The 54,429-nt window shown below is 71.8% G+C and carries 55 protein-coding genes and 1 pseudogene (1 of these 56 running past the window's edge); 26 read left to right on the top strand and 30 right to left on the bottom strand.

Translation table 11 applies throughout. The annotated features are described in order from the left end of the window. Positions 1-93: 93 nt before the first annotated feature. Entirely contained in the window at positions 94-504 is a 411-nt protein-coding gene (locus ABZ463_RS23320; RefSeq protein WP_352013364.1) for a RidA family protein, read from the bottom strand. Between the two features lie 79 nt (positions 505-583). On the opposite strand from ABZ463_RS23320, the gene ABZ463_RS23325 reads away from it, so the two are divergent. Continuing rightward, positions 584-955, top strand: coding sequence for a helix-turn-helix domain-containing protein (locus ABZ463_RS23325; protein WP_352013365.1), 372 nt, complete (start codon positions 584-586; stop codon positions 953-955). A 426-nt stretch (positions 956-1,381) separates the two neighbouring features. On the opposite strand, the gene ABZ463_RS23330 is transcribed toward ABZ463_RS23325, so the two are convergent. Continuing rightward, positions 1,382-1,993 carry a dihydrofolate reductase family protein gene (locus tag ABZ463_RS23330; protein WP_362778873.1) on the bottom strand — a complete coding sequence of 204 codons (612 nt, stop codon included), beginning with the start codon at positions 1,991-1,993 and terminating at the stop codon, positions 1,382-1,384. 89 nt (positions 1,994-2,082) lie between these two features. Between ABZ463_RS23330 and ABZ463_RS23335 the strand changes: the two genes are divergently transcribed. The 3 genes from ABZ463_RS23335 to ABZ463_RS23345 are packed head-to-tail and all read left to right on the top strand — an operon-like array spanning position 2,083 to position 3,392. Beyond that, the gene (locus ABZ463_RS23335) at positions 2,083-2,418 is read left to right on the top strand and encodes a metalloregulator ArsR/SmtB family transcription factor (RefSeq protein WP_352013367.1); all 336 of its coding nucleotides are present in this window, start codon (positions 2,083-2,085) and stop codon (positions 2,416-2,418) included. Further along, a complete protein-coding gene (locus tag ABZ463_RS23340) occupies positions 2,415-2,915 on the top strand; it encodes an SRPBCC family protein (protein WP_362778876.1) in 501 nt (166 codons plus the stop codon). Before ABZ463_RS23335 ends, ABZ463_RS23340 begins: the two co-directional genes overlap by 4 nt. A 15-nt stretch (positions 2,916-2,930) precedes the next feature. Then, positions 2,931-3,392, top strand: a complete 462-nt coding sequence (locus ABZ463_RS23345) for a VOC family protein (protein WP_362778879.1) — start codon at positions 2,931-2,933, stop codon at positions 3,390-3,392. Between the two features lie 91 nt (positions 3,393-3,483). Here ABZ463_RS23345 and ABZ463_RS23350 read toward each other — a convergent pair whose 3' ends face one another. Further along, entirely contained in the window at positions 3,484-5,268 is a 1,785-nt protein-coding gene (locus ABZ463_RS23350) for a DUF4132 domain-containing protein (RefSeq protein WP_362778882.1), read from the bottom strand. Between the two features lie 163 nt (positions 5,269-5,431). Between ABZ463_RS23350 and ABZ463_RS23355 the strand changes: the two are divergent. Beyond that, positions 5,432-5,605, top strand: a pseudogene (locus ABZ463_RS23355) (alpha/beta fold hydrolase); the annotation flags it as partial. Positions 5,606-5,749: 144 nt separating this feature from the next. Here ABZ463_RS23355 and ABZ463_RS23360 read toward each other — a convergent pair. Beyond that, the gene (locus ABZ463_RS23360; RefSeq protein ID WP_362778885.1) at positions 5,750-7,549 is read right to left on the bottom strand and encodes an alpha/beta fold hydrolase; all 1,800 of its coding nucleotides are present in this window, start codon (positions 7,547-7,549) and stop codon (positions 5,750-5,752) included. 120 nt (positions 7,550-7,669) lie between these two features. On the opposite strand from ABZ463_RS23360, the gene ABZ463_RS23365 reads away from it, so the two are divergent. Continuing rightward, the gene (locus ABZ463_RS23365) at positions 7,670-8,227 is read left to right on the top strand and encodes a helix-turn-helix domain-containing protein (RefSeq protein WP_352013372.1); all 558 of its coding nucleotides are present in this window, start codon (positions 7,670-7,672) and stop codon (positions 8,225-8,227) included. A gap of 398 nt (positions 8,228-8,625) precedes the next feature. Here the strand turns inward: ABZ463_RS23365 and ABZ463_RS23370 are convergent, their stop codons facing one another. Continuing rightward, entirely contained in the window at positions 8,626-9,216 is a 591-nt protein-coding gene (locus ABZ463_RS23370; RefSeq protein ID WP_362778890.1) for a hypothetical protein, read from the bottom strand. Positions 9,217-9,354: 138 nt separating this feature from the next. On the opposite strand from ABZ463_RS23370, the gene ABZ463_RS23375 reads away from it, so the two are divergent. Continuing rightward, the gene (locus ABZ463_RS23375; RefSeq protein WP_352013374.1) at positions 9,355-10,098 is read left to right on the top strand and encodes a class I SAM-dependent methyltransferase; all 744 of its coding nucleotides are present in this window, start codon (positions 9,355-9,357) and stop codon (positions 10,096-10,098) included. Positions 10,099-10,279: 181 nt separating this feature from the next. Here ABZ463_RS23375 and ABZ463_RS23380 read toward each other — a convergent pair whose 3' ends face one another. The 5 genes from ABZ463_RS23380 to ABZ463_RS23400 form a co-directional block, all read right to left on the bottom strand. Then, the gene (locus ABZ463_RS23380; protein ID WP_362778892.1) at positions 10,280-11,134 is read right to left on the bottom strand and encodes a serine protease; all 855 of its coding nucleotides are present in this window, start codon (positions 11,132-11,134) and stop codon (positions 10,280-10,282) included. A gap of 32 nt (positions 11,135-11,166) precedes the next feature. Continuing rightward, positions 11,167-12,651 carry an alpha/beta fold hydrolase gene (locus ABZ463_RS23385; RefSeq protein WP_352013376.1) on the bottom strand — a complete coding sequence of 495 codons (1,485 nt, stop codon included), beginning with the start codon at positions 12,649-12,651 and terminating at the stop codon, positions 11,167-11,169. Between the two features lie 191 nt (positions 12,652-12,842). Next, positions 12,843-13,703, bottom strand: a complete 861-nt coding sequence (locus tag ABZ463_RS23390; protein WP_362778896.1) for an aminoglycoside phosphotransferase family protein — start codon at positions 13,701-13,703, stop codon at positions 12,843-12,845. Positions 13,704-13,740: 37 nt separating this feature from the next. After that, positions 13,741-15,330 (bottom strand): multicopper oxidase family protein, encoded by a 1,590-nt coding sequence (locus tag ABZ463_RS23395; protein WP_362778899.1) that lies wholly within the window; start codon positions 15,328-15,330, stop codon positions 13,741-13,743. Next, positions 15,323-15,736 (bottom strand): hypothetical protein, encoded by a 414-nt coding sequence (locus ABZ463_RS23400; protein WP_352013379.1) that lies wholly within the window; start codon positions 15,734-15,736, stop codon positions 15,323-15,325. The genes ABZ463_RS23395 and ABZ463_RS23400 overlap by 8 nt, the downstream gene beginning before the upstream one ends. 107 nt (positions 15,737-15,843) lie before the next feature. Here ABZ463_RS23400 and ABZ463_RS23405 point away from each other — a divergent pair, with 107 nt between their 5' ends. Continuing rightward, the gene (locus ABZ463_RS23405; protein ID WP_352013380.1) at positions 15,844-16,722 is read left to right on the top strand and encodes a LysR substrate-binding domain-containing protein; all 879 of its coding nucleotides are present in this window, start codon (positions 15,844-15,846) and stop codon (positions 16,720-16,722) included. Here ABZ463_RS23405 and ABZ463_RS23410 read toward each other — a convergent pair. Further along, entirely contained in the window at positions 16,697-17,320 is a 624-nt protein-coding gene (locus tag ABZ463_RS23410; protein WP_362778902.1) for an SRPBCC family protein, read from the bottom strand. The two genes, ABZ463_RS23405 and ABZ463_RS23410, sit on opposite strands and share 26 nt — an antisense overlap. A gap of 143 nt (positions 17,321-17,463) precedes the next feature. Between ABZ463_RS23410 and ABZ463_RS23415 the strand changes: the two genes are divergently transcribed. Then, complete coding sequence (locus ABZ463_RS23415) at positions 17,464-18,111, top strand: TetR/AcrR family transcriptional regulator (protein WP_362778904.1); 648 nt, start codon at positions 17,464-17,466, stop codon at positions 18,109-18,111. On the opposite strand, the gene ABZ463_RS23420 is transcribed toward ABZ463_RS23415, so the two are convergent. Beyond that, positions 18,077-19,408, bottom strand: a complete 1,332-nt coding sequence (locus ABZ463_RS23420; RefSeq protein WP_362778906.1) for an MFS transporter — start codon at positions 19,406-19,408, stop codon at positions 18,077-18,079. The two genes, ABZ463_RS23415 and ABZ463_RS23420, sit on opposite strands and share 35 nt — an antisense overlap. A gap of 57 nt (positions 19,409-19,465) precedes the next feature. On the opposite strand from ABZ463_RS23420, the gene ABZ463_RS23425 reads away from it, so the two are divergent. Beyond that, entirely contained in the window at positions 19,466-20,392 is a 927-nt protein-coding gene (locus tag ABZ463_RS23425; protein WP_352013384.1) for a LysR family transcriptional regulator, read from the top strand. Here ABZ463_RS23425 and ABZ463_RS23430 read toward each other — a convergent pair. The 4 genes from ABZ463_RS23430 to ABZ463_RS23445 form a co-directional block, all read right to left on the bottom strand. Then, positions 20,370-21,209, bottom strand: a complete 840-nt coding sequence (locus ABZ463_RS23430) for a pentapeptide repeat-containing protein (protein ID WP_352013385.1) — start codon at positions 21,207-21,209, stop codon at positions 20,370-20,372. The two genes, ABZ463_RS23425 and ABZ463_RS23430, sit on opposite strands and share 23 nt — an antisense overlap. A gap of 76 nt (positions 21,210-21,285) precedes the next feature. Then, positions 21,286-22,455, bottom strand: coding sequence for a serine hydrolase domain-containing protein (locus ABZ463_RS23435; RefSeq protein ID WP_362778909.1), 1,170 nt, complete (start codon positions 22,453-22,455; stop codon positions 21,286-21,288). Between the two features lie 203 nt (positions 22,456-22,658). Further along, positions 22,659-23,045: a hypothetical protein gene (locus ABZ463_RS23440; protein ID WP_352013387.1), complete on the bottom strand. Its 387-nt coding sequence runs from the start codon at positions 23,043-23,045 to the stop codon at positions 22,659-22,661. 143 nt (positions 23,046-23,188) lie between these two features. Further along, the gene (locus ABZ463_RS23445) at positions 23,189-24,358 is read right to left on the bottom strand and encodes an alpha/beta hydrolase (RefSeq protein ID WP_362778912.1); all 1,170 of its coding nucleotides are present in this window, start codon (positions 24,356-24,358) and stop codon (positions 23,189-23,191) included. 110 nt (positions 24,359-24,468) lie between these two features. Here ABZ463_RS23445 and ABZ463_RS23450 point away from each other — a divergent pair, with 110 nt between their 5' ends. Next, positions 24,469-25,605 (top strand): histidine kinase, encoded by a 1,137-nt coding sequence (locus ABZ463_RS23450; protein ID WP_362778914.1) that lies wholly within the window; start codon positions 24,469-24,471, stop codon positions 25,603-25,605. Next, positions 25,602-26,249, top strand: coding sequence for a response regulator transcription factor (locus ABZ463_RS23455; protein WP_362778917.1), 648 nt, complete (start codon positions 25,602-25,604; stop codon positions 26,247-26,249). The genes ABZ463_RS23450 and ABZ463_RS23455 overlap by 4 nt, the downstream gene beginning before the upstream one ends. Before the next feature lie 86 nt (positions 26,250-26,335). Here the strand turns inward: ABZ463_RS23455 and ABZ463_RS23460 are convergent, their stop codons facing one another. Beyond that, positions 26,336-27,508: an FAD-dependent oxidoreductase gene (locus ABZ463_RS23460; RefSeq protein ID WP_362778920.1), complete on the bottom strand. Its 1,173-nt coding sequence runs from the start codon at positions 27,506-27,508 to the stop codon at positions 26,336-26,338. 74 nt (positions 27,509-27,582) lie between these two features. Between ABZ463_RS23460 and ABZ463_RS23465 the strand changes: the two genes are divergently transcribed. The 5 genes from ABZ463_RS23465 to ABZ463_RS23485 all read left to right on the top strand — a co-directional run bounded on the left by ABZ463_RS23465 (position 27,583) and on the right by ABZ463_RS23485 (position 32,014). Beyond that, on the top strand, positions 27,583-28,254 hold the full coding sequence (locus ABZ463_RS23465) for a TetR/AcrR family transcriptional regulator (protein ID WP_352013391.1): 672 nt from the start codon (positions 27,583-27,585) through the stop codon (positions 28,252-28,254). A gap of 58 nt (positions 28,255-28,312) precedes the next feature. Then, positions 28,313-29,554 (top strand): GNAT family N-acetyltransferase, encoded by a 1,242-nt coding sequence (locus ABZ463_RS23470; RefSeq protein WP_352013392.1) that lies wholly within the window; start codon positions 28,313-28,315, stop codon positions 29,552-29,554. Between the two features lie 166 nt (positions 29,555-29,720). After that, a complete protein-coding gene (locus tag ABZ463_RS23475; RefSeq protein ID WP_362778924.1) occupies positions 29,721-30,554 on the top strand; it encodes a maleylpyruvate isomerase family mycothiol-dependent enzyme in 834 nt (277 codons plus the stop codon). Between the two features lie 114 nt (positions 30,555-30,668). Continuing rightward, positions 30,669-31,535, top strand: a complete 867-nt coding sequence (locus tag ABZ463_RS23480; RefSeq protein WP_352013394.1) for a universal stress protein — start codon at positions 30,669-30,671, stop codon at positions 31,533-31,535. After that, complete coding sequence (locus ABZ463_RS23485; protein WP_352013395.1) at positions 31,532-32,014, top strand: CBS domain-containing protein; 483 nt, start codon at positions 31,532-31,534, stop codon at positions 32,012-32,014. The genes ABZ463_RS23480 and ABZ463_RS23485 overlap by 4 nt, the downstream gene beginning before the upstream one ends. A 3-nt stretch (positions 32,015-32,017) precedes the next feature. Here ABZ463_RS23485 and ABZ463_RS23490 read toward each other — a convergent pair whose 3' ends face one another. Continuing rightward, positions 32,018-32,533: a hypothetical protein gene (locus ABZ463_RS23490; RefSeq protein WP_352013396.1), complete on the bottom strand. Its 516-nt coding sequence runs from the start codon at positions 32,531-32,533 to the stop codon at positions 32,018-32,020. A gap of 827 nt (positions 32,534-33,360) precedes the next feature. Here ABZ463_RS23490 and ABZ463_RS23495 point away from each other — a divergent pair. Beyond that, positions 33,361-35,775: an ATP-binding domain-containing protein gene (locus ABZ463_RS23495; protein ID WP_362778927.1), complete on the top strand. Its 2,415-nt coding sequence runs from the start codon at positions 33,361-33,363 to the stop codon at positions 35,773-35,775. Positions 35,776-35,783: 8 nt separating this feature from the next. On the opposite strand, the gene ABZ463_RS23500 is transcribed toward ABZ463_RS23495, so the two are convergent. The 3 genes from ABZ463_RS23500 to ABZ463_RS23510 form a co-directional block, all read right to left on the bottom strand. Beyond that, positions 35,784-37,421 carry an ABC-F family ATP-binding cassette domain-containing protein gene (locus tag ABZ463_RS23500; protein ID WP_362778930.1) on the bottom strand — a complete coding sequence of 546 codons (1,638 nt, stop codon included), beginning with the start codon at positions 37,419-37,421 and terminating at the stop codon, positions 35,784-35,786. A 276-nt stretch (positions 37,422-37,697) separates the two neighbouring features. Continuing rightward, positions 37,698-38,951 carry an FAD-dependent monooxygenase gene (locus ABZ463_RS23505; RefSeq protein WP_352013399.1) on the bottom strand — a complete coding sequence of 418 codons (1,254 nt, stop codon included), beginning with the start codon at positions 38,949-38,951 and terminating at the stop codon, positions 37,698-37,700. 131 nt (positions 38,952-39,082) lie between these two features. Beyond that, on the bottom strand, positions 39,083-39,970 hold the full coding sequence (locus ABZ463_RS23510; RefSeq protein ID WP_352013400.1) for a universal stress protein: 888 nt from the start codon (positions 39,968-39,970) through the stop codon (positions 39,083-39,085). A gap of 405 nt (positions 39,971-40,375) precedes the next feature. Here ABZ463_RS23510 and ABZ463_RS23515 point away from each other — a divergent pair, with 405 nt between their 5' ends. The 5 genes from ABZ463_RS23515 to ABZ463_RS23535 all read left to right on the top strand — a co-directional run bounded on the left by ABZ463_RS23515 (position 40,376) and on the right by ABZ463_RS23535 (position 44,589). Further along, positions 40,376-41,026, top strand: coding sequence for a CBS domain-containing protein (locus ABZ463_RS23515; protein WP_352013401.1), 651 nt, complete (start codon positions 40,376-40,378; stop codon positions 41,024-41,026). A gap of 42 nt (positions 41,027-41,068) precedes the next feature. Beyond that, positions 41,069-41,929: a universal stress protein gene (locus ABZ463_RS23520; protein ID WP_352013402.1), complete on the top strand. Its 861-nt coding sequence runs from the start codon at positions 41,069-41,071 to the stop codon at positions 41,927-41,929. A gap of 149 nt (positions 41,930-42,078) precedes the next feature. Further along, entirely contained in the window at positions 42,079-42,948 is an 870-nt protein-coding gene (locus ABZ463_RS23525; protein ID WP_352013403.1) for a universal stress protein, read from the top strand. Positions 42,949-42,994: 46 nt separating this feature from the next. Beyond that, the gene (locus ABZ463_RS23530; protein WP_352013495.1) at positions 42,995-43,900 is read left to right on the top strand and encodes a universal stress protein; all 906 of its coding nucleotides are present in this window, start codon (positions 42,995-42,997) and stop codon (positions 43,898-43,900) included. 23 nt (positions 43,901-43,923) lie between these two features. Next, the gene (locus tag ABZ463_RS23535; protein WP_352013404.1) at positions 43,924-44,589 is read left to right on the top strand and encodes a DUF305 domain-containing protein; all 666 of its coding nucleotides are present in this window, start codon (positions 43,924-43,926) and stop codon (positions 44,587-44,589) included. Positions 44,590-44,746: 157 nt separating this feature from the next. On the opposite strand, the gene ABZ463_RS23540 is transcribed toward ABZ463_RS23535, so the two are convergent. The 7 genes from ABZ463_RS23540 to ABZ463_RS23570 all read right to left on the bottom strand — a co-directional run bounded on the left by ABZ463_RS23540 (position 44,747) and on the right by ABZ463_RS23570 (position 51,830). Next, positions 44,747-45,295 (bottom strand): hypothetical protein, encoded by a 549-nt coding sequence (locus ABZ463_RS23540; protein ID WP_352013405.1) that lies wholly within the window; start codon positions 45,293-45,295, stop codon positions 44,747-44,749. Positions 45,296-45,300: 5 nt separating this feature from the next. Further along, positions 45,301-45,750 (bottom strand): hypothetical protein, encoded by a 450-nt coding sequence (locus tag ABZ463_RS23545; protein WP_362778937.1) that lies wholly within the window; start codon positions 45,748-45,750, stop codon positions 45,301-45,303. Between the two features lie 40 nt (positions 45,751-45,790). Continuing rightward, positions 45,791-46,570, bottom strand: a complete 780-nt coding sequence (locus ABZ463_RS23550; RefSeq protein WP_352013407.1) for a hypothetical protein — start codon at positions 46,568-46,570, stop codon at positions 45,791-45,793. 25 nt (positions 46,571-46,595) lie between these two features. Next, the gene (locus ABZ463_RS23555) at positions 46,596-47,087 is read right to left on the bottom strand and encodes a hypothetical protein (RefSeq protein ID WP_352013408.1); all 492 of its coding nucleotides are present in this window, start codon (positions 47,085-47,087) and stop codon (positions 46,596-46,598) included. 48 nt (positions 47,088-47,135) lie between these two features. Beyond that, positions 47,136-48,677, bottom strand: a complete 1,542-nt coding sequence (locus tag ABZ463_RS23560; RefSeq protein WP_352013409.1) for a hypothetical protein — start codon at positions 48,675-48,677, stop codon at positions 47,136-47,138. Continuing rightward, the gene (locus ABZ463_RS23565) at positions 48,674-50,248 is read right to left on the bottom strand and encodes a pyridoxal-dependent decarboxylase (protein WP_362778941.1); all 1,575 of its coding nucleotides are present in this window, start codon (positions 50,246-50,248) and stop codon (positions 48,674-48,676) included. The genes ABZ463_RS23560 and ABZ463_RS23565 overlap by 4 nt, the downstream gene beginning before the upstream one ends. Before the next feature lie 997 nt (positions 50,249-51,245). Next, on the bottom strand, positions 51,246-51,830 hold the full coding sequence (locus ABZ463_RS23570) for a TetR family transcriptional regulator (RefSeq protein WP_362778943.1): 585 nt from the start codon (positions 51,828-51,830) through the stop codon (positions 51,246-51,248). 96 nt (positions 51,831-51,926) lie between these two features. Here ABZ463_RS23570 and ABZ463_RS23575 point away from each other — a divergent pair, with 96 nt between their 5' ends. The 3 genes from ABZ463_RS23575 (at position 51,927) to ABZ463_RS23585 (ending at position 53,761) form a co-directional block, all read left to right on the top strand. After that, positions 51,927-52,754 (top strand): SDR family NAD(P)-dependent oxidoreductase, encoded by an 828-nt coding sequence (locus ABZ463_RS23575; protein WP_352013412.1) that lies wholly within the window; start codon positions 51,927-51,929, stop codon positions 52,752-52,754. Between the two features lie 207 nt (positions 52,755-52,961). Then, the gene (locus tag ABZ463_RS23580) at positions 52,962-53,297 is read left to right on the top strand and encodes a metalloregulator ArsR/SmtB family transcription factor (protein WP_352013413.1); all 336 of its coding nucleotides are present in this window, start codon (positions 52,962-52,964) and stop codon (positions 53,295-53,297) included. Further along, the gene (locus ABZ463_RS23585) at positions 53,294-53,761 is read left to right on the top strand and encodes an SRPBCC domain-containing protein (RefSeq protein WP_352013414.1); all 468 of its coding nucleotides are present in this window, start codon (positions 53,294-53,296) and stop codon (positions 53,759-53,761) included. Before ABZ463_RS23580 ends, ABZ463_RS23585 begins: the two co-directional genes overlap by 4 nt. 1 nt (position 53,762) lies before the next feature. Here ABZ463_RS23585 and ABZ463_RS23590 read toward each other — a convergent pair whose 3' ends face one another. Both ABZ463_RS23590 and ABZ463_RS23595 read right to left on the bottom strand, forming a co-directional pair. After that, on the bottom strand, positions 53,763-54,164 hold the full coding sequence (locus ABZ463_RS23590; RefSeq protein WP_362778948.1) for a hypothetical protein: 402 nt from the start codon (positions 54,162-54,164) through the stop codon (positions 53,763-53,765). Between the two features lie 99 nt (positions 54,165-54,263). After that, positions 54,264-54,429, bottom strand: partial view of a hypothetical protein gene (locus tag ABZ463_RS23595; RefSeq protein ID WP_352013416.1) — the 3' end only. 272 nt of this gene lie beyond the right edge of the window; 166 of the gene's 438 nt are visible here — the last part of the coding sequence; the start codon falls outside the window, past its right edge — the gene reads right to left on this strand; its stop codon occupies positions 54,264-54,266.

Here is a 54,429-nt window from a genome sequence, read left to right on the forward strand (position 1 = left end):
CGGACCTGGAGAGCATCGCCCGCTGAACGCCACGTTGAACGGTTCGTGCCGTGCGTGGCCGTGCCGTGGCCGGGCACGGCTGCGTGCGCCGGATCAGTCGAGCAGTGCGGTCGCCTCGACCTCGACGAGGACGTCCGGCTCGAAGAGGTGGTCGACGCCGATGAGGGAGGCCGGGGGCATGGGGAGCCGAAGGCCGATCTCCTCGGCGACGGTCTCGACTCCGGCCATGAGGTCGCCGATCTTCTCCGGGCTCCACCGGGTCACATAGAACGTCAGGCGCAACACGTCCGCGAACGAGGCGCCTGCGCCGGCCAGGCCGGCGGCGGTGTTGCGCAGGGCCTGTGCGACCTGTCCGGCCAGATCGCCGGGGGCCACCGGGGTTCCGTCGGCCTGTCGGGCGACCTGCCCGCTGACATGGACGTGTGTGGTGCCCGTGCCGACGGCGACATGGTGGTAGGGGGTGGGCTGGAGCAGGCCTTCAGGGGTGAAGTGCTTGACGGTCATGGCTGTTTCTCCTTGTCAATGTAGGTATCTGTAAGCTACCTAGTAGGAGAAAGGCACTTCAACGAGACCAGGTTTCACCATGGATACCGACGGCGGGCTCCGCATCGACGCCCCGCACCGCGAGCTCCTCGATCAGGTGCTCGACAAGTGGTCCCTCGGTGTGCTCAACGAGCTCTGCGAGCGACCCTGCCGCTTCAACCAGTTGCGCCGGGCCATGCCCGCGGTCACGCAGAAGTCGCTGACCACGACTCTTCGCCGCCTGGAGCGTAACGGGGTGATCGAACGTGAGGTTCTCTCCACGCGGCCGGTGGCGATCGTGTATCGGATCACACCGCTCGGCAAGACCTTGCGGCAGCCCATCGACGTCCTGCTGGCCTGGGCGTCGGAGCACATGCCCGCCATCGAACACGCCCGCGACGCCTTCGACATGCGTGAGGACGCGGGCCTGTGAGACCTGTGTCCCGGCCCTGTTCGGGTCGGTGGCCGATGTCCTGGCGGGGTGGGCGGGGATCGGAGCCTTCTCCGCTGCCGTGTGGGGACTTCCGAGGGTGCGGCGTATCCACGGCTCGTCTCGGCGCGGTGATCGTCGGTTCCGCGGGGTGAGATGTGCCGTCGGGTCATCGACGCCGCGACCGGCCTGCTGGAGCGGAAGGAGTTGTGCGGCGGCTGGGGCGGCGTGGTGGAGTTCGGGCCGGCTGTCCCGTCCTTTGCTCGCTGGTGTGGCATGGCGCTCTGCCGCCTTGCCGGGTCAAGGCACGCATGATCGGTTGTGTGGCGTTGCTTTGCGGCTGGTGGCATGGGCCTGAGCGGGGGGCCTATTTGATCGGTCGCTGGGGCGGGTCGGTTGGCGGTCGGCGACAGAGGCGGATCTCTTGCATTACCCCGGTGTCCGGGGCGTGCGGCGATAGATCATGTGGGTCACACCGATTCCCTCGATGATCTCCGCCTGCTCGAAGCCGATCGGTGCTGTGGCGTTGAGCCCGGCCAGCACAGGCGTGCCGCCGCCGAGTACCACCGGCACGACGTCCAGCCGCAGCTCGTCGAGCAGGCCGGCCTTCAGCGCGTCGGCCGCGGTGCCGCCGGGACCGACGCCGACGTCGCGATTCCCGGCCACCTCGCGGGCTCGCGCGATCGCGTTCTCCACGCCGTCGCCGACGAACGTGAACGGTGTCGTCGCCGTCCAGCCGGACGGTGGTGGGCGGTGGCTGACAACGAACACCGGTACGCCGCCCGGGTGCCGCCCGTTCCAGCCCGCGGTGAGGTCGAACAGGTTCCGGCCGATGACACAGGCTCCGAGCGTCTCCTGGAGTCGGCGCAGGTAGCGGGCCGTTGCCTCGGAGGTGCGGTAGGTCAGCCGGTCCGGATCGGCCGTTGGCGTGGCCACGGAGCCTGCCGTGCACCAGGCGAACAGCTTGTCGAAGCCTGACTGGCCGGGGCCGGAGATGTACCCGTCCAGCGAGACCGACGCCTGTGTGAAGACCTTTCCCATGGTTGCCTCCCAGAGCGTCTGCGATTTTGACAAAGCTGGACGCTAGCACATATAAAACCATCAGGTTATGGAACCGGAGGGTTATGGAAATGGTTGCAAGCGACAGGCTGGACGCGACGTTCGCGGCGCTCGCCGACCCCACCCGCCGGGCCATCCTGGCCCGGCTCGCGGCGGGTGACGCCACGGTCACCGAGCTGGCCGCGCCGTTCGCGATGAGCCAGCCCGCCGTCTCCAAACACCTGCGCGTGCTCGAACGGGCGGGCCTGATCAGCCGCGGCCGCGACGCACAACGCCGGCCATGCCGGCTGGTGGCCGAGCCGCTCAAGACGGCCACGGACTGGCTGGCCGACTACCGCGACTACTGGGAAGCGAGCTATCAGCGACTGGATGCCTTGCTGGAGGACCTGCAGGACGGCAAAACGTGACCTCCCCCCACCCCGGCCTCGGGCTGCACGTCGTCGCGTCCGGGGCCACCGGCCTCGTCCTCACCCGGACCTTCGCCGCTCCCGCGCCGCTGGTCTTCGCCGCGCTCACCGAGCCGGAACTGCTCCGCCGCTGGTACGGCGCCCGCGGCTGGCAGCTCACCGTTTGCGAGGTCGACCTACGCCCAGGCGGTGTCTGGCGGTTCGTCTCAACAGGGCCGGGTGGCTCCGAGATGGAACTACACGGGCTGTTCCGTGAGGTCGTGCCGCCTGTACGCCTCACACAGACCGAGATCCACCGTGACTGGGCCGACGGCGCGGCACTGGTCACCACCGTTCTGGACGAGACAGACGGACACACCACCATGACCGTCACCGCGCAGTACTCCTCGCCCGAAATTCGCGACATGGTCGTGCGCAGCTCCATGCAACGAGGCGCCGGCGAAGGATACGACCGCCTCGCCGCTGTACTCGCCACACTGCCACCACACCTCTCCTGACGAAAGGCGCCATCCATGACCGACGCATCCGCACCAGTCACCGAGATCCCGGCCGACCTCGGGGAAGTTCCCGAGGACTCCGGCAACCCGCCTGTGCCCCCTGGCACGCTGCTGCTGGAACTCGTGCCGGTGCCGACCACCGACATCGAACGGGCCAAGGCCTTCTACCAGGACCAGCTCGGGTTCCGTCTCGACGTCGACGTCAACCCCAAGCCCGGTGTCCGCGTCGTCCAGCTCACTCCGCCCGGTTCGGCATGCTCGATCACGCTCACCGAAGGCCTGCCCACACTCGACATGCCCCCAGGAACTCTGCGCGGTCTGCACCTCGTGGTGGCCGACATCGAGGCATCGCGCGCTCAACTCGTCGGGCGTGGCGTCGAGATCAGCGAGATCGAGGACTCCGGCGGAGTGCTCTACGCCTACTTCGCCGACCCGGACGGCAATACCTGGTGCCTTCAGCACATGCCCTGGCGCTAGTGGGGCGTGTGGTTGCTCGACGACTTCGACAGCCCGGGCGCCTGGCCAGGTGGCTGGACGACGTGCCCGTCGTGTTGATGCCGCATGACTTCTAGTGCCAATATCCGTCGTAGTAATCAACCAGGTGCTGGGCGTCCGGGCCGGCCGAAGCGGCGGCGACTGTGAGGTCGGCCTCCCGGAGGATCTCCGACCGCACCCGTGGCGGCACCGACGCCGCGGGCACCTTCTGGCCGTCGCGGTGGAAGGTCATCGGGTTGGTCGCGCACAGCGCGTCCAGGTCCCAGCCCTCGTCGGACATGCCCTCGACGACGCGCAGGAGCCAGCGGGCCTGCCAGCCCGCGAGGTCGCGCACCACCTCGCCCTGCCCCTCGTGGCAGTCGTGCTCCCAGTAGCCGATCGACACGCCGGTCCATCCGTGCCGGATCAGTTCCGTCCGGGCCAGGTCGTAGCGCACGACATGACCGGCGACACGGTCCGGCTCTTTCACGTACACCTCGCGGAGGACTTGTTCGAACGGCTGCGCCAGACCCCTCTCGCGCCACGCACTCACCTCCTCGGCGCTTGCGTCGGCCGGGTGCCACAACGTGACAGGGCCCTCGGGGTGGTGCCCGGCCAGTTCCCAGCCGTCGACGGTTCTGACGGGCAGGCCAGAGGGGCCGCCGGGGGTCCGCCACACCAGGGTGCGTGCGTCGGGGCCGGTGACGGGGTGGTCGAGGAGATGTTCACCGACCTCACGCCAGGTCCATTCACGCTGGTGGATGAGCGCCTGCTCCAGGCGGTGGCGCGCGGCCGTGTGCGCCTGCTCGACCTCTCTGGGCGTGGCGCCGGCGGCGGGCAGAGCGCGGTCGAGGAGCCGGTCGCGGGTCAGCGCCGCCGCGTCGGCGAGCGCATCGAGTGCGCGAGTGGCGTTCTCCTGTACGGACGCCGCCCGCACCCGCGCCTGAATGAGCGCCAGTGGTGTGACTGTCTCGGGCCCGCCCCGGCGGGCCAGCACGCCGACAGCCCCGTTGGCGACGGTCTCGCTGCGGCAGGTGGAGCCGGGGCCGTCGTGGCCGGTGCCGCAGGTGACGGCGGCGTCGGCGAGCAGCGACGGGACCCAAGGTTCGTCAATGACCTCGCAGGTCCAGATCAGGCCGCACGCCGTCGAAACGGTCTGGCCCTTCAGGAAGCGGTCCTCGCTCCAGCTGATGTCGGCGTGATGGCAGACGAACGGGCCGCCCCGGTAGGCGGCCAGGCGGGTGACCAGCTCGTGGACCAGGGTGACGGCCTCAGGAGTGAGCAGGTCGCAGACGACCCGCAACCAGCCGTCGCCTGGGGCCGGTGTGTCAGCGGTGGCCCAGTGACGTAGCAGCGGCAGCATTCCGGCCAGGCGGAGGCCGTACTCCTCGGCCAGTATCGTGGCGAAGGGGTCGGCCTCCCCGATCACGTTCCTGACCGCACCGTCTGGGCCGTCTTCGGTGAGCAGGCTTTCCAGGAGCGGCTGGAGCTCTCCGAGGTCTGTCAGGTGGCCGAACAGGTCGCGGCGCTGTTGCGGATGGAGCAGGTGGGCGGCTGACAGCGGAATCCGATAGAGCTCCTCGTGGCGGGTGTGGCCTTGGCGGGCCCAGTATCCGGCGCGTTCGGCCAGGTTCCAGGCGTCGCCGGGAGTCCAGTCGACGGCGCGCGCGGCCACGGTGCGGACCAGGCGCAGGACGCGCTCGTCGTAGTCGTGGCCGCCCTGCGGGCTGAGCCAGAGCTTGGTGTGGGCGTAGGTGCCGTAGAGGCGCCAGTCGGTGTCAGGGCCGGGGTCGAGGCCCTGCTCGGTGAGGGCGTCGAAGCGCTGGTAGGCCTCTTTGGTAGCCGGTTCCAGATGGTCCCAATTTCCCGCGTACGTCACCTGGTGATCGTAGTCGCACGATGAAGGACCGCCGGGACGGTGGCCAGGTCGTCGCGGCCGTCCAGGAGCATCACCATCGCACTGAGCCTGTCCCAACAGCCGGGCCGGCCCCGCCGACGCCCCCGCGATCGTCCTGCTGCACGGCTACCCCACCAGCTCGTTCGTGTTCCGCGAACTCATCCCGCTGCCGGCCGACCGCTACCCTGTCATCGCGCCGGACCACCTCGGCTTCGGTCACTCGGTCTCCCCTTTCGCGGGGGAGTTCGCCTACACCTTCGACGCCCTCGCCGAACTCACCTCCGGACTGCTCGAACATCTGGGCCTTGACCGCTACGCCCTCTATGTCCAGGACGACGGCGCCCTCATCGGATGGCGTCTCGCGCTCCGGCACCCCGATATGCTGCCCGGCCCCCGTGGCCGTGGTCTTGGGCGGCGGCTTCGTGCGTTCCCGCACCTGTCGTGGAGTGGCGGGGTGAGGGGGTTACCGGGTGGGGATTCGCACGGTGAACGGTTCGTTGTCGAGTTCGCCGTGGACTTCGGTCTGGTTTTCTGCGCGGAAGGGTCGCCAGCTCAGCGACAGGCGGTTCCCGGACGCGGTGGTGAGGGTCGCGGTTGCGGTTTTCGGGTTGAGGCGGATGGTCCCGGAGACCTGGACGTCCTTGACGTACCGGACCTGGTGGAGGGTGGTCGGCCCGCCTTCGGTTCGCAGGATGCGGCCGCCGCGCAGGCCGGGTTCGGTTTGGGGCGCAGGGGTGAGGGAGGTCGGGTTGAGGGGCGCGATCGCGTCGGCGGCTGTCGCGAAGGCCGCTGCCACGGTCCGGCGTTGCCTGTCGCTCAGTTCGTGGCCGTACGGCATGGCCAGCTCGCGTGCCTGTGTGGGGAAGTCGCCGAGCAGCCGGTAGTTCTCCGCGGTGCAGTCAGGGTGCGCCGGCTTGGTGGGGTCGGCGATGAAGGAGCGTAGGACGCCCTGCAGGCATGCGCCGAGCGGGTTGGATCCGAACAGCTGGCCGTGGCCTCCGAAGGGCACGGTGTAGGCGTGTCCCCTGGGGTGGCGGGCGGCCACGGAGGTGGCGTCGAGCGGGGAGGTGTCGGAGTCGAACTGGCCGCTGATTGCCAGGACGGGGACGTTCGGCCGGTTGCCGGTGGCCGGTGGGCTCTGGCGTGGGGTGGGCCAGTGGGCGCACTGTCGCGTCCAGTCGGCGACCGGTCCGGTGACTTCGGAGGGCCGGTAGGGCGCGTAGAGGTGGTGGCGTCGCGCGTAGGCGTTGAGTTGCCGGAGGCGTTCGGCGGTGGTGGCGTCGCGGTCGAAGGGGAATCTGGTGTCGCCGCAGTAGTAGGTGAACAGGGCCGGTGCGGGGGATCTGTCGGGCGGGGGTGGCGTGGCGCGGTTCATCAGGCGGCGCAGTGGGGCCGGGTCGTCTTTGAGGTAGGCGTTCGCCGCGGCCAGGGTGGATCTGGCGTCGGGGTTGGCGGCGGCGGTGAGCAGGTGGCCGGTCTGGCCGATGGGTAGCTTCGGGTCGGGCTGGGCGCGGAGTCGTTTCAGTAGTTCGTCCCACAGGGCGGCCGGGTCGGGGTTGTGCCTGGCGCAGGCGGGTGAGCGGCGGCACGCGTTTCGCAGGGCTTTGAGGCCCAGTTTCTGCTGGTTGCGGAAGCCCTGTTCGGCGTAGCCGTCCTCGCCGGTGCCGATGACGCTTTCGAGGAACATGGCGCGCAGGTGCTTGGGGAAGCGGGTGGCGTAGGCCTGCCCGAGCAGTGTGCCGTAGGAGGATCCGACGAAGGTGACGTCGCGGACGCCGAGTGCGGCTCTGACGGCGTCGAGGTCGGCGGCGGCCTGGCCGGAGGTGAAGAATCCGCCCCTGTCGCCGATCTGGTGCGCGCACGCTTCGATCGTGTTCGGCCGGGTGATGTCGAGCCCGCGGCATGACAGCGGCGAGGATTCGCCGAATCCGCGTGGTTCGACCATGAGGATGTCGACCCGGTCGGACAGCGGTCCGAGCAGCGTCTTGGCGAGCCCGGCGTAGGAGGGGTCGAGTGGTCCGGGGCCGCCGCCGTTGGCGATCGCGGTGGTCAGGGGTGGGCGGCTGCGGTCGCCGCGGGGGATCCACAGGTAGGCGACGGAGATCTTCTCCGCGCCGGGGTTCGACCAGTCGAGGGGGACGCGGAGTTCGCCGTGGCAGGGGGTTGTCGCTTCCGCGCATGAGCGGGTGTGCGCCGCGGGGGTGGGCAGCAGGGCGGTCAGGGTCGCTCCGGCCGCAAGGAGGGCCTTCCAGGCAAGGTTCATGAGTACACAATGACTGTGCACAATAAATTGTGCAAACAGGTTGTGCACTGTTGGGGGCGTCCGGCCAGGTCAGGGCGGCGAAAGTTGCACAACGGATTGTGCACAGCTAGTTTGTCGACCATGGTTGGAGAGCCCGCGCGTCATGAGGTCACCGACCTGGAGGCTCTGACGTCGCTCACGCACCCCCGGCGGCGGCGCATCCTCGACCACCTCTACAAGCACGGGCCCGCGACGTCGGCCACGCTCGCCCGCGAGCTCGACCTCAACACCGGTGCCACCAGTTACCACCTGCGTGAGCTGGCCAAACACGGCTTCGTCGAGGAGGCGCCGGCAAGGGGGCACGGGCGGGAGCGGTGGTGGCGCTTCGTCATGGCCGACTTCCGGTTCCCCCGGCGCAGCCGGCAGGACGCCAAGACGCGTGCCGTGCTGGACGAGATGAACACGCGGGCGTTCGCCGCCGACATCCAGCAGTTCCAGCAGGCTCTGGCCGACACCTCCGGCCAGGATGGCTGGGACGACGCGTTCCCTTACTCGCGGGGGAGCATCCGCGTGTCGCTGGGCCGGCTGGAGGCGTTCTTCGAGGAGTACGTGGCGCTGCTGATGAAGTACTCGGGTGAGGAGCCGGACGAGGACGCCCGCACCGTCAACACCGTGTTCATGGCCTATCCCGACGTGTGAGCGGGCGCCGTGGACCCCGGGCGAGTGGCCTTGGCGGGGATCCCGGCGCGGTGTGCGAGCACCCCCGATCGGCGTTCGGTGACGGGCCAGGAGAGCCCGTACGGCGGTGCGGACCGGCTCGCTTGGAGACTCGGCAGCCGGTGGCGAGGGCGCGCCCGGCGCGCTCATCCCCAGAGGCACGGCCTCGTCCTGGCCGGCGCCGATTGCGGCGGCACGGCATCGGCGGACGATGAGATCGCTCCGGCCGCGCGGGGCGTCGGTCGGCGTGCGCCGCAGGCGAGGGGTTTCCGGTGCTCCAGGTGCGGCTCGAACGGGGCCGGCGGATCGCGCCGGTCGGCATCGTCGTCAGGACGGCGACCAGCGCTTCCTCCAAGCCGGCCGGTGAGCCGGTCACCGCGTCAGGGGAGGCGGACGCCGGCGACGATCTTTTTGAGGTCGGGGACGAGCGGCGTGCTGGCCATCACGGTGATGACGGTTCCTTCTCGTTCGATCCAGCCGACGTACCGCCCGTCGCCGAGCGCGCCGTCGCCTTGCTTCGTCAGTGCTCGACGGCCGCCGATCGTCGTGGTCTTCGCGTCTTCGGCGAAGGTTCCGTAGGTCACGGGGAGGCGCTTCAGGTCGGTGAGTCTCCTGGCGTCCGGCCAGCAGAGCACGCGTACCCACAGGCTGCGCTGCTTGGGGTCGGCGTTGGCCCGGTTGTCTCCCCACTGGTAGCCGTATTCGGTGACGCCGTTGTGCCTGCCGGCCACCACTCCGCCGTAGGTGAAGCCTTTGGGGATGTAGCCGATGCGCACGCCCTTGATGGCTCCCGCGCCTCTGGCGGGCTTGTCGATCCTGGAGTCGTGGGAGCGTTTGATCTCCGCCTTGCTCGGGGTGGGGCAGGCGGTGGTGTTCCCCGCGGCGGCGTGGGCGGAGGGGCCGGTGAGCAGCGTCGCGGCGGAGGTCGCGGACAGGGCGGCGATCGTGAGTGCCTTCGTGATTGTGTTCACGTACGGATTGGATGCGGCGGGCGGGCCGGAGGTTCGCGGTCTTCTGAAGTGTTTCGAGTGCCGCCTCCGGCCGGTGCCCTCCGGGGTCGGGCCGGAAATGTGTGGTCTCGTCTGTGGGAGATGGGACAGATTGGTGCCATGGAACGTCAGCTCATCAGTCATCTCGCTCATCGTGACCACCCCATCGCCGCGCCGGTCTCCGGCGCGCAGGTGACCCGGCTGTTGCGCCGGGCCCGGTTGCCCGAGGGGGCGAGGATCCTGGACCTCGGCTGCGGCGAGGCGGCGTGGACGTTGCGTGCGCTCGCGCTCTACGAGGACGCGACCGCCGACGGCGTCGACATCTCCGCCGACGCGCTCAAGGCGGCCGAGGGGCACGCCGAGGTCCAGGGCGTCTGGGAGCGTGTCCGGCTGCACGAGAGGCCGGCTGCGGATTTCCCGGTGGCCGAGCGCTACGACCTGGTGATCTGCGTCGGGGCGACGCACGCGTTCGGGGGTCTTGGCCCGGCCGTCGAACGTGTTCGGCGCTATCTGCGGCCGAACGGGCTGGCGCTCGTCGGTGAGGGGTTCTGGGAGTGCGCGCCGACGCCGGAGGCGCTCGCCCGGCTGGGCGCGGGGCCGTCGGAGTATTTCGACCTGCCGGGTACGGTCGCCGCCGCCGAGTCCGCTGGTTTCGACACGGTTTACGCGTACACCAGCGACCTGTCGGAATGGGATGACTACGAGTGGTCCTGGACGGGGACGTTGCTGCGCTGGGCCAATGAGAACCCCGGCCCGGACGCCGAAGCGGTCCGGGCGGCCGCCCTGGAGCATCGCGCCATGTGGCTGCACGGCTACCGGGGGGTTCTGGGCTTCGTCACTCTCCTGCTTCAGCGAACAGGCTGACCGCCGGGCCTGACCGGTTTCTTCCGGCGCCGCCGTCGTCTCTGCGCGCTTCGGGTGCGCGGCCCTTGGCCGCCCGGCCGGCCAAGGGCCGCATCAGGGCCGCGCCAGGGCCGCGCCAGGGCCGCGCCAGGGGCCGCGCCAGGGCCACGTCGTGGGTCGCTCGTGGCCGCTCCGCGGCCCGTCAGGCGGCCGGAGCCGTGTGGGGATCCGCGGATCGCGTGCCCGGCCTGGGCAGCGTGCAGCCGGGGCGTTCCAGGTCGAGTTCGTTGCCCGCCGCCACGCAGGCGGCGAGCTGGTAGGTCTGGGTTCCGTAGGAGGCGCCCTTGCGCACGCTGACGGCGCCGTCGCGGTTCATCTCGCAGGGGTTGTCCAGCGTGCATCGGCGGCCGTCGCGGTTGCTGGTGTTGTTGATGCCGACGACCTTGCCGCTTCCGGCGTCGACGATCGGGGATCCGGAGGTGCCGGGGCCGGTGTCGCACCGCGGGGTGTAACGGATGACGTCCTTGGTCATGTAGCCCACCTCCAGCACCCGGTAGACCAGCGTGTCGATTCCGCACGAGAAGATCTTCTTCGTGCCTGCGGAGATCACCCGGATGTCCGTGCCCGGTGCGGGACGGTCCGTCGACATCGTGAGCGGCCGGAGGCGGTGGTCGCGTTCCAGTTGCCGGTAGGTGGTCTCCAGCCGGTACAGCGCGATGTCGGTGCCGGTCATGGTCACGTAGACGGCTCTGGCCGCGTGCAGGGTGACCGCCGGTTCGCCTTCGCGGCCGAGCAGGTCGATCAGGAGATGGGACGGCTGGTCCACCAGGGCCTCGTCCGGCACCGGCCACGCGCCCTCGTAGCAGTGCCCGTTGGTCAGGACGAGGGCTTTGTCGTCGGCCGTGGTGGCCGGGGCCCGTACCAGTGATCCCGAGCAGCCGCCTGCGACGGCGGTGCCGGTGAAGTCCGTGGCCGCCGCCTGGGCGGGGGATGTCGGCAGGGTGAGGCTGAGGAGGATGGCGCTCAGTGTCGCGCCGATTCGCCGGAACGTGCGCATCGTGGGTCCGTTCGTGGGAGGGGTCGCGGTCGTCACGCGCCGGGACAGGTGCCCGTGGCGGTGCGGCCGGTGCGGAAGAAGTCGATCACCTTCGAGGCGCAGGGCAGCCGGCGCAGTGAGGCGTGCGCGCCGTCCTGGACGGTCAGCAGTGTCCCGCCGACGGCTTTCCACGCCTCGACCGCCCACGCGTACGGTGTGACGTCCTCGTCGAGGTGGCCGGACAGTTGCAGCGGGCTGGTTCCCCTGACGGGTTTCCACGGGCGTGCGGGCCATGGCCACTGCCCGCACCAGCCGCTGCGTTCGAAGTAGCCGCCGGTCGCGGGGAAGGTGGTCTTCCTGGCCTGCGCGGCCGCCCACATCTGTTCGAAGTCGCGGCCGCCGACGCCTTCGTTGCAGAAGATCGCCTGGTACTGGATGAGGTTCAGGCCCAGGGAGGTGTCGTCGAAGCCGAACGTCTTCGCGGGTCCCGGGCCGGGGGACGCGGACAGCGGGACGCCGCCTTCACGGACGGTGGCCAGGTCTCTGGCGGAGGAGACCCAGCTTCCCGGTCCTCCTCCGAGGAGTTGGCTGACCCATTCACCGTTGATCACGGTGTTTTCATCTATTTTGCGGGGTTTGCGGTGGAGTTTGTCACGCAGCGTGAATATGGTCTTGCGGACCATGGCGTCGGTCGTCCCGAAGTGGTACTCGGTGTCGTGCCGGGCCAGCCACGGGACGAACGCGGTGAAGCGTCTCTCGTTGAGCGCGTCCGCCGAGGCGTCCATGGCGGCCAGGTCGATGACGGGCGGCATCACCGAGTCCACCCACATCGCGTTCACCCTGTCGTCGAACAGCGACCGGTAGTTCAGGCCCACCGCGGTGCCGAAGGACACCCCGTAGAAGTTGATCTTCGATTCGCCGAGGGCCGCGCGGATCGCGTCGACGTCGCGCGCTATGTTCGTGGTGGTCAGCTGCCGGACGAAACCGGGGTCCTTGGCGGCGCACCGCTTGTTGTACGCGGCGTCCTGGTCGAAGGCGGCCCTCGCCTGCGCCTTGGGGGAGGTGGCGGACGTGGCGGGCGGAGGATCCCCCCAGTCGCATTTGATCTTGTCGCTGTAGCCGACGCCTCTGGGGTCGAACCCGATCAGGTCGTGGTCGGCGGCCAGCGTGCCGAGCCCGCCGGCGGCGTACGTCGCCGGCGCGTCGATGTTGGTGACGCCGGGGCCGCCGGGACTGATGACCAGCACACCGCGGCGCCTGCCCGGGTCGGTGGCCTTGATCCTGCTCACGGCGATCTTTATCTTCCGGCCCTGCGGGTTGGCGTAGTCCATGGGAACCGTCAGCGTGGAGCATTCGGTCCTGGTGTCGCCGGCGACGGGCCAGTTCTTGGCCGCCTGGGCGCATTTCCGCCAGGTCAGAGGTTCTTCGGCGGCGTGGGCGCCGGCCGCGCCGGCGGTTGCGAGGCTCGCCAGGCCGGTCAGGCACGCGATCGCCACGGGTGTCAGGCGTTTGCCCGGTAGTGCACGGATGCTGAACACGGTCGAACCTTTCGACGGTCCTGCCCGCGCCTCCGAACGCGCGGGGCACGCCTTCGGGCGCACGCCGCCCACCCTGGGGGGCGAAGATCTCCACGCCGCAGCGGCCTCGTATCGGTGACCGCGCGGCCGTGTATCGGCCGTGTATCCGCGCAGGGCGTCGTCCCCGCGGTGAGCCGGTGAGGCTCGATTCCCTAGGGGAGAGTCACCTGGTGGAGGACGTGGTCGCCGACGGCGGCCATGCCGGGGTTGTCGGCGGAGTGGGCGGCCAGGGCGGTGCCCATGACGAGGGCCCAGCCCCGTGCGCGTTCCCAGGTCGTCTCGTCGGCGTCCACGCCTGACCGGAAGACCTCACGCGCGTCCTCGTCGAACACCAGCCACGCGGCGGCGAGGTCGGTGGCGGGGTCACCGCCGGTGAGGTCGCCGAAGTCCAGGACGGCGGCCAGGCCGTCCCCGCCGATGAGGAGGTTTCCCGGGTGCGGGTCGCCGTGGAGCCAGAGGGCGGGCCCCTGCCAGGGCGGCAGGGCGGCCAGTCTCTCCCACAGGGGAAGGAGCCCGGCCGATCGGGGGATGGACGACAGGCGTTGCCGTACCACCTGGTCGCGGGCGGCGAGCGGGACGCCTCGGACGGGGTTGCGCGGCGCGTCGGGTGGTGCGGGCCGGTGGAGGCCCGTCATGAAGCCGGCCAGCGGGACGGCGAGGCCGGAACGGCCGGACGGCGGCACGTCGGCGGCCGGGCGGCCCTCGAACCAGGGCGCGATCGTCCACGGCCACGGGTAGCCCTCACCGGGCACGCCGGTCCTGACGGGCACGGGCAGCGGGACCTCGACGTGGCCGGCCAGGACCGGCAGCCAGCGTTGCTCGTTGGCGATGAGGCCGGCGGCGGCCCGGCGGCGCGGCAGCCGTACGGACAGGTCCTCCCCGAGGCGGTAGACGACGTTGTCCCAGCCGTTGGCGACGAGGGTGAGCGGGCCCTCCAGGTCCGGGTGCTGCAGGCGGATCAGGCGGCGGACCAGGTCGTCGTCGACGTCGGTCTCGGCCGCGGGGGTGTTCACCCCGCAACGATAGTCACGCCCGCGGCCTGTGCGCGGGTCAGACGATCTCGAGGTTGGCCATCATCGCCATGTCCTCGTGTTCGGCGTTGTGGCAGTGGAAGAGGTAGCGGCCCCGGTAGCCGTCGAAGCGGGTGATGATCTCCACCGCCTCGCCGGGGCGCAGGGAGACGGTGTCCTTGAGGCCCGCGTCGTGGGGCAGCGGCGGGCGGCCGTTGCGTGAGAGCACCCGGAAGCCGACCAGGTGGAGGTGGACGGGGTGGTGGACGTCGGCGATCAGCCGCCAGATCTCGACGTCGCCGAGGCGGACGGTGACGTCGGAGCGGGCGGGGTCGAAGGGGAGGCCGCCGATGAGCCACCCGTGCCCGCCGTGCGTCCGCCCGGCGCGGAAGGAGAACTCGCGGGTCACGGCGGCGTCCGAGGGGCGCCAGGACGGCAGGTCGGTGGACAGGACCGGGGGGACGCGGCTGTCGTCGGTCGTGGCGCGGGTGATGTGGAAGGCCATGACGTCGCGGGTGCGGCCGGTGCCGAGGCGGTTGAGAAGTTTGACGCGGCTGCCGACCGGCAGGCCGGTGAAGTCGACGACGACGTCGTAGCGTTCGGCCGGGGCGACGGGAAGGGCGTGATGGGTGACGGGGGCGGCGAGCAGTCCCTGGTCGGCGCCGATCTGGACGAGGGGGAGGCGGCGCCCGGTGTCGGTGACGGCTTCGAGTTCGTAGTGGCGGGCGTTGGAGGCGTTCAGGACGCGCAGGCGGTGGCGGGCGGTGTCGGTTTCGTGGACGGGCCAGGGGGCGCCGTTGACAAGGATGACGTCGCCGAGGACTCCGGCGAGATAGGGGTCCCGCACGCCGGGCCGCAGGCGGAGGGTGGGATCGAGGGAGGGGTAGGTGAGGGTGCCGTCGGCGGAGAAGGCGCGGTCGGTGATCATGAGGGGGAGTTCGCGGGCTCCGGAGGGCAGGCCGAGGTCGTCCTCGGCGTCGTCGCGGATGATGTGCAGCCCGGCGAGGCCGCGCCAGATGGCCGGGGCGGTGAAGTCCATGCGGTGGTCGTGGTACCACAGGAGGGTGGGGCGCTGGTCGAGGGGGAAGGTGTAGTCCCGGCTCAGCCTGGTGACGGCCGCCCGCGGGTCGTGCATGGTGTGGGCGCCCGCGTCGTGCGCGGCGTGCGTGGTCTGCGGCCAGTGCGCCGGCAGGACGAGGTCGGTGGGGTATCCGTCGGACTCCGGGGCGGTCCGCCCGCCGTGGAGGTGGACGACGGTCGGTACGGGCAGGGTGTTGTGGTGGGTCACGGTGACGGGGCGGCCGCGGCGTGACTCGATGGTGGGGCCGGGGAAGGTGCCCTCGTAGGTCCACAGCGGGGTCCTGACGCCGGGGAGGATCTCCGCGGTCGTCTCGCGCTGGGTGATCTCGTAGTGGTCGGTGCCGCCGGAGGCGCCTGCCGGGGCCAGCGTGGCGGGGACGGGCAGGGGCACCTGGAAGGGCGGCGGCAGCGGCAGGGCGCTGCGCAGTTCGGTGCCGGTGACGGCGGGGCGGCGGGCGAGGGCGGCCGAGGTCGTCAGTCCGGCGGCGGCGGCGAGACCGAGGGTCCCGCCGATGCCCAGGAGCCGCCGCCGGGTGATGTCGTCAGGCATGGCGGACGGTCCGTGGCCGGGGGCCGGTGAGGGGGCGCAGCCACAGGGCGACGAACAGGACGGTGAGCGCGGTGACGGTGATGACCCCCAGGGGGATGTGGAGCCACAGCGCGCCGTCGAGCCCGGCGAGGTACTGGACGGTTTCGGCGGCGACCACCGCCGTGGTGGCGAGGAAGGGCCAGGCCCGGCGCAGCCGTATCCAGGCCGTGAGCGCGGCGATCATCTGCAGGTAGCCGATGGAGGTGACGACGTCGGCGCCGACGGCGTGCAGGTGGAGGCTGTCGTAGTCGCCGGTGAGGTAGGTTCCGGCGAACACCGGCTGGCCGATGATCGCCACGGTGTGCGCGCCGGCGAGGACGCGCAGTGCCCACCCCGTGGGGGTCGTCCGAGGCGCGGTTTCGGTCATGGGTTTTTTCTCGTTCTGTTCGCGGGTGTCGTGGCGCCCCCGAAACTATGGGCTGCGGGTTATCCTGTCCAAGATCAATATTGCTATGGTGTTATGCCTTGGGGGGCATGATGGAGCTGAACGCGCTCAGGCAGTTCCTGGTGGTGGCGCGGCTTGAGCACCTGAGCCGGGCGGCGGAGGAGCTCCGTGTCGCCCAGCCGTCGCTGAGCCGGACGATCGCCCGGCTGGAGGGAGAGCTGGGCGCGCCGTTGTTCGATCGCAGCGGCAGGCTCCGACTGAACGACGCGGGCAGGCTTTTCCGCGGGTACGCCGAGCGGTGCCTGGGCGAGCTGGAGGCGGGCAGGCGGGCGGTGGCCGAGGCGGCCGGTGAGGGTCTGGGCGCCGTACGGCTGGCGTCGGAGACGTTCCTGACCCTCACCGGTCCGCTGGCGGCCTACAAGCGGGCCCATCCTCGCGTCGAGACCGAGCTTCGCTGGATGCCGGCCGAGGACATGGGGCGCCATCTGCGGGCCCGGGAGGTCGACCTGTGTGTGGCCTCGCAGCCGATCCACGCCGACGGGCTGGAGTCGGCCCGTCTGCTGGAGGAGGAGGTCGGGCTGGCGGTGCCGTCCGGCCATCGGCTGGCGGGACGCGCCTCGGTCGGGATCGAGGAACTCGCCGGGGAGTCCTTCGTGGCCGCCCGCGGGGGGCACTGGCAGCGGCGGCTGCTGGAGCGGCTCTTCGCGGCCAGGGGGCTCACGCCGAGGGTGGCCTGTGAGGCGGACGAGTCCGGCGCGATCGCCGATCTGATCGGCGCGGGGCTCGGCGTGGGGCTCGTCCCGGCTTTCGCGCGGCGGGCCGTGTGGAGTGTGCCGCTGGTGTGGATCGCGGTCGACAGCCCCGACTGCCGCCGCACGCTCACGTTGTTCTGGGCGGCCGACGGTCATCTGTCGGGCGCGGCGCGCCTGATGCGTTCGGCGATCACCGGATGGGACTGGGCGGGGTGACCCGGTGCCTCTCCGCGGTGGTCTTCAGGTCGCGCAGCCAGGCTTGCAGGCCCGCGCCGAGGATCGCGGTCGAGGTGGGGACGTCGGCTTCGACCTGGGGGCCGGTCCAGGTCTCCTCGGTGTGGACGCGGACGCCTCCCTTGACCCTGGTGAAGGTCCACAGGTGGGTGCCGCGGTCGATGCGCACGCCGTCGCCGACGGCGGGCCCGCTCCACAGGATGCAGGTGTCGCGCTGGATCCGCCGGACGGTGGAGGTGATGCGCAGGATGGTGGCCGGGGTCGTGGCGGTGGCGGGGGCCGGGGTGGTCCACCGGAAACGCGAGCCCGCGCGCAGGGGGCCGGGGTCGAGGCGTTCGGCGGTGAGGACGGGGGCCTGCCAGCCGGGCCAGCGCTCCACGTCGGCCTGGAGGGCGAAGACCCTGCTCAGGGGTGCCTTGATGAGGATGTCCGCCTGGTGGCGGATGCGGGCGGCGGGGTCGAGGCCCTCTCCCCGGCAGTGGGGGGCGGGGCCGGGCTGGGCGGCCACGGCGGGGGCGCCGCCCGCCAGCAGGGCGGTGACGGTGAGCGGGACGGCGAGGACGGCGAGAGCGCGGGACACGGGTTCCTCCGAACCGGCTAGAAGCATGTGCTTTCGTTAGAAGTTATAACCAAGCTGTGAGGAGGGTGTCAACGGGATTCGTGATAAGTTCTAACTATCCCTTGATGGTGTAGTCCTGTCGGTGGGGCGGAAAGGCGGAGGCCTTGGCGGAGACGGACGCGAAGAGCCCCAGGGAGCGCTACCGCGCCCAGGTGCGCGCGGAGATCAAGGAGTGCGCGTGGGAGCAGATCGCCACGGCGGGGGCCTCCGCGCTCTCGCTCAACGCCATCGCCAAACGGATGGGCATGAGCGGGCCCGCCCTCTACCGCTACTACGCCGGCCGTGACGAGCTGATCACCGAGCTCGTCGGCGACGCCTACCGGAGCCTGGCCGACGCCCTGCGCCCGCTCTCCGAGGCGGGGGCCGGGCTGGAGGCGCTGGCGCACGCCGTCCGCGGCTGGGCGCTCGCCGACCCCCAGCGTTACCTGCTCATCTACGGCACCCCCGTGCCCGGCTACCACGCGCCCGACGACATCACGGTCATCTCATCGCAGATCATGGGAATGCTGCTCGACGCCTGCGCGGAGTCCGTGCCGGACGGCCCGGCGGCGCCGTTGGAGGAGCATCTGGCCGGCCACCGCGGATGGGCCGGTGCTCACCCCGCCCCGCCCGCCGTCCTGCACCGGGCCCTGGTCCTGTGGACCCGGCTGCACGGCGTCCTGTCCCTGGAACTGGCCGGGCACTTCGCGGGGATGGGGTTCGATCCCGGCCTGCTCTTCACGGCCGAAGTGGACCACCTGCTGGGGCGCTGAGCGCGCGCGTGCCCGTCCTGAGCCAGCCCACCACGGGCGCCGCGCCCACCGCGACGCACAGTGCCACGATCACCAGGCCCGCCCGCAGGCCCGAGGTGGCCAGCGCGGTGCCCATGACCGCCACGCCCACGGCGCTGCCGAGTTCACGTGCCGCGCTGTTGAGCCCGGAGCCGAGCCCGGCCCGCCCCGCGGGCAGCCCGGCCATGATCTGGGTGGACAGCGCGGGCAGGGCCAGCCCCATGCCCGCGCCCACCAGGACCAGCCCGGCGGCGTAGAGGGGGTAGGGCAGGGTCGTCGCCCAGGCCAGCCACCCCAGCCCGGCCACCACGGACGCCAGGCCGCCGGCCACGGCGGGCAGTGTCGGCGCCCGCCGCCCGGACAGCGCGACCATGGGGATCACGAGGGGCAGGATGGCCAGGCCCGTCACCATCGGTGACAGGCCGCGCTCCTCCTGCAGGAAGCGGGCGTTGACGAAGAACAGGGCGAAGAGCCCGAAGAACAGCACGCTCACGCCGAGGGCCCCGGCCCGCAGCTCGCGCCGGGCGAAGAGCCGGGGGTCCAGCAGCGGGCGGGGGATCCGCAGCTGGTGCAGGACGAATCCCGTGAGCACGACGGCGGCGGTCGCGAAGGCGCCCAGGACGACGGCGGACGTCCAGCCCGCCTCCGGGCCCTCGATGATGGCGAAGACCAGGGCCAGGCAGCCCAGGACGAGCAGGCCGGTGCCCACCGGGTCGACGGCGGTCGCACGGCGGGGCTGACGCGGGACGAGCAGGCCGGTGACCCCGGCCAGCAGCAGCGCGAGCAGGGCGGGGACGGCGAAGAGGGCCTGCCAGGGCAGGTATTGGATGATCAGCCCGCCACCGACGTTGCCGACGACCCCGGCGGCGCCGCTCGCGGCGCTCCAGAGGCCGACGGCGTGGGCCCGCCGCTGCGGCGGGTGGGCGGCCACGGTGATGGACAACGAGGCGGGCATGATCATGGCGGCGCCCGCTCCGCTGAGCGCGCGGGCGGCGATCAGGGCACCGGTGTGCGGGGCGAGGGCGGCGGCGAGGCTCCCGGCGGCGAAGACGGCCAGGCCCGTCAGCAGCACGCCCTTGCCGCCGAGACGGTCCCCGGCCGCCCCCATCGGGATCAGTAAGCAGGCGAAGACCAGGACGTAGGCGTCGACGATCCAGACGAGCTGACTCTCGGTGGGGTGCAGGGCACCGGTCAGGGCGGGCAGGGCGAGATTCACCGCGGCGACGAGGGAGACCACGAGGACCGACGCGGCGCACATCACGATGGAGGTTCGATTCACGAGGCCACGGTAAAAAGACCCAAACCTAACCTCAAATGCATATTTATCATGAGATATATGCGCCAAACGCAACCAAGTCTGGACCTTCTCATCGCCCTGGACGCCTTGCTTGAGGAGTGCAGCGTCTCCGGGGCCGCCCTGCGGCTGGGACTGTCCGAACCGGCCATGAGCCGCACCCTGGGCCGGATCCGCCAGGCGATGGGCGACCCCGTCCTGGTCAGGTCCGGTCAGCGGATGGTTCCCACACCGCGCGCGCTGGCCGTGCGGGCCGAGGTGCGCGGCCTCGTCGAGGGGGCGCGGCGGGTGTTCACACCCGCCGTCTTCGAACCGGCCACCCTCAGGCGCGACTTCGTCGTCCTGCTGTCGGACGCGGTGGCCACCACCGTCTGCGCCCCCCTGCTGGCCTGCGTCGGCGCCGCCGCGCCGGGGATCCGGCTGCGGTTCGTCCCGGAGGGGCACGGCGACCAGCGGGCGCTGCGCGAGGGGACGGCCGACCTGGAGATCGCGGTGATCTCCGACCCCTCACCGGAGACGCGTGTCGAGCCGCTGGTCGACGACCACGGGGTGGGCGTCGTACGGCCGGGCCACCGGCTGCTCGGCTCCCCGGTGACCCCGGAGCGCTTCGCCGCCGCCGAGCACGTCGTCTCCTCCCGCCGGGGCCGTACGGCGGGGCCCGTCGACGCGGCGCTGGCCGAGCGGGGGCTGCGGCGGCGGATCGTCGGGTCGGTGCCGACGTTCACCGCCGTCCTGCTGGCCGTACGCGGGTCCGACCTGGTCGGCATGGCGCCCGCCCGCATGTCGGCGCCCATGATCGACGCCCTGGGGCTGGTCACCTTCCCGATCCCGCTCGACCTGCCGGAGATGGCCGTCTCACAGGCCTGGCACCGGCGTCACGACGCCGATCCGGCGCACGCCTGGCTGCGCGGGCAGGTACGGGCGCTGTTCCCCCGGGGGGAGGTCCTCACCAGTGGGCGGGACGGGTGAGGGAGGCGGGGACGCCGGTGGCCGCGTCGCCCTTGGCGGCGTCGAGCTGGGCCTGGGTGAGGAAGATGCTCCCGGCGAGGTCGGCGCCGCGCAGGTCGGCGCCGCGGGTGTCGGCCCCGGTGAGGTCGGCCATGGTCAGGTTCGCGCCGCGCAGGTCGGCGCCGATGAGGTAGGCGCCGCGCAGGTTGGCGCCCCTGAGGTCGGCCCCTTTGAGTTTCGCGCCGATGAGGTCGGCGCCCCTGCGGTCCCTGCGGGGGCCGGGGACGTTCGCGCGGGCGAGCTCACTGGCCCGCTGCAGGAGGGGGTTGACCTGCGTGCGCCGCGCCATGACGTCGGTCCGCGCGAGGACCTCCGGAGACTCCCGGGTGAGCGCTTCGAGGGCGGCCCGCGCCTCGGTGAGCGCGTCGCGGACGGGGGCGGTGCCGGGGAGCGCGAGGGCCTGCGTCAGGTACCACAGCAGTTCGTGCAGGTCACGCATGACGGGGAAGACCTCGAACATCCGCCTGGCCGTACCGGGGGAGGAACGCCAGTCACGCCCGCCGAAGGTCACCTGGGAGACCCGCTGCCCGGCGCCGAAGCAGTCGTAGACCGTGCAGCCCGCGAAACCCCGCCGGCGCAGGGAGGAGTGGATGCCGCAGCGGAAGTCGGCACCGAGGTTGGGGCAGGGCTGGTGCGCGGGCTTGTCGATGGCGAAGTCGGAGGAGGCGGAGAAGGCCGGGACGGTGCAGCACAGGGCGAAACAGCTCGCGCAGTCGGCGCGCAGATCACGCGGGTCGGTCGCGGTCGTAGGGCTGGGATGAGCGTGGTCGCCGGACAACGTGCTGTGTTCTCCCCTGTGAGATGTCGCCTCAGGGCACCTTAGCCGACCCGGCGAAGGGCCCGGGCCGGGCCGCTCAACGACCGGCGGGATCGGCGGGGGAGTTCGCGGCGGCGTGCAGGGCGTCGAGCAGCCGCAGCGGACGCAGGTCGGGGCTGGGCGCCGACCGGAGCTGGTTGGTGGCGTAGGAGAACCCGACGCGTTCGGCCGGCCAGGCGGCGTGGCGCGAGCCCCCCATGCCCGCGTGCCCGAAGGCGTCCGGTGCCGGGCCGAAGATCGCCGCCGCGGTCTGCAGCTCGAAGCCGGTCCCGTAGGCCATGGGGCTGTTCCAGAGGGGCTCGATGCCGTGCCTGAGCAGCCTGCGGCCGTTTTTGAGGGTGGTCTCCTTCAGGACGCGGATGCCGTCCAGTTCGCCGCCGCGCGCCAAGCAGGCGTAGAAGCGGGCGAGGGAACGGGCGGTGCCGTGGGCGCCCGCCCCGGGCAGCTCGGCGGCCCGGAAGCCGGCGCTGTTCCACAGGGCGGGGGCGTCGGGAACGGAGATGGGGTTGCGGGCCAGGTCGCGCAGCGGGTCTCCGGTCGGGGGCGCGTCGGGGTCGGTGAAGACGAAGCCGGGGGCGACGTGCGTGGTGGCCACCCGGTGGTGGTGCTCGCGGGGCACGCCGATCCAGACGTCGAGGTCCAGGGGGCGGGCGAACTCCTCGGCGAAGAAGGTGCCCGCGCTGCGGCCGTCGACGCGGCGGATGAGCTCGGCGGCGAGCCAGCCGTAGGTCAGGGGGTGGTAGACGAAGGCGGCACGGGGGTCGGTGAGCGGTTCCTGGGCGGCCAGCAGGGAGGCCATGAAGACCGGGTCCAGGAACTGGCCGGTGGTGAAGCTCTCCCGGACGCCGGGGAGCCTGGCCTGGTGCGACATGATCTGGGTGACCGTGATGGCGGACTTGCCCGCGGCGGCGAACTCGGGCCAGTAGCGGGCGGCGGGGGCGTCGAGGTCGAGCCGCCCGCGCTCGGCCAGCAGGAGCACGCAGGCGGCGATGAGCCCCTTGGCTCCGGAGAACACCAGCTGCAGGGTGTCGCGCCGCCAGGGGGCGCCGCTGTCCGGGTCGGCGCTGCCGCCCCACAGGTCGGCGACGAGCCGCCCGTCGTGGTAGGCGGCGAACGCGGCGCCCACCTCGGCGGAACCGGTGAAGTTACGGGTGAAGGCCTCGGCGACGCCTTCGTAGCCGGGGGCCGTGAAGCCGTTGACGTTCATGGGTGCGCTCGCTTTCCCGGGCATGTGCCGGTGGAGTCTCCCGCCCAGGCGGCACGCATAGATTGCGGTGATCAGTGCATTTCGCCCGTTATGTTATTAGATCGGTTGATCTCGCCCCGCTCGATGGAGGCGCTGACCGCCGACCGGCCAGGTTGCGCCTCCGAGGCTCGGCCATGTGATCCGAGCCCCGGACGGCTTGTGGCTCAGCAGAGGACGTTGACGCCCGTGACGAGGTTGCCGGGGTCCAGTGGCCGGCTGGACCAGGGCTGCACGCGGTCCCATCTCTGGTCCGCGTAGATGACGTCGAAACCGTTTCCGTGGGCGCTGCCCCGCCTGTAGTGGTCATTGATCGTGTGATAGCCGCAGCCGTCCACGTTCCACCACGACCCGCCCGCGCCCTGGCGTCCGCCCGAGAGCTCGATGCACGCTCGTCCCGCGTCGCACCCGCGTGCCCAGTACCCGCCGCCGACGGCGGCCTGAGTGTGGGGGGCGGGGGCGGCCAGGGCCGGGGTGGTCAGGGCGGCCAGGGTCAGGCCGCCGGTGCTGACGACGGTGACGGTGAAGGTGACGATCCTGCTGCCGATGCGCATGTGAACCGCTTTCCTTGAGATGTTCCCGGTGGGGCTGGTGTTGCCGCTTGGGATCCTGCAGTAAACGGCTGTTCGCCGTCTGTATCCGACCGGCTACTTTCGGCTATCGGCCCGTCTGGTGTGGTCTCGGGTCACCGGGCCGTCTACCAGATCCTCACCTCGGGAAAATCTCCCGACGGCCTGTCCAGCAAGGGCTGGCGCCTGCCCTTGAGGTGCAGGTCCAGGAAGGCGGTGACGTACCTCCGGGTGATCGTGACGGCGCGTTCGCCGTCGAGGGCGGCCCCGGGCAGCCCGAGCTGCGGCTGGAGCACCGCGTAGTCGACGAAGCTCATGTGCTCGGCGCCGGTCACGGTCAGCCAGCGCTTCCAGCCGCCGGTCACGTGCGGCCAGAACTCCTCCCATGAGGAGTCCCGGCCGCCCGCTCGCGGCTGGTGCCTCGGGGTGCCGACCATCATGAAGGGCTTGTCCAGCGGCCGGGCCGGCGTCCTGGGGTTGTAGGTGCCGTCGAGGTTGACCGCGGCCTTGATCCGCCTGGAGACGGCAAGCAGGTGGGCGGCGCTCTGGCCGCCGGCCGAGTGCCCCACCATCGCGATGTTCCGCTCGTCGATCAGCCGGTTCCAGCGTTTGCTCCTGCTCAGCCGGTCCAGGACGAACTCGGTGTCGGCGGCCCTGACCCGGGCCACCTTGGCGCCGGTCTCGGCGGTCTGCCCGGCCTTGCCGGCCTCGAAGGTGACGGTCCGCCCGTCGGGGAACGTGGTGGCCACCGACTCGTAGGTGTGCTCGATCCCGGCCACCAGGTAGCCACGGCTGGCGAACTCCTCTGCCAGCGACGTCATCGTCGCGCGGGGCAGCGACATGCCGGGCGACAGGACCACCAGAGGCCATCCGCCCTTGCGTCTCAGCGCCGGGGCGTCGGCGCGGGCGTGTGTGGTGGTCCTGGCGAGGGTGTCGCCCGGTACGCCGTCGAGCTGCGGCACCGCCCTGATGATCAGTTCCGATTCCCGCGGCGTGACGTAGGGGGCGAGCCTGCCGCCGCCCCTGCGCGCCGGGTACCAGACGGAGACCATCAGTTCGCGTACGTCCCGGCCGGCGACCCAGGGGTCGGGGCGGCTGGAGTCGATCAGGTGCAGGTTCGTCTCGCCCACCGGATAGGCGCCGGTCGGCGCCGGGAGAGCGGTCACCGGGGAGGCGGGCACCGGGGAGGCGGCCGAGGGCGGGGCCGTCACGGGCGTGGGAGCCCCGGCCGGGGGCGCGCTCAGGGGCGCCGGTGAAACGGAGAACGCGAGCACGCTCGCGGCCAGCATCTTCTTCATGCGGTCAACCGTGCCGCGCGGCCCCGCCGTACGGTCCCCGGCGAACGTCACACGGCGTCTGCGACTTTCGTAGGGGGTGTCCCGTCCGGGCGGGCTTGTAGCCTCTCACCATGATTGACCGGGCATCGAGGATCGTCGACCGGGCCGCGCCCTGGGCGCTCGGCGTGGCGGTGTTCCTGCTGTCCATGGCGGCGACGGCCGGTTCGATGGGGGTGCGCTCGGCGCTTCCCGTGCCGGTGCTCACGGCCGTGGCGGCGTGCTGCGGTGTGGCCGCGGCCTTCGCCAGGCGGTGGCTGTGGCCGCTGGCCGCGGCGGGCGCGCTGTCCTACGCGTGGCTGGTGATGTGGCCCGCCGCCGTCGCCGCCTCGTACTACGCGGGCACGCGGCTCGGCCGCCGCGGCCTGTGGCTCTACGCCGGTGGCGCGGTCGCGCTGCAGGCGCTGGGCGGGTTCGTGTCGTACCGGAGCGAGGGGTATCGGGCGCTGGTCGCGGGCACGGTCGTCAACGTGCTGATCCTGGGCGGCGCCATGGTGGGGCTGCCGCTGTTCGCCGGGCTGTGGGTGCGCGCCAGGCGGCAGGTGTTCGACGCGATGCGCGAGCAGTCCGAGCAACTGCTGCGCGAGCAGGTGCTCCGCGCCGGCCAGGCACGCGACCAGGAGCGGGCCCGCATCGCGCGGGAGATGCACGACGTGGTCGCCCACCGGGTCTCCCTGATGGTCCTGCACGCGGGCGCGCTGGAGGTCAACGCCCCGGACGCCCGTACGGCGGAGGCCGCCGCGCTGATCGGCGGAGTGGGCAGGCAGGCGCTGACGAACCTGCGGGAGGTGCTCGGCGTGCTGCGCTCATCCGATCCGGTACGCGGCCCGCAGCCCACGCTGGCCGACCTGGACCGGCTGCTCGACCAGTCGCGGGCCCTGGGCATCGTGGTCAGCCGCCACGACGAGGGCGAGGCGCGCCCGCTTGCGCCGACCGCCGAGCGCACCGCCTACCGGGTGGTCCAGGAGGCGCTGACCAACGTGCACAAGCACGCGGGCGGCGCCGAGACCGAGGTTCGCCTCCGCTACCGGGCCACCGAGCTGGAGGTCCTCGTCCGCAACCGGCCCTCCACGGCGGACGGCGGCCTGCCCGGCTCCGGATGGGGCCTGGTCGGGCTGCGTGAACGCGTCGAACTGGTCGGCGGCAGGCTGGAGGCGGGGCCGCGGGCGCAGGGCGGCTTCCAGGTGCTGGCCGGGATCCCCACGGCATGATCCGCGTACTGATCGCCGACGACGAGGCACTGGTCAGGGCCGGGCTGCGGATGATACTTGAGGCGGCGGGCGACATGGCGGTCGTCGGCGAGGCCTGTGACGGTGACGAGGCCGTGGGCGCCGCGGCCCGGCTCAGACCGCACGTCGTCCTGATGGACGTGCGCATGCCGGGCACCGACGGGCTGAGCGCCGCCGCCCGTGTGCTCGCCGCCCCCGAGGCGCCCAAGGTGATCATGCTCACCACGTTCGACCTGGACGACCACGTCCACGAGGCGCTTCGGCTGGGCGCCGTCGGCTTCCTGCTCAAGGACACCCCGCCGCGTGATCTGGCGGCCGCCGTCCGCACGGTCGCGGAGGGACAGGCCATGCTGTCCCCCACGGTCATCAAGCGGCTGATCGGCTCGTTCGTCGACAGGGCTCCCTCGCGGGCCGAGTCCGCGCGCGGGCGGCTCGCGGCGCTGACCGCCAGGGAGGAGGACGTGGTCAGGGCGGTGGCGCGCGGCCTGTCGAACGCCGAGATCGGGCGGGAGCTACGGCTGACGGAGGCGACGGTGAAGGCGCACGTCAGCCGGGTGCTGGCCAAGCTGGGCCTGGCCAACCGGGTGCAGGCGGCCATCCTCGTCCACGACGCCAGCCTCGGCTGACCGGTGCGGCACCCGAAGACGAACCCCCGGTCGCCGGCTCCGCGAGACGACCCTCGGCACCGTCCTTCCCCGTCCTGACGCGGCGTTCACCCGACGACGACGGCGGCGGGGTCGTGGCCGTGGAGCCAGGCGGTGCTCCTGTCGTAGAACAGCGGCAGGAACAGGCGCATCGCGGCGGCCTGCGCCCGGCGGGCCACGGGGCCGGCCTTCTTGGCCTCGCGGTTGTCCTTGGCGGCGCCCAGGAGCCTGGTGACGCGGGGCCTGCGGGCGGCGTCGTAGCGGGCCAGGGCCCCGGGAACGTCCGACGGGGCCCGGCCGCGCAGCGCGGCGGCCAGGACCAGGGCGTCCTCGACGGCCATGGAGGCCCCCTGGCCCGCGCCCACCGGGTGGGCGGCGTCGCCGATGAGGACGCTGCGGCCGCCGTGCCAGGTGGGGACCGGGCCGAGGGCGTGCATGAGCACGGTGGGGTGGGTGCCGACGGCGGCGGCCAGGACCGCCGAGGGGACCGGCTCGCGCCGGTACAGCGCGGCGGTCTCACGTAGCCATCCGGCTCCGGCGGCGTCGTCGAGGCGGGGCTGTCGCGGGTCGGCGATCTGGGCCGACCACCACACCGTGCCGTCGCCCGCGGCCAGGTGGATGAAGGCCCCGTTGCGGGCGAAGGTCATGTTGAAGACGCCGGGCTCGACACCCAGGCCCCGCGCGTCGGCGGAGACACCGGACACGCAGTACAGGCCGGCGTAGCGCGGGCGCGGCGCGGCCGGGTCCAGGACGCCGCGCACGAGCGACCAGATGCCGTCGGCGGCCACGAGCAGGTCGGCGCTGTCGCGGCGGCCGTCGAGGAAACCGGCGGTGACGGCCCCGGGGGCCTCGGTGACGCCGGTCAGGCGCTCCCCGGTGACGATCTCCGCGCCCGCCTCGGCGGCCGCGGCGCGCAGGGCCTCCACCAGGGCGCCGCGCATCAGGGTGACGCTGTGCAGCGGGTCGTCGCCGCGACGGCCCCGGGGGACGTCGCCGAGGAGCCTGCCCGAGGCCGACCACATGCGCTGGCGGGGCAGGGCGACACCCAGGCGCTGGACCCGGGGCAGGCAGCCGAGGGCCTCCAGGCCGCGCAGCCCGTTGGCGGCCAGGCTGATGAAGGAGCCGACGTCGCCCGCGGGGTCGGCGTAGGCCTCGTACACGGTCACCTCGGCGCCGATGTGACGCAGGGCCAGGGCGGCGGCGGAGCCCGCGACGCCCGCTCCGATCACGATGACACGCATCGTCAACCTCCGAATACTCATTCACTGAAGTTTGATTCACTGAATCTGAATTTGGTGAAAGTGTGTTCGGTAGGATGACCGCTGTCAACCCCGCCCGGAGGGGGCGGGCGGGAAGACGGCGGAGCGTGACGGTGGCGGGTGTGCGCAAGGCGAAGGCGGCCGAGACGAGGGCGGCGCTGCTTGAGGCCGCCAGGAGGCTGTTCGCCGAGCGCGGCTTCCTCAACACCAAGATCACCGACATCGCGGCGGCGGCGGGACGCTCGGCCGGCTCCTTCTACGAGCACTTCGCCGACCGGGAGGAGTTGCTCGGGGCACTGCTGGCCGAGATGGAGGACAGCGCCGACCGGGAGGTGGCGCGCGCCGGCCATCCGCGCGAGCACGACCTGACCGACCGCGACCAGCTGCGCGAGCACCTGCGGATCGCCTGGAGCGTCTTCCGCGAGCATCGGGCCGTCATGGTGGCCCTGTTCCAGTCCCGCGTCGGCGCGGGTCCCGGCGACGGTCGGGCATGGGACGACCTGACCTCCGAGACGGCTGTCTTCCGCCACCACCTGGAGTATCTGCGCGAACGCGGCCACCGGCTGCCCGGCGACCCCGAGCTGGTCGCGGCGGCGATGGGCGCCATGCTCGCCATGCTCGGATACTCGATGCTCACCCGCGCCGAGCCCGTCGGCGACGACACGGTCGTCGACACCCTCACCGACCTGCTGCTGTACGGACTGGCCGGCCCCGCCGGGACGCCCTGAGGCCGTACCCCGGGAAAAGCGGTCGCGCCGCGGCGCCCCGATCCGTTAGACAGGTCCGGTGTCCGACACCTACCCGATCCGTCCCGTCACCGGCGAGGAGTTCGAGACCTGGGCCCGGGTCGTCTCCGACACCTACGGTGAGGACCGGACCGAGGAGGACCTCGCCGTCGAACGGTCCGCGACCGAGCTGGAACGCACCCTCGCCGCCTTCGACGAGGGCCGGATCATCGGCGGCACCGCGGCCTGCACCCGTGTGCTGACCGTTCCCGGAGCCGTGCTGCCGACGGCCGGGATCACCTGGGTCGGCGTGACCCCCACCCACCGCAGGCGCGGCGTCCTGACCTGCCTGATGCGCAGGCAGCTCACCGACCTGTACGAGGGCGGCGGCGAGCCGATCGCCGCGCTGCGCCCCTCGGAGGCCCCGATCTACGGCCGGTACGGCTACGGCCCGGCCTCACGCGGAGCCCTGCTGCGCTGCGAGAAACGCTCCATGGCCTTCCTGCCGGGCACCGACTTCGGGGACGGGCGGATCCGGCTGCTGGAACGGGACGAGGCGCGGCCCCTGGTCGAGGAGGTCTACGAGCGCGTCCGCCCCGGCGCCGTCGGCTGGCCCGACCGCCCCGGCAACTGCTGGGACATACGGCTGGCGGACGGCCCGCAGGACCGGCAGGGCGCCACCGCCCTGCGTCACGCCGTGCATCGCGAAAGCGGCGGCCGGGCCGACGGATACGCCCTCTACCGGATCAAGGACGGGCACGGCGACGGCGGGCGCGCCGTACAGGTCGTGGAACTCGTCGCGGTCACCCGCCGGGCCTACGCCGCGCTGTGGCGTTTCCTGGCCGGGATCGACCTGGTGCCGTGGATCGAGTACGAGGGGGCGGCCGACGAGGCCCTGCCGTACCTGCTGGCCGACCCCCGCGCCGTGCGCGCGCACGAGGTGGACCGGCTCTGGGTGCGGCTCGTCGACGTCGCCCGGGCGCTGGCCGGACGGCGTTACGCCCTGCCGCTTGAGGTGGTGCTGGACGTGCGCGACGACTTCTGCCCGTGGAACACCGGCCGTCTGCGGCTGTGGGCCGAGACCGGGACGGCGGGCTGCGAGCGTACGGCCGCCGCCCCCGACCTGCGCCTCACTCCCGCCGAGCTGGGCGCGGCCTTCCTCGGCGGGACGACCCTGGAGACACTGGCCCGCGCCGGGCGCGTCGAAGAGCTGCGGCCCGGCGCGCTGGCCCGCGCGTCGGCGGCCTTCCGGGGCGCCGGGGAGCCGTTCTGTCCCGGGGGCCCGGCCTTTCCCGCTTTCTGAGCACCACCGTCGCGACGGCCGCGCCGCGCCGCCGTGACGTGGGTGCGGGCCGTCATGGCGGCACGGTCGATAGCTTTGCGTCACCGAACGGACGCACAGAGTGTCGGCGAGGATCGCGGCACGGGCGTCCGGACGGCCCACCGCAGGCGACCAGAAAGCGACACCCATGAACAAGCCGACCCCCTTGGGCGGCACCGCCGTCCACGAGCCGGTCCCGCTGGGCCACGACCGCCACTGCGCCGAGATCGTCGCGCAGACCGACCAGCTCAGGGCGGTCGTGGCGGGGGCGGACCTGGCGGCCGCCGTGCCCTCCTGTCCCGACTGGAACCTCGCCCAGCTGCTGCGGCACGTCGGGTACGGTCACCGCTGGGCCGAGACGATCGTGCGCACCAGGGCCACCACGCCACCTCCGGACACGGAGCTGCGTGACCTGCCCGCCGACACCGGACAGGACCCCGCGGAGATCGACGCCTGGCTCGCCGAGGGCGCGCGGCTGCTGGCCGACACCCTGCGCGAGGCCGGGCCCGACGCGCGGACATGGGTGCCCGTCGAGATGGAGACCTCGGGATTCTGGGCCCGCCGCTTCGCTCACGAGACCCTCGTGCACCGGGCCGACGCCGCCCTGGCCGCCGGGCGGGACTTCACCGCCGGGCGGGAGGTCGTCGTCGACGCCCTCGACGAGTGGATGGAACTGGCGTCCCTGCCGCAGATGCTCGACGTCAACCCCAGGCAGCGCGAACTGCTCGGCCCCGGCCGCACCATCGGCCTGCACGCCACCGACGCCGGGCCGTCGGCCGGGACGGAGTGGCTGGTCGACCTCACCGGCGACACCGTCACCTGCCGCAGGGGGCGCGGGGCGGCGGCCGTCACCCTGCACGGCCCGCTGACCGCCCTGCTGCTGGTCGTCTACCGCCGCCGCCCCGCCCGGGGCGGCGGCGTCGAGATCCTCGGCGACGAACGGCTGCTCGACTTCTGGCTGGACCGCGTCGGCTTCGGGTGAGCCGCGGGGCCCTGCGGCGCCGGCGGGCCGGAAGTCCCTCACGGTCGGGTCTTTCGGCCGCTGCGCCCACCGGGGCCGAAGCGGTCGGATGGAGGAGGGAACCGAGGAGGAGACATGACAGCACATGTAGTGGTGGGCGTGGACGGCTCGCCCGCCTCACAGGCCGCGGTCGAGTGGGCCGCCGACGACGCCGTGCGCCGCGGACGCCCGCTGCGGATCGTTCACGTGTGCGCGCCCTGGATCTACGACATCCCGCTGCAGACCCCGCCCGGATTCCGCGACTCGATGACCGAGTACTGCCAGGAGATCCTCGACACGGCGCTCGCCCAGGCCCGCTCGCACGCCCCCGGCCTGCAGATCGAGACCGTGCGCGAGCGGGGTAAGGCCGGCGAGGTCCTGCGGCGCGAGGCCGAGGACGCCGAGGAGGTCGTGGTGGGCAGCCGGGGACTCGGCGGGTTCACCGGGCTGCTGCTCGGGTCGGTCTCGCTCGCCCTGGCCGGTCACGTCGCCGCCCCGGTCGTCGTGGTCAGGAAACCCCGCAGGCACGTCCACGACGAGATCGTCGTCGGCCTCGACGGCCCCCCTGCGCCGGAGGCGGTCTTCCGGTACGCCTTCGAGGAGGCCGTGATGCGCAAGGCCGTCCTGCACGTCGTCCACACGGTCCAGACCCCCGTCCTGGGGCCGTACGCCGAGGCCTACACCTCGCTGATCGACGACGCCTTCGTCACCGAGAAACGCGTGGCCGCCGAGACGCTGGAACCGTGGCGGGAACGCTACCCGCAGGTCGAGGTCAGGCGGACGGTGGTCATCGGGCACCCGGTCGCCGTCCTGTGCGAGGCGTCGCAGACGGCCGACCTGCTCGTCGTCGGCTCACGCGGGCTGGGCAGGGTCGGCGCGGCCGTGCTGGGCTCGGTCAGCCACGGCGTGCTGCACCACGCCCGCTGCCCCGTCGCCGTCGTACGTCCCAGGGGTGAGGCATGAACGACATCACCGTCCTGACCGTCGCGCAGATCATGAGCCGCACGCTCGTCGCCGTCCCGCCGGACGAGTCGCCCCTGCTGGCCTGGGAGATCATGCGCCGCGCCGACGTCCACCACCTGCCGGTCGTCGACGACACCGGCCGCCTGTACGGCGTGCTGACCCGCGAGGACCTGGCCGCCCACTGGTCCGGTGGCCCGATGGAGCAGTCACACGTCCACGTCCGCGCCCTGGTGGCCGGGCGCCGCTGCCCGCGCACCACACTCGGCGCGAGCCTGGCCGACGCCGCCGCGGCCATGGTCGGCGCCGGGGTGAACGCGATCCCGGTCCTGAACGACTCGGCCAGGCTCGCGGGGATGGTGACCGTCACCGACGTGCTGCGGGCCGTGGCGGGACTCCTCCCCGAGCACCAGGAGCCACCGGAGCTCATGACGGGCATGTTCCGCCTGGTACCGGTGCTTCCCCGGGTCCCGGCCCGCTGACGTCTACCCGCCGGGGGTCACGGTCGCTCCGGGCAGTGACTCCTTCCTGACCTCCGGCGGGCCGACGACGGCGTTGAGGCCGCCGCCGTAGATCTGCGCGGACGCGTTGCCCTCGACGGAGGGTTTCGACGTCTGCCCCTTGACGGTGATCAGCATCCTGGTGGGGGTGCAGACCAGGATGAAGGTGCTCTCGGTGGAGACGGTCGTCGCAGGTTCAAGCGGCCCGGAGAATCCCTCCTCCCGCATCAGATCCCTGGAGGACCTGGTCATGTCGCTGCTCATGCTCCAGTCGGCTTCCATGTCCTTGCTGGAGCCGGCCAGCCCGCACTGGCCTGAGGGATGGATCCACGCGGTCAGCTTGTGGGAGCCGACCTTGATCCGCGCCAGTACCCGGTCCGCCCCCTCGGGCAGTTCCCCGTCGTCGGGCAGGCGCTTCAGCTTGGCCAGCGGCCACTGGGCCGGGTCCTTCAGCACCGGGTCCGCAACCGGTGCCGAGCACGCCCCGAGGGCCGATAACACCAAAAACCCTGCTAAAGCACGCGAAAGACGATCGATCACTGCGATTCCCCGTTCGTAATGACTCAGTCGATTTTGAGTCTAGGGATCTCGCCTGACACGCGAGCGTCACGCGCCCCGTGAGAGGTCTCCGGCGGTCACCGTGGCAATCGGATCAGCCCAGCGGGGCCGGGGCGGGGCCTCCCCGGTGGCCACCCGCGTGTCCGCTGGAGGAGCATGGTCAACGCGGGGCCGGCAGGGGAGCCCGGCGGGCGTGGATGGCCTGCGGGACGGCCAGGCAGGTTCCGGTGAGCGCGAGGGCCGCGGCCGTACGGCGCAACGGGGCCAACGGGGTCATGGAGGACAAGACAAGAGAGGCACGATTCTTCCTCGTCGTAACGGTACGGAGGTGGCCTGGCGGCCACGGTCAGAACCGTACGAGCGCACCGGCCGCCGGGACGACGACGCGGACCCCCCAACCGTTGGCAGGGTCCGCGCCACCGCCGGCGGTCGCGTTCGGGGAGCGGCAGGGAATTCGAAAAGCGGCAATGTGTTCTGCGCTTTTCCTGGAAGCGCAAAAACCGTAAGCGGCGTTAATTGCGTGGTATAATGTTAACCGGCCTTTCCTGGGTGGCTTTGAATTGCGTTTTCCCTGCTTTTGGCGCGGGAGGCGGAACACTCCGCCACGGACGTCGCCGCCCAGGCCACAGCCGCCTCCCTCCCAGGGCGATCGACGGGGTTCCCCGCGGCTCGCATTTATGGCTGAAGCGTGCGAACCTGTGGGGCGCACCCCGAGGATTCCCCGGTGCCGAACCCCGTCCCCTGGCCTTGGAGCAGTCTTGTCCTCTTCCGTGCCGGTGCAGTCAGAGCAGTCAGAGATCGAACGCGAGCAGGCCTACCTGGCCATGCTGCACTCCCAGGTCGACATCCACCGTGAGAAACTCGCGCGGGAACTGGCCGAGGTGCTGCGCGAACCGGCGGAGACGGCCCAGGCCCAGGCCGAACGCGGCGCGGCGGTCGGCCGTCTGAACCGGAGGCTGGCCGCCTTCGACGCGGCCGAGCACGGACTGTGCTTCGGCAGGCTCGACTCGGTCGACGGCGGCCGCCGCTACCTGGGCCGCATCGGGGTGCGCGGCGCCGAGGAAGACGAGGAGCCGCTCCTGATCGACTGGCGGGCGCCCGCCGCGCGCGCCTTCTACACCGCGACCGCCGCCGCCCCCCAGGGTGTACGGCTGCGCCGCCACCTGCACACCCGGGAGCGCAGGGTGGTCCGGGTCGACGACGAGCTGCTGGACGGCACCGCCCCCGCCCCGGCGGACATGGAGCTGTGCGGGGAGGCCGCGCTGCTGGCGGCGCTGCGGGCCGAACGGACCGGCCGCATGCGCGACGTCGTGGCCACCCTCCAGACCGAGCAGGACCGGATCATCCGCTCCCCGCACGCCGGGGTGATGGTCGTGCAGGGAGGCCCCGGCACCGGCAAGACCGTCGTCGCCCTGCACCGCGCCGCCTACCTGCTCTACAGCCACCCCCGGCTGGACGAGCGCGGAGCGCTGGTGGTCGGCCCGAACCCGGTGTTCCTCAGCTACATCAGCCAGGTCCTGCCCGGCCTGGGGGAGACCAGTGTGCTGCTGTCCACGGTGGGGGAGCTGTTCCCCGGCGTCACGGCCCTCGAACGGGAGGACGCCGCGGTCGCCGAGGTCAAGGGACGGCTGGTGATGGCCGAGGTGCTGGCCGCCGCCGTACGGGCACGCCAGGCGGAGGTGGGCGGGCCCGTCGAAGTGATCGTCGAGGGCGAGCCGCTGAGCCTGGAGCCGGAGCTGCTGATCGACGCGGCCGAACGGGCCCGTGCCGACGGGCTGCCGCACAACCTCGCCAGGCCCGTCTTCTGCCGGATCGTCATCGAGGAGCTGGCCCGCCGCATGGCGGGCGTGGTCGCCGGGATGGAGGAGCAGATCGAGGCCGACCTGGCGGGCCGGATCGACTCCGCCGCGCTGGAACAGGCCGTGGCCAAGGACCTGGCCGGGCTCTTCGGGCAGGACGCGCCGCCGGTCGACCGGCACGAGCGGGAGCACGCCGAGTTCGAGGAGGCGGAACGGGCCTGGCTGAAGGCGCTGCCGTACGACCCGCAGGTGCGCGCGCTGCTGGAGTGGCTGTGGCCCGCGCTGACCCCGCAGCGGCTGCTTGAGGAACTGTTCGCCGATCCCAGGGGGCTGGCCGAGGCCGCGCCGCAGCTGACGCCCGCCGAACGGGAACTGCTGCTGCGCGAACCCGGCGGCGGCTGGACCCCGGCCGACGTGCCGCTGCTCGACGAGGCGGCCGAACTGCTCGGTGAGGACCGCCGCGCCGAACGGGCCAGGCAGGCCAGGGAGCGCGCCAGGCAGATCGAGTACGCCCAGGGCGTCCTGGACATCGCGCGCGGCTCGCGCTCCGGCGAGGACGAGAACGACGACGAGGCCGAACTCCTCAGTGCCGCCGACCTGCTGGACGCCGAGTTGTTCGCCGGCCGCCATGAAGGACAGGATCTGCGCACGGTCGCCGAACGGGCCGCCGCCGACCGGACGTGGGCCTTCGGCCACGTGATCGTCGACGAGGCCCAGGAGGTCCCGCCCATGGCCTGGCGCCTGCTGGTACGGCGCTGCCCGACCCGTTCGTTCACGGTGGTCGGCGACACGGCCCAGAGCGGTCAGACGGCGGGCGCGCGCTCCTGGACGCAGGCGCTGGAGCCGTTCTTCGGGACGCGCTGGCGGCTTGAGCGGCTCACCGTCAACTACCGGACCTCGGCCGAGGTCATGTCCGCCTCGGACCGGGTGCTCACGGCGATCCATCCCGATCTCGAACCGGCGCGCGCCGTACGCGCGGGCGGCGTCCGGCCGTGGCGCGCCCGGGCCGAGGCGGCCGACCTGCCCGCCAGGCTGGCCGGCCTGGCGGCGCGGGAGGCGGCGGCGGGGACGGGGAGCGTCGCGGTGATCACGCCACGCGAGGACCTGGCACGGCTGGCCGAGGCCGTCCGCGCCGCCGTCCCCGACGCCTCCTGGGGGCGTGAGCCCGACCTGGAACGACGCGTCGTGGTGCTGACGGCCCGCCAGTCCAAGGGGCTTGAGTTCGACTCGGTGGTGCTGGCCGACCCGCAGGCCGTGCTCGACGGCTCCTCGCACGGTCTCAACGACCTGTACGTGGCGCTGACCCGCGCCACCGAACGCCTGGCCGTGCTGCACCCCGGGCCGGTTCCCCCGGTGCTTGAGCACCTGGAGGAACGCGAGCCCTGAGGCGGTGTTCACACCGCCGGTGGGGCCGTCTCGGTCAGCCGCCCCTCGGACAGGCGCAGCCAGCGGCCGACCCCGACCTCGGCCAGGAACCGTTCGTCGTGGCTGACCACCACGAACGCCCCCCGGTAGGCGTTGAGCGCCGCCTCAAGCTGACCGACGCTGACCAGGTCGAGGTTGTTGGTCGGCTCGTCAAGCAGCAGCAACTGGGGGGCCGGTTCGGCGTACAGGACGCAGGCCAGGGTGGCGCGCAGCAGCTCACCGCCGGACAGCACCCCGGCGGGCAGGTGGGCGCGGGCGCCGCGGAACAGGAAGCGGGCCAGCAGGTTCATCCGCTCGGCCTGCGGCATGCCGGGCGCGGAGGCGGCCAGGTTCTCGGCCACGGTCAGGTCCGGGTCCAGCAGGTCGAGCCGCTGGGACAGGTAGGCGATGCGGCCCTCGGCCCGCCTGACCGTGCCGCCCTCCGGCTCCAGGTCGCCGTTGAGCACACGTAGCAGGGTGGACTTTCCGGTGCCGTTGGGGCCGGTCAGGGCGATCCGCTCCGGGCCGCGGACGGTCAGGTCCAGGCCGTGGCCGGCGAACACGGGGCGCTCGCCGTAACGGACCTGCATCCGCTCGCCGAGGAAGACGGTGCGGCCCGCCGGGACGTCGGTCCCGGGCAGCTCCAGTGTGATCCTCTGCTCGTCGCGCAGGGCACGGCCCGCCTCGTCCAGGCGGGCCTTGGCGTCGCCGACCCGCGCGGCGTGCGTCTCCTGGGAGCGTGCCGCCGACTCCTGGGCGTTACGCTTCATCGTCCCGGCGAAGATCTTCGGCAGCCCGGCGCTCTTGAGGTTGCGGGCGGCGTTGCCCGCCCGGCGTTCGGCCCGCTCCCTGGCCTGCTGCATCTCCCGCTTCTCCCGCTTGACCTCCTGCTCGGCGGTGCGGATGTTCTTCTCCGCGACCTGCTGGGCGGCCCGTACGGCCTCCTCGTAGGCGGTGAAGTCGCCGCCGTAGAAGCGGATCTCGCCCCGGTCGAGTTCGGCGATGCGGTCCATGCGGTCCAGCAGCGCCCGGTCGTGGCTGACCAGCAGCAGGCAGCCGTTCCAGTTCTCGATCACGCCGTAGAGCCGGTGGCGCGTGTCGAGGTCGAGGTTGTTGGTCGGCTCGTCCAGCAGCAGGACGTCCGGCTGCCTGAGCAGCTGCGCCGCCAGGCCCAGGGAGACGATCTGGCCGCCGCTGAGGGTGCCCAGGCGCCGGGTGAAGGGGATGTCGCCGAGACCGAGCCGGTCGAGCTGGGCGCGGGTACGTTCCTCGATGTCCCAGTCGTTGCCGACGGTGGTGAAGTGCTCCTCGCTCGTGTCGCCGGACTCGATGGCGTCCAGCGCCCTGATCACCGGGGCGATGCCCAGGACCTCGGCCACGGTAAGGCCGCCGGTCAGGGGCAGGTTCTGCGGGAGGCAGCCGAGCACGCCCTCGACGGACACGCTGCCGCGGGCCGGCCGGTGCTCACCCGCGACGAGCTTGAGCAGCGTGCTCTTGCCCGCGCCGTTGGGCGCGACGAGTCCCGTACGGCCGCCGCCCACGGTGAAGGACAGGTCCTCGAAGAGCGGGGTGTCGTCGGGCCAGGAGAAGGAGACGTTGGAAAAGACGATGAACGACGCGTCGGACATGACGAAGACCTCAAATGTGCGCAGGGCGTGCCGTGCCGCCCTGTGGCGGGAGAAAAGGGGAACGAAGGAAACGACGGCACGACCACGGCGGCGCATCACGCGCTCCTGCTCGCGGCCTGCCATCCCGGGTATCACCCGGAGATGTCGTCGTCCCCTGCCATGTCCACTCTTTCGGTCTTTGTCACGGAATTCGCGAAACCTCGCGTCCGGCCATGGTAGCCGGGCTTCCCCGGGGACGCGAACGGTTAACGCGTCCCCGGGCGTACGGGAGGCGCCTCAGCGGTGTGGATGCCCGGCGTCGTCTCCCGGGCCGTGCGCCAGGTCACGCGCCGGGCTGTGCGGCAGGCCGGACTCCTCGGCGGGTTCCGGCCGTACCCGCGCGAGGGCCCGGCCGGCCAGTTCGGCCAGATGGCCGACCCGGTAGTACAGCCGGGGCGGGACGTACGGGAGCAGCGCGGACTGCCGCTGGCACAGCAGCGTGAACGCCTGCTCCGGGGGCAGGCCGATGTAGCGCGGCAGGTTCTCGTACCACCGGGCGCTGCGGCGGGCCGTGCGCTGGGCGGGGAGGATCACGGCCTTGCGCTCACGTTCGTAGCGGACCAGGGCGGGCTGCAGCGGCAACCCGCTGTGCAACGCCCTGACCAGGAAGGCGGCGTCCCCCAGCGCCAGGGCGGTGCCCGCGCCGATGGAGTAGTGCGTGGTGTGCGCGGCGTCCCCGACCAGGACGAGGTTGCCGCGCTGCCACCTCCTGTTGGTCAGGGTGCGGAAGTTCAGCCAGTGCGCGGTGCCGCCTGGCTGGGAGCGGCCGACCAGCGGGTGCCCGTCCAGGGTGTCGGCGAACAGCTTCTCCAGTACGGCGAGACTGTCGGCCTCGTTCGTCTGGTCGAGGCCGAGCCCCCGCCAGGTCTCGGGGGAGCACTCCACGACGCAGGTGCTGTGGCCGCGGTCGAACCGGTAGCCGTAGCACCAGATCCAGCCGTGCGCGGTCTCCACGAAGGCGAAGACGAAGGTCTCGAAGACCTTGGTCGTGCCGAGCCACATGTAGACGTTGCGTCCCGTCTCGACCTTGGTGCCGAAGTGGTCGGCGTGGCGTTCACGCATCACGCTGTTGACGCCGTCGCCCGCCACGACCAGGTCGGCGCCGGCGACCTCCTCCTCGGCGGCGATCTCCCGTTCGAACTCGACGTGGACGCCGAGGGAGCAGGCGCGTTCGGTGAGGATGTCGAGCATCCGCTGCCTGCCGATGCCGTAGCCGTTGGTCCCGGGCTGCGACGCCACCGTCGTGTGGCCGTCGAAGTACGCGACCTCGGTGTCCCAGCGGACGGAGTTCTCGCCGATGACGCGCGCCGACTCGGGGTCCACGTTGTGCAGGTCGCCGAAGAGCTCGTCCAGGTAGGTCACGCCCCAGCCGTGCGTCGAACCGGCGGGGTTGCGCTCGTAGATGGTGATGTCGTGAGACGGGTCAACCAGCTTCATCAGAATCGAGAAGTACAGGCTGGCGGGTCCACCGCCGACGCAGGCGACCTTCACATGGACTCCCGTTGCACCGCAAGGTAATCAGATCGTGACAGAGAGTAACATGTGCGGTGTGTGGGGCGGCCATCCCATCCGGCCGAGTCCCGGTCATGAGATGGCCAATTATCGGGAAGATCCCAAACCGGTCATGCCGGCGGCGCCGTACCAGGCGGCCGGTGGCCTGGCGGACGGGGGACGACGGCCACGGGCCCGCGGGCGTGGCCGAGCAGGGAGTGGACGGTCGAGCCGAGGAGCGCGGCCCGCCCCGGGGCACCCACGACGACCAGCTCCGCGGTGGCCGAGGCCTCGGCGAGCACTCCGGCCGGGTGCCCGTGCACCACCTGTTCGACGAGGGGGACGTCGGGGAACCTCTCCCGCCAGCCCGCCAGCGACTCGGCCAGCAGCCGTTCCTCCTCGCGGCCGACGCCCTCGACGTCGTAGACCAGCGGCTGCATGTCGCCGGGGAACGCGGCCACCGGGTGGGTCCAGGCGTGTACGGCCCGCAGCGGCAGGCGGCGCAGCAGCGCCTCCTCGAAGGCGAAGCGCAGGATGTGCTCCTGCCCGGGTTCCCCGGTCGCGCCGACGACGACCTCCCCGCCGCCCTCCTCGCGCGGGCGCACGACCACCAGCGGGCAGGGGCAGCGGACGGCGAGGTCACGGCTGACCGAGCCGAGCAGCAGCCCGGTGAACCCGCCGCGTCCCCGGCCGCCGACCACGACGAGCTGCGCGGTCCCGGCGGCGGCGGCGATCGCCTCCGCGGCGGCGCCGTCGAGGACCTCGGTGGTGATCTCGGTGGAGGGGGCCTCGGCGCGCGCCCGTTCGGCGGCCCGGGCGAGCAGTTCACGGCAGGCGGCCTGCGACGCGGGCCCCCAGTGCGCGGGCTGCGGGACGAGCGGGACGTCGTAGGCCCAGCGCAGGGTGACGTGCACCAGGCGCAACGGCGCCCGCCGCAACGCGGCCGCCGTGGCCGCCCAGGCCGTCGCGTCGAGAGAGGCCTCGGAACCGTCGACGCCGGCGACGACGGGCTCTGTCATGGTCATTACCTTGCTCCGTCCGTGCCACGCTCGCGTGTTCCCCTTCCTAGATGCTCCCCGGTCCTCCGACCTGCGGGGTAGGGGCGAACGTCCCACGGGAACCGGCGGCGGGGGCCGGGAGCCGGGCAAGCAGGCGGAAGGTCCCGGCGGGGTGGGACTTTCCGCCCTGCCGCTTCCCACGGTCCTGCGCCGACCATGAAGAGGGAGGTGACCACGATGGCCGGAGACCACGATGTCGTCGTCGGCACCGGCCTCTCCGGGACGGACGGGGCGCTCCCGCGGCACGGCGCCGAGCCCTGTCGCGGTCGTCCCGGCCCTGGTGAGGCCGGGGAGGCCGGGGAAGGAACACACGTGCCCGGCCGTTCCCTGGGTACGGGGGAGCATGGCAGGAAGGGGAGACAGGTCATGACGGTGCGGGTGATGGACGTCATGGGGCTGGTGGCCATCGCGGTCCGCCCCGAGGCGACGTTCGCCGAGCTGGTCGCGACGATGCGCCGCTTCAAGGTGGGGGCCGTCGCGGTGATCGACGCCGAGGGGCGCCCCGTCGGGGTGGTGTCCGAGGCCGATCTGCTGCTGAAGGAGATCGCCGCCCAGAGCGGGCCGCCGAGCGGGGAGGACGTTCGCGAGAAGCCGGGCAGGACCGCAGGGGAGCTCATGAGCAGGCCCGCGCTGACCGTCACCCGCCAGACCCCGGTGCGGGAGGCGGCCCGGCTGATGCACGCCAACCGGATCAAGCAGCTGCCGGTGGTCGACGCCGCCAGCGGGAAGATCGCCGGGACCGTGCACCAGGCCGACCTGCTGAAGGTCTTCACCAGGCCCGCCGCCGACATCCTGACGGAGATGGCCGACGCCGTCGCCGATCTGGGGCTGAACACGGGCGGCCTGACGATCACGATCGAGGGGTCCGTGGTCCGCGTCGAGGGACGTGTGGCCAGACGCTCGCAGATCGCCGCGCTCGTGGAGGCGGGCCGCAGGATCGAGGGGGTCGTCGACGTCGAGGCCGACATCGCCTACGACCGCGACGACGTGCTGAGCGCCTCCTCGGCCCGCCTCTGAGCGGCACCCGGGGCGGACCGGCCCGCACGAAGGGGGAAGAGCATGCCCGAACCCACCGCACCCGTCGTCGTCGCGACCGACGGCTCACCGTCGGCCACGGCCGCCGTGCGATGGGCCGCCGCCGACGCGGCCCGCAGGGCGCTGCCCGTGCTGATCGTGCACGTCGTCGAACGCTGGCCGTACGGGATCTCGGCGTTTCCCCCGCAGGGGTGGCAGGACGCGATGGCCGAGGCCGGTGACCGGGTGCTCACCGAGGCGGCGCAGGCCGCGACGGAACGCACGCCGGGCATCGACGTGACCACCGAGCTGGCCGGGGGAACGCCCGCCGACGTCCTGCGTGAGCGGGCCGCCACCGCGACCGAGCTCGTCATCGGCGGCCGGGGGACGGGCGGTTTCGCCGGCGCGCTGCTCGGCTCGACGGTCCTGCGGCTGGCCGGGCACGTCAGGGGCGCCGTCGTGGTCGTCAGGGCCGGGCAGGACGGCCCCGGCGAGGAGGTCGTCGTCGGCGTCGACGGCTCGACCGACGGCGCGGCGGCCCTCGGCTTCGCCTTCGAGCAGGCCCGGCTGCGCGGCGCCGTCCTGCGGGCGCTGTGCGCCTGGCACGTGCCGCTGCGCACCGTCATGCCGGACAGCGCCCACGACGTCACCGGGATCCAGCGGGAACAGCAGCGGGTGGTCTCGGAACGGCTGGCCCCGTGGCGGGAGATGTATCCCGGGATCGAGGTCGTCGAGGAGGTGACCCACGGCCATCCGGTCTCGGCTCTGACGGACGTCTCCGGCCGGGCGGCCCTGCTGGTCGTCGGCTCCCGGGGACTGGGCGCGGTCGGCTCGGTTGTGCTGGGGTCCGTCAGCCGGGACGTGCTCCAGCACGCCCGCTGCCCGGTCGCCGTGGTCCGCCCCTGAGGCCGTCGCCTCCCCACGTGCCCACCCGCCGAAGGCCCGGCCGGGTCCAAAGTCCCGGGACGGACGGGTCCGCCGCCTCTGGGGGGTCCCGTTCCCCCGGCAGAGACTTGACCTGAGGCAGGAATCCGCACGCCCATGAGGAGGACGAGATGACAGACTTCCCGGCCAGGGGTACCCGTGACGTCGTCGTCGCGGCCGACGGCTCGGCGGGGGCGAAGGACGCGGTCGCATGGGCCGCCGACGACGCCTTCCGCAGGCACGTGCCGCTGCGGATCGTGCACGTCGTGGAACGCGGCCCCTATGACATCCCCCGTTTCTCCACCCTCGAATGGCCGGGACCCCTGGTCCTGAGCGGCAGGAAGATCCTGGAGGAGGCAGAACGGGAGGCGCGCGAACGCCAGCCGTCGGTGGAGGTGGGCACCGAGCTGATCGAGGGTGACCTCGTCCGGTCCCTGACGGAACAGGCCGCGGGCGCGGTGGAGATCGTGCTCGGCAGCAGGGGGCTCGGCGGTTTCACCGGGGCACTGCTCGGTTCGGTGAGCACCCGGGTGGCCGTGCACGCCCACGGCCCGGTGGTCGTCGTCCACCCCGGCGGTGGGGCGCGCCGCGAGGTCGTCGTCGGCGTCGACGACGATCCGCACTGCGAGCCCGCGCTGGCCTTCGCCTTCGAGCAGGCCGCGCTGCGCGGCGGCCCGCTGCGCGCCGTACACGCCTGGCAGCTTCCGGTGCACGCCTTCGCGCCGGAGATCGTCTACGACATGGACGAGATCCGCCGCGCGCAGTTCCGGGTCGTCAAGGACCGGGTCGGCGCCTGGCAGGAGAAGTTCCCCGAGGTGACCGTGCTGGAGGACGTCCAGAGCGCCCACCCCGTCGACGCCCTCGTCGACGCCTCGGCCACGGCGGACCTGGTCGTGGTCGGCTCGCACGGCAGGAGGGCCGTCGCCGCCGCGCTGCTGGGATCGGTCAGCAGGGGAGTGCTGCACCACGCGCGCTGCCCGGTCGCGGTCGTCCGTTCCTGAACCCCGAAGACCCATCCGCACGTGTGAGGAGAGACCATTGATCCTGGTGGGAGTCGACGGGTCACGATCCGCGCTCGAAGCCGTGAGCTGGGCCGTACGGGAGGCCGGGCTGCGCCGTACCGGCCTGCGGGTCGTGCACGTCATGCCCTCCTGGCCCCTGGAGGCGGGTGAGGGCACCCCGCACGCCGAGGTCGGCCGGTGGATGCGCGAGGGCGCCGAGTCCACGCTGGAAGATGCGCTCGGCCGGATCCGCGAGGCGGGCGGCGACGTGGAGGTGACGTCGGAGCTGCTGCCCGGTGGCGACCCCAGACGGGCCCTGATCGAGGCGGCGGCGGACGCCGGGCTGCTGGTCGTCGGCAGCCACGGGCTCGGCGGATTCGAGGGCATGCTGCTGGGCTCGGTCGCGCTGGGGGTCGCCGGGCACGCGCCCTGCCCCGTGGCCGTCGTACGGCGTGCGCCCGTCCAGCCGCGCGGACGGGTGGTCGTCGGCGTCGACGGCTCCCCGGCGGGGGCGGACGCCGTGGCCTTCGCCTTCGCCGAGGCCGAGGCCAGGGGCGCGGAGCTGCACGCGGTGCACGCCTGGAGCCGGCCCATCGTGGGCTGCGGGCCGTTCGCGCTCGCCGACGCCGAGGAGGCGGCCCAGCGGGAACGGCGCGCGCTGGCCGAGGCCCTGGCGGGCCAGGGCGAACGTCACCCGGATGTCAAGGTCGTCGAGTGGCTGGAGTACGGCCATCCGGTCGAGGCGCTGCGGGAGGCGTCACTGGAGGCCGACCTGCTGGTGGTCGGATCACGCGGACGCGGCGACCTGAAGGGGTTGCTGCTCGGCTCGGTGAGCCACTCGCTGCTGCACCACGCCGCCTGCCCGGTGGTCGTGACCCCCTTCCCGGGAAGGGCTCCCGGAAGGGACGGAGATCGCGAGTCCGCCCCACGTGCGGCTTCGCACAGGACGTGAGAACCCTCGCAGGGGGATATGCCATGGGTACACGAAGCACTCCCGCCCGCCGGGTGGCCCTCGTGGCCGCAGCCCTGGGCGCCGGGACCGTCCTGACGGCCTGCGCCCCCGGTGTCGTCCTCACCGCGGGGCCGCCTGCGGGCGCGCCCGCCCTCGTGTTCACCGATGTCCTTGAGGAGCACAACGCCCAGGACGTGTTCTTCGCCCAGCGGATGATCCAGCACCACCGGCAGACGCTGATCATGACCGAGATGGCCGCGGCACGCGCGGCGGACCCCGAGGTCAGGGCGACGGCCGAACGGATCGGACGGGCCCAGAAGGCCGAGATCGACCAGCTGACCGCCTGGCTGAAAGGCTGGGGGGACCAGGTCCCGCCCCCCGATCCGTGCATGAGCCCGGGCAACGGCGACGTGAGGTGCCGTGGAGACGAGGACGTCGGACCCGGAGCGGACCGGGGACCGTACGTGATGGACCCCTCCGACCTGGAGGCGCTGAGCAGGACGTCCGGGGCGGACTTCGACCGGATGTTCCTGAACCTGATGATCCGCCACCACAGCGATGAGATCGCCCTGGCCGGGATCGAGCAGCGGGACGGGTTGTCGCCGAAGGCCAAGGCCCTGGCCTCCTCGATCACCACGGCCAGAACCGCCGAGATCGTCCACATGCGGTCGATGCTCGTGCGGTTCTGAACGGGTTCTCCGGCTCCGCCACGCCGTTGTGGAGGAGCCGCCCGGGCGGTCTGGGGATGAGTCCGCCCGGGCTCGAAGGGCGCGCCCCCGCCGAGGGCGCACCCCCGATGCTCCGTGCCGGCCGGGGCCGGCACGGTCTCACGGTCCCGGAGGGCCGTCAGACGGGCAGCACCCGCAGGGCGGGGTAGTTGACCGAGTTCAGGTACAGCTTGTCGGTGCCGTGTTCCTTCTCCAGCTCCAGGACGAACCGGTAGCGGTAGAGCCCCGGCTTGGCGTCGCTCATCACCGCCCCGGCCCAGTAGTAGTAGACGGCGGTGTACTCGTCGCGCATCCGGTCGGGACCGCCGTAGACCTTCAGCTCGGTCATGATCCGGCGTTCGGCGACGTCGTCCTCGTCACCCTTCTCGACGTCGAGGAAGACCAGGTTGTTGATCTTTGGCATCGGGGGCCAGGTGCCGTCGGGACGGCGGTGCATGTCGATCGGGCGGATGATCCAGTTGATCACCTGGCCCTGCTTGCAGATGGTCTCCAGGTGGTCACCACCCTGGCCGACGCCGCCGACGCTGTTGTCCATCATGTAGAGGCAGCCGTCCAGGGACTTCGTCGCGGCGGCCCTCTCCATGTCGACGAGGGTCACCACGTTCAGCTGGACGGAGTTGAGCTGGCCGCGGTCGGCGAAGTCCGTGGCCGCGTACGCCTGGGTCATCGGCCTTACCTTCCCTCTGGGGCGGGACCGGCCAGGACGGGCCTGGCGGTCGGAGTGAACGGCGTGCTGACGGTGCCGAGCAGGAAGGAGAGCCGGTAGGGGACCGGTTCGGTGATGTCCTGCTTGACCTCGGCGGTCCAGAACACGATGTCGGTTCCGGGGTACACCTTCCGCACGGGCTCGACGATCCGCGGGTCGATCTCGATGTCGGTGAGGGACACGTAGGTCTCGCACTCAAGCGGGAGCACGTTCCACAACAGGGTGTCACCCTTGTGCACCAGGCTGCGCAGCCCGGGGGTGCCGAACCCGGTCGACCCGGCGGCCCTGTTGGTGTCGTAGAGGTAGAGGTTGTCGTCCAGGTTCTCCGACGCGAGCGCGGCCACGGGGTCGACCACCGCGGTGATCGTCACGGGCCGGGCGGGCCGGCGCTGGGACTGTCTGGTTCTCGGGGGCATGCGGCTCCTCCGTTTCGAAGACGTTCCGGCTCGGTCCGGGTCAGCCGGCGGCCGGGACGGGCGGCAGCGGAAGCACGCCCAGTCCGGCGCCGGTGAACCCGTTGCGCTTCGGATCGCTGATGATCTTCAGGCTTGACGTGCAGGTCAGGTCGACGGACTCCCAGACCAGCTCGTCGTTGCGCTCGACCAGCTCGTGCAGCTGGACGTGCACGGTGTACGAGTAGACGCCGGGCCTGCTCGTGTCCACGGTCGCGGCCCAGTACCAGCCGTCGTAGACCATGTCGGGCGAGCCGTACTGGGCCGGGTAGATGATCTTCTCGGTGACGGCCGGGCCGGTGATGTCGGTGATCACCGGGGCCGGGTAGTTGTAGGCGTCGGCGCCGCTGGTGGTCTTGCCGGTGACGTCCAGCAGCTTGGCCGCGGTGAGCCCGCGCCCGCTTTGCCGGCCTGCCCGCTTGCCGACCCGCTGCTGCAGCCGCTTGAGGTCGGCCTCGCTCACGCCGCCCTCGCCGCTGAGCGCGGCGAGCTCCTCCAGCGTGCGCCGGTCGTCGGCGCGCTCCTGCTCGGCCAGGTAGTTGCGCGGCACCGTCGGGGGGATCGCCCCCAGCGCCGCGGGCAGCCAGTTCAGCACCTGCTCGGTCGCCTGCGACCCGTCGAGGAAGTAGGTGCCGGGCACGATCGTTTCAAGCTGTTCGGTTCCCACTCCGGTGGAACCGATGAACTTCATGTTGTCGAACCAGTACGTGTTCCCGTCGAGCGAGCGCGTCTTCAGCGCGTTCTCGACATCGAAGAGCACGATGATCCCGTGTTGCTGGGCCATGAGACCGCCTTTCGCGGAACAGGGTTCACACGCGCAGCAGCGCGGGTGAGTCGACGTACAGCACGCTGTTGGGTCCTTCGTGGAGCTTGAGGGAGAGCCGGTACCGGTAGGGCACACCGGGCACCATGTCGTAGGGCACGACGCCCTCCCACACCAGCAGGTCGTGGTTGTCGTGCCCGTTGGAGGCCGTGGCGTCGACGCCCAGGGCGGGCACGACGGCGGACTCCACCGGGTACGGCTGCGCGGCCTGACCGGTCGTTTCGTCCGGGAGCGGGGCGACCGCGCCGGACAGGAACTCGATGGACTGGATCTCGACCGGGGTCTGCACGTCCACGTGGATGGGCGTCCAGTGGACGACCTGTCCCGGGACCACCGCCGTGACGAGGTCGGGAGTCCCCTGGTGCTGACTCCCGGCCGTACTGTCGTCGACCAGCGAGAGATTGCCGTTGTGCAGCGTCCGGTCGGACAACGCCCCGACGGCGTCGACCATCACGACGATGTTGACCTTTTCCTTCATCTGTCCTCCCGTGTCGGGTGTCATTCGGGCACCTGGACGGCCAGGCGCTCAGCCCCGGTCTCTGACCAGGGGCGTCTTGCCGACGGTGGTCCGTTCGATCTGCGGCGACGCGGGCGGTACGAACGCCAGGCGGAAGCCGTAGCCGGTCTGCTCGATGGCAGCCGCGTTGGCCTCCCGGTCGTTGAAGAGCGACAGGGAGGCGGGCAGCGCCTGGAGGAACAGCCGCCGCGTCCCGCTCGCGCCCAGCGCCCGCTCGACGGCCGCGGTCGTACCGTCGGGGTCGTCCACCGCCGCGAGCAGGGTGAGGGTCCGGTCCTCACGGTGGTTGTGGAACTGGAGCTCGTGCGCGATCAGGTCCAGGTCGACGCCGGTCGCCGAGCGCAGCCGCGTGCGCAGGGCCGCGTAGGCCAGCGTCGCCGAGTACTGGCTGTCGTTGAGGTGCAGCACGTCGGCGGTGCGTCCGGCGAACTCGAACCTCTCGGTGCGCAGCCCGGGGCCGTCCAGGGCGGGTCGGCGGATCATCCGGTCCCCGAGCTTGAGACGCAGCAGCGGCGCCTCGTCGGCGTGCAGCCGGGTGACGACCAGCTCGCCCTCCTCGCCCTCGGCGACGGCGCGGCCGTGCTCGTCCACGATCTCCACCAGGTGCAGCCCGGGTACGGCGGACAGCGCGGGCGAGGTGTGGTCGAGCTGGAGCCCGATGCACTCGGCCTGGGTCGCGGCGAAGTAGCTGAGGATCGACACGTTGGGGAAGAACGCCTGCAGCTCGTCACGCTTGCGCTGCGGCAGGGAGCCGCTGCCGTACATGGCGACCCGGAAGTCGGCCCTGGCCTGCGGGGACAGGCCCGCGCCCAGTTCGGGCAGGAGCGCGATGCCGGCGGTGATGCCCATCAGGGCCTTGTGGCCGGGGTAGGAGAACATGTGCTCCAGCACCGGCGCGCTGACCGGTCCCGCGCCGATGTAGTTGACCCCGGGGACGCTCGCCAGGACGCCGCCGACCATGGTCCCGCTGCTCCACATCTGGTAGTCGGCCAGGGTGGTGAACAGCCAGCGCGGCGCGGGACCGCGCAGGTAGCGGTTGAGCTGGTAGGCGCCCATGAACGCCCCGGAGATGCGGTAGGTGTCGCGCAGCTCCCGCAGGGAGTACACGATCTCCAGGGGCGTGCCGTCGCCGGTGCCGCCGCTGGCCACGACCTCGAACCCGCCCCGGTCGAGCGGCACGACCATCCCGGCCCGCGGGCCCATGAACATGTCCCGCTGCACGATCTTGTCCGACAGGGGGATCCGCTCCCACTCGGTCATGTCGGCGGGGACGTCGCGGATGCCGAAGTAGTGCAGCCGCTCGCGCCACAGCGGGTTGAGCAGGCTGATGCCGACGAGCTGCTGCAGGCGGCGGAACACCAGGGCGTTCTGCAGGTCGAGCGGGGACTCGCAGTACGGGACGCCGGTGAGCCGCCCGCACTCGTCCAGCCTCTCCGCGAACGACGTCAGCCGGGTGACGTCGTCGACCGAGCGGGGCCGTAGCTCCTCCTCGGGGATCAGCTGTGCCGCCAGCCGCGCCGAGGCGGCGATGTCAAAATCCGTAATTGTCATGATTGACTCCCGTTCCGCTGGTCGTGCCGGGCCGTGGCGCTCGCGCGCAGCACCCGTTGCCCGATGTCCCTGATCTCGGCGATGAGCATGGCCAGGTGATCGGCGTCGATCAGGTGGTTCATCACCACCACCCGCAGCGCCGCCGTCCCCTGGATGTCGACCTTGGAGATGAAGAAGCGCCCGCCGCCCCGTATCCGGTTGCGGATCTCCAGCTGCAACCGGTGCGCGGCCGCCGGTTCCATCCCGTCCGGCAGATACCGGAAGCACAGGATGTTGGACTCCGGCTCGTGGGTCACGGCGAAGTCCGGCTCGGCGGCGATCATCCGGTGCGCCTGCCGGGTCACCTCGCACAGCCGGTCGATCTTCTGCTCGAACAGCGCCGGGCCGTAGACCGACCAGACCGTCCAGAGCGGCATGATCATCGGGCGCTTGGTGCACTCGAAGTTCTTGTCCGCGCTGTCGTAGGCGCTGTATATGTCCGGTTCCTCGTCGAAGACATAGCTGGCGCGCTGCTGGAACGCTCCGCGCGCCGCCGTACGGTCCCGGTAGAACAGCAGCGTGCACGGCGCCGGCATGAACAGCATCTTGTGGGCGTCCCAGGTCAGGGAGTCGGCCAGTTCGATGCCGCGCAGCTTGTCCCGGTGCTGTTCCGACAGCAGCAGGCTCGCCCCGTGCGCCCCGTCCACGTGGAGCCAGAGCCCGTGGCGGCGCGCCAGGGCGGCGAGGTCCTCCAGCGGGTCGAAGGCGCCGAGCGACGTGGTTCCGGCCGAGACCACCAGGCAGAACGGCCGCAGGCCGCGTCGTTTCGCCTCGTCCAGCACCGACCCCGCCAGGTCGGGGCGGATTCGTCCCGCCTGGTCGACCGGCAGCCGGATGATCTGTCCTTCACCGATGCCCAGCACCCCGGCCGCCCGGGTCACGCTGTAGTGGGCCTCCTCGCTGATCGCGATGGCCGGCAGGCCCGGCGCGCCACCGGCGCCGCGCGTCCAGATCTGCGGGAAGGCGTGGTTGCGGGCGGCCAGCAGCGCGGTCAGGTTGGCCAGGGAGCCCCCCGACGTCGTCACCATGGCGAACCGGTCGCGGTCCCAGCCGATGAACCGGTTGAGCTCCTCGGCCATGAGCCGCTCGGCGACGTTGGGGAGCTGCCCGGCCTCGTAGAAGGAGGAGGGCTGGTTGACCACCGAGCCGACCAGGTCAATGAGACCGGCCAGCGGCACCACGCCGGAGAACTGCCGCCCCATGTAGCCGGGGGAGTGGACCGGGATCCCAGTCTCGGTGTACAGGTCGACGATCTGCTTCACCCGGTCGGCGTCGAAGTCGGCGACGCGCTGCCGTTCGGGGGTCATCAGTCCCCGTGCGGCCTTGAGCAGCACCTCCGGGTCGATGAGGTCGAGTCCTCGGACCGACCGGTCGCCCAGATAGGCCGTCAGGCGGTCGACGATGTCCAGAGCGCCTTCGTGGAAACGTCCCGGGTCGAAGGCCGCGGTGAGGCCCGATGCGGAGTGCCAGAGGTCCTCACCGGTCGTCGGCTCGGGAAAGGAACTCTGGACATCGGAAAGTGAACTCGTCACGAATGATGCTCCAAATGATCCGGCGTCGAGAACTCTTACATCTCGATAGGAATTCGAAAATGGCGGCTCGAACTCTTCTTCGGACGCGTGGGATTCTCGCGGAAAATGCGTTTTCTACGGTGGTGCATCGAGCAGCAAAGGAACTCCGGTGCCCGAGGGCGCGCGGAGTCATTCATGTCTTCGCAGGTCCGTCCCGGGGGGTAGAACGGTCCAACGCGGAGGGAGAACCCCAATCGACGGCATGGGAGAACCCGAAAAACTTTCGCTTTCCCCTGTTTCACCCGTTCGATCGGTGCTGGTCGGTCCGGCGGTTCCGCCGGTTCTCAGGACCTGGTGAGGTCCTGTAGCCGGCGCAAAAGCAATCCGTCCCGAATTCCGTCCGCCGCACACGTTGGCACGCCCTTCATGCAGCAGACCTAATCATTAATGGCGGGAGTGATGCAAGTCGAGCGATAGGCGCGGATGGTGCGGTTACACATTGTGACCGAGGCGGGATAATGTTCTGTAAGTTATTACCGTTCGGTAAATGTGAGTTTTTCTCGCGAACCTTGATCAAGCTCGGGTTTTGAAATCCACACCCTTGGTGGCCCGCTCTTTCAACGGGACGTTTCTCCTGTATGCGGCAGCTTTCCCGAAACACGCTAGAAGCCTTAAGTGGGCTACATGTCAGCCTTCTTCGGCGTGTCGGTCATAAAAGTGGACACTTCTTATGTTTCTGGGTGGTGTCATGTCAACGGCATCCTGCGCGTGCCACCTTGGGCCGGACGGTGCCGTTTCACCGGACGCGGCGAGCCGTGATCGCCGATCTCACGCGCCCTGCCGCCCGGGCACCGGGAGCCTCTGGAACGCGAGCCGGTCCGGGTGCCCGGCGTGCCCTACGGGGACGTCATGCCGGCGGCGTCCGTCGCGCAGGCCTTCACCGCTGCCGGGGATTTCAGGCCCGCTCTCCCCGTTTCGCGCGAGGAGGTCCTGCGCCGGGACCGGCGATGGGCCCGCGTCAGGCCTCCGGCCGGTCCACGGCTCCGGACATGGGACGGCCCAGCAGGCCCGTGGCGACGGCCGCGACGTGCGGGGCCAGGTCGGCGGTCCGCGCCCTGGCCAGGGCGGGGGTGGCCACGACCGAGCGCAGGATGCCGATGCCGACCAGCCAGGCGCTGAGCAGTTCGGCCCGCAACTCGGCGTCGTCGCCCTCGGCCAGGTTCCGCAGGGCGTTGACGTAGGTGTGGCAGACCTCCTCGCGGAGGTGCCGCCGGGTGTCCTCGTGGGCGGAGGAGCGCAGCAGGGCGACCAGGGGGTGCTCGCCGCCGTACTCCGTCCAGTCCTGGTCGACGACCGTGCGCACCATGCGGGCGACCAGTTCCTCGTTCGGCCCGTCGAGCAGGTCGGCGGCGAGGTCGGCGGCGGTGGCCTCCTCGAAGAGCCGCTTCTTCGAGCCGAAGTAGCGGAAGATCAGGGTGGCGTCGACGTCGGAGTCTCCGGCGATGTCACGGACGCTGGTGGCGTCGTAGCCGTCGCGGGCGAAACGCAGTCTGGCGGCCTCCAGCAGACGTGCCCGGGTGGCCTCCCTGTCTCTCTTCCGCAACGCGGGCCCCTCCCTGTGTCATCGACCGTTGACATTCTACGTGGGGCCCGTGCTACGTTCCCTCAAGTCAGCGTTCGATGACTTAAAGGGGGAAATATGCGGACATATGTGGTTGCGGGGGGAACGAGTGGGATGGGGAGAGGACTGGCCTTACACTTCCTGCGCCGGGGCGACCGGGTGACGGCCGTGGGCAGCGATCCGGCCAGGGGGCGGCGTCTCCTCGAAGAGGCCGCCGGGCTGGGCGCGGGAGAACGGGCGACCTTCCTGCGGGCCGACCTGACCTCGGTCGCGGAGAACGCCCGGGTGATCAAGGAGGTCGGGGAGCGGTACGACGCACTGGACGGTCTGGTGTCCACCGCGATCCGTCACTTCCCCCGGAGGACCGAGACCGCCGACGGCTACGAGTCCACCTTCGCCCTCTACTACGTCAGCCGCTTCCTGCTCGCCTACGGCCTGACCGGCCTGCTCGAACGCGGCGAGAACCCGATGATCGTGAACGTCTGCGGGGTCGGTATCACCAAGGGACGGGTCCACTGGGACGACCTGTCGCTCCGGCGTGGCTACGGCGGAATCAGGGCCCTGCTGCAGGGCGGGCGGGCCACGGACCTCCTGGGTGCCGCCTACGCCGCCAACCACCCGGACGGCCGCGTCCGCTATCTGCTGCACCATCCGGGCTTCACCGACAGCGGCACCGACAGCCTCGGGCAGCCGGCCAGGGCGGCCGTCAAACTGCTGGCCAGGATCGCCGCCCAGCCGGTCGAGAAGGCCATCGCGCCGATCATCGAGCTGATGGACGACCCGCCGGGCGGAGGCGGGCTGCTGGCCTACGACCGCCGCCGCCCGCTCGATCCCGCGCTGCCCTCGCTCGACCCGGACGCCGCCCGCCGCCTGTACGACCTGACCGCTCACCTGCTGAACCTCTAGCCATACGGCCGGCGTACCGGGAAACGGGAGTGGTCTCGTGACCGGCGGCGACGCCGTGGCGACCTGCCTGCTGAAGCGGTCGCGGCACCCTCGGGACAGGTTGGCGCCCGGAGGGGCGGCGGCTGATGAACCGCCGGCCCGGATGTACGAGGCGTGTTCCGCGCCAGACGTTGAACCATGTGGTTCACCGATGGTATGGTGAACCACATGGTTCAGCGAGAGGTTCTCGACCAGGTGTTCGCGGCGCTCTCCGACGGGACGCGCCGCGACATCCTCGTCCGGCTCGGCGAGGGACCCGCCACGGTCTCCGAACTGGCCGAACGCGCGGGGATCACGGTCACCGGGCTGGCCAAACACGTCAAGGTCCTCGAAGAGGCGGGCCTGGTCGCCACCGAGAAGGTCGGCAGAGTACGGCAGTGCCGCCTCGGACCGGAGCGCCTCACCGACGTGACGGCCTGGATCGGCCGCTACCAGCGGCTCTGGGAACGCCGCATGGACGGCCTGGACATCTATTTCACCCTGAGGAAAGGCACCGAGCGATGAACGACGCCTCCCAGCTCCGGATCACCCGGGTGCTCCCCGCCACCCCCGAGGAGGTCTTCGACGCCTACACCGACGCGGACAAGCAGAAGATCTGGTTCTCCATCCTCGACGAGCGCCCCGGTGTCGTCGAGATCGAGGTGGACCTGCGCGTCGGCGGCGTGCAGACCGCCGCGTGGGGGCCGGACGAGGACAACCTGTTCCGCGAACGGCAGACCTTCCTGGTGGTCGAGCGTCCGAACCGGCTGGTGTCGGAGGTGACCGGCAGCTCGCCCGACGGCGCGACCCTGACGACGCACGTCGAGGTCACCTTCGCCGAGCAGCCGGACGGCCAGACCCTGATGACCGTCGTCCAGTCCGGCTTCCCGACCGAGGAGACCCGTGACTTCTTCGCCAGGGAGGCGTGGGCGGGCGCGCTCGACCGGATCGAGACGTTCCTGCGGCGCGCGCCCCAGGACGCCCGGTGAGTCACGGGGAACGAGGAGCGAGTGTTCTGCGCAGGCCGTACACGACGGCCCCCGCGGCCAGCACCGCGCAACCGGCGAGGACGAGGCATCCGGCCAGGCCGACAAGAGGAATCGGTCGTGGCGGACGTCCCTGTGCCGGGCCGAGGGTCCAGGCGCTGACGTTGGCGATGGCGTAGTAGACCGGCACTCCGAAGGAGGAGAAGCCGATCGCGCCGCGCAGGTCCGCCGTACCGGCCAGGACCGCCACGGCCGCGACCGCCACCGCGTGCGCCTGCTCCGGCCGCCCGCGCCGCCGGGGCGAGGCGGCGAAGACACCGGCGCCGATCATCGACCCCAGGCCGACGACCACCGCGTCGGCCGCTCCCAGGCGCCGCGCCAGCCGTTGCTGTCCGGTGCGAGCCATGGGAGACCTCCAGCGGGATCGGATGTACGGGGGCCTCGCGCTCCGACCGTAGTGGCCGCCGTCCGCCGATCCCAGCCGGGACGTTCTCTCAGCGGGGTGTCACCCGGGCGTGTTCGTGCACCGCAGGTTGAAGGACGCCCAGTTGGAATAGGAATGGGTGGGGGAGAGGATCTCGATCGCCTCCGAGTGGGTCCCCGGCGCGCCGATCAGCCAGGTCGTGCTGACCGACCTGGTCGTCTGGCCGAGGCCGAAGTACACCTCCTGT

The sequence above is a fragment of the Streptosporangium sp. NPDC020145 genome (assembly GCF_040631275.1).
Classification (GTDB): domain Bacteria; phylum Actinomycetota; class Actinomycetes; order Streptosporangiales; family Streptosporangiaceae; genus Streptosporangium.

Bases quoted from the DNA above. Each gene is read 5' to 3' on its own strand.
- ABZ463_RS23520 (WP_352013402.1), top strand. From the start codon at position 41,069: ATGCCCGAACCCACCGCACCCGTCGTCGTCGCGACCGACGGCTCACCG.
- ABZ463_RS23590 (WP_362778948.1), bottom strand. From the start codon at position 54,164: ATGGCTCGCACCGGACAGCAACGGCTGGCGCGGCGCCTGGGAGCGGCC.
- ABZ463_RS23395 (WP_362778899.1), bottom strand. From the start codon at position 15,330: ATGCCTGACGACATCACCCGGCGGCGGCTCCTGGGCATCGGCGGGACC.
- ABZ463_RS23450 (WP_362778914.1), top strand. From the start codon at position 24,469: ATGATTGACCGGGCATCGAGGATCGTCGACCGGGCCGCGCCCTGGGCG.
- ABZ463_RS23380 (WP_362778892.1), bottom strand. From the start codon at position 11,134: ATGCGCACGTTCCGGCGAATCGGCGCGACACTGAGCGCCATCCTCCTC.
- ABZ463_RS23405 (WP_352013380.1), top strand. From the start codon at position 15,844: ATGATGGAGCTGAACGCGCTCAGGCAGTTCCTGGTGGTGGCGCGGCTT.
- ABZ463_RS23575 (WP_352013412.1), top strand. From the start codon at position 51,927: ATGCGGACATATGTGGTTGCGGGGGGAACGAGTGGGATGGGGAGAGGA.
- ABZ463_RS23330 (WP_362778873.1), bottom strand. From the start codon at position 1,993: ATGGGAAAGGTCTTCACACAGGCGTCGGTCTCGCTGGACGGGTACATC.
- ABZ463_RS23510 (WP_352013400.1), bottom strand. From the start codon at position 39,970: ATGACAGAGCCCGTCGTCGCCGGCGTCGACGGTTCCGAGGCCTCTCTC.
- ABZ463_RS23435 (WP_362778909.1), bottom strand. From the start codon at position 22,455: ATGAACGTCAACGGCTTCACGGCCCCCGGCTACGAAGGCGTCGCCGAG.
- ABZ463_RS23320 (WP_352013364.1), bottom strand. From the start codon at position 504: ATGACCGTCAAGCACTTCACCCCTGAAGGCCTGCTCCAGCCCACCCCC.
- ABZ463_RS23445 (WP_362778912.1), bottom strand. From the start codon at position 24,358: ATGAAGAAGATGCTGGCCGCGAGCGTGCTCGCGTTCTCCGTTTCACCG.
- ABZ463_RS23545 (WP_362778937.1), bottom strand. From the start codon at position 45,750: ATGCCCCCGAGAACCAGACAGTCCCAGCGCCGGCCCGCCCGGCCCGTG.
- ABZ463_RS23365 (WP_352013372.1), top strand. From the start codon at position 7,670: ATGGTTGGAGAGCCCGCGCGTCATGAGGTCACCGACCTGGAGGCTCTG.
- ABZ463_RS23580 (WP_352013413.1), top strand. From the start codon at position 52,962: ATGGTTCAGCGAGAGGTTCTCGACCAGGTGTTCGCGGCGCTCTCCGAC.
- ABZ463_RS23560 (WP_352013409.1), bottom strand. From the start codon at position 48,677: ATGACAATTACGGATTTTGACATCGCCGCCTCGGCGCGGCTGGCGGCA.
- ABZ463_RS23465 (WP_352013391.1), top strand. From the start codon at position 27,583: ATGACCGCTGTCAACCCCGCCCGGAGGGGGCGGGCGGGAAGACGGCGG.
- ABZ463_RS23540 (WP_352013405.1), bottom strand. From the start codon at position 45,295: ATGACCCAGGCGTACGCGGCCACGGACTTCGCCGACCGCGGCCAGCTC.
- ABZ463_RS23360 (WP_362778885.1), bottom strand. From the start codon at position 7,549: ATGAACCTTGCCTGGAAGGCCCTCCTTGCGGCCGGAGCGACCCTGACC.
- ABZ463_RS23500 (WP_362778930.1), bottom strand. From the start codon at position 37,421: ATGTCCGACGCGTCGTTCATCGTCTTTTCCAACGTCTCCTTCTCCTGG.
- ABZ463_RS23550 (WP_352013407.1), bottom strand. From the start codon at position 46,570: ATGGCCCAGCAACACGGGATCATCGTGCTCTTCGATGTCGAGAACGCG.
- ABZ463_RS23480 (WP_352013394.1), top strand. From the start codon at position 30,669: ATGACAGCACATGTAGTGGTGGGCGTGGACGGCTCGCCCGCCTCACAG.
- ABZ463_RS23335 (WP_352013367.1), top strand. From the start codon at position 2,083: ATGGTTGCAAGCGACAGGCTGGACGCGACGTTCGCGGCGCTCGCCGAC.
- ABZ463_RS23455 (WP_362778917.1), top strand. From the start codon at position 25,602: ATGATCCGCGTACTGATCGCCGACGACGAGGCACTGGTCAGGGCCGGG.
- ABZ463_RS23345 (WP_362778879.1), top strand. From the start codon at position 2,931: ATGACCGACGCATCCGCACCAGTCACCGAGATCCCGGCCGACCTCGGG.
- ABZ463_RS23325 (WP_352013365.1), top strand. From the start codon at position 584: ATGGATACCGACGGCGGGCTCCGCATCGACGCCCCGCACCGCGAGCTC.
- ABZ463_RS23585 (WP_352013414.1), top strand. From the start codon at position 53,294: ATGAACGACGCCTCCCAGCTCCGGATCACCCGGGTGCTCCCCGCCACC.
- ABZ463_RS23525 (WP_352013403.1), top strand. From the start codon at position 42,079: ATGACAGACTTCCCGGCCAGGGGTACCCGTGACGTCGTCGTCGCGGCC.
- ABZ463_RS23555 (WP_352013408.1), bottom strand. From the start codon at position 47,087: ATGAAGGAAAAGGTCAACATCGTCGTGATGGTCGACGCCGTCGGGGCG.
- ABZ463_RS23460 (WP_362778920.1), bottom strand. From the start codon at position 27,508: ATGCGTGTCATCGTGATCGGAGCGGGCGTCGCGGGCTCCGCCGCCGCC.
- ABZ463_RS23475 (WP_362778924.1), top strand. From the start codon at position 29,721: ATGAACAAGCCGACCCCCTTGGGCGGCACCGCCGTCCACGAGCCGGTC.
- ABZ463_RS23375 (WP_352013374.1), top strand. From the start codon at position 9,355: ATGGAACGTCAGCTCATCAGTCATCTCGCTCATCGTGACCACCCCATC.
- ABZ463_RS23535 (WP_352013404.1), top strand. From the start codon at position 43,924: ATGGGTACACGAAGCACTCCCGCCCGCCGGGTGGCCCTCGTGGCCGCA.
- ABZ463_RS23425 (WP_352013384.1), top strand. From the start codon at position 19,466: ATGCGCCAAACGCAACCAAGTCTGGACCTTCTCATCGCCCTGGACGCC.
- ABZ463_RS23400 (WP_352013379.1), bottom strand. From the start codon at position 15,736: ATGACCGAAACCGCGCCTCGGACGACCCCCACGGGGTGGGCACTGCGC.
- ABZ463_RS23515 (WP_352013401.1), top strand. From the start codon at position 40,376: ATGACGGTGCGGGTGATGGACGTCATGGGGCTGGTGGCCATCGCGGTC.
- ABZ463_RS23440 (WP_352013387.1), bottom strand. From the start codon at position 23,045: ATGCGCATCGGCAGCAGGATCGTCACCTTCACCGTCACCGTCGTCAGC.
- ABZ463_RS23485 (WP_352013395.1), top strand. From the start codon at position 31,532: ATGAACGACATCACCGTCCTGACCGTCGCGCAGATCATGAGCCGCACG.